Source organism: Lacrimispora sinapis (genome assembly GCF_043633585.1).
Classification (GTDB): domain Bacteria; phylum Bacillota; class Clostridia; order Lachnospirales; family Lachnospiraceae; genus Lacrimispora; species Lacrimispora sinapis.
Map to the genome: position 1 here is coordinate 1555170 of NZ_CP141832.1, position 57671 is coordinate 1612840.

The following is a 57671-nucleotide window of genomic DNA, read 5'->3' on the forward strand; positions in this document are numbered from 1 at the left end:
TACCGGAGCCAGCACCAGATCTTAATGATGCTTTCAGACCATAACAATGCATCGCAGAAGGAACTGGCAGAACGTCTATATGTTTCCACCGCCACCATAGCAGTTTCTGTGAAAAAATTAGAAAAGGGCGGATTTATTACCCGGCTTGTGGATCAGGAAGATAACCGGATGAACAAGCTTTGTCTTACAGAAAAAGGAAAGCATATGGTAAAAATCAGCCGGGAATATTTTTTAAATGTAGAAGCACAGATGTTTCATGGCTTTTCAAAAGATGAATTGAGTGCCATGGAACAATTTTTAAACCGTATTTATGATAATTTATCTCAAATACCTTTGGATAAACATCTGGCAGAAAGAGAGGATTTATAACTTGAAACGATATTGGAGATATATAAAGCCGTATCTGAGCGCATTTATTTTGGCACCGCTGCTGATGCTGACGGAAGTTTTTGGAGAGATACTGCTTCCCAAGCTGACTTCCATGATCATCAACAACGGAGTAGCAGATAGAGACGTAGGATACATTATGCGTGTGGGCGGAGTCATGATTTTCATCGCCGTTATTATGGCTGCAGGCGGAATTGGAGGTTCCTATTTTTCTTCAAAGGCTTCGATCTGCTTCAGTACGGATTTAAGAAAAGACATTTTTCATAAGGTTCAGCAGTTTTCTTTCAAAAACATTGATGATTTCAGTACCGGATCATTGGTTACCAGGCTGACCAATGACATTCAGCAGATTCAAAATGTTATTATGCTGAGTCTCCGCCTGATGTTTCGGGCCCCTGGAATGCTGGTGGGCGGTCTGATCATGGCTTATTTGATGAACCGGCAGCTGGTGCTCATTCTGCTTGTAGTGATTCCATTGCTGCTTTTGGCTATTTTCGTTATATTAAAGGCGGCATTTCCCCGGTTTGAGGCGATGCAGAAGAAGATCGACCGTCTGAATTCCGGTGTACAGGAAGCATTGACCAATGTGCGGGTCATCAAGTCTTTTGTAAGGGAAGACTATGAGGCAGAGAAATTTAAGAAAACAAACAGAGAGTTAAAGGAAGGCAGTCTGGAAGCCATGAAAATCGTTATAGCTACCATGCCTGTCATGATGCTTGCAATGAACATCACCACCATTGCTGTAGTCTGGTATGGAGGTAACTTGATTATTGCAGGGAAGATGCCGGTAGGGGATTTGACGGCATTCACCATTTATATCATCCAGATTCTCATGTCCCTGATGCTGCTTTCCATGGTATTTTTACAGGCCTCCCGTGCAATGGCCTCCTTAAAGCGTGTGAATGAGATCCTGGATACGGAGATTGATTTAACAGACGATCATTCGGCGAACAAATCAGCTATGGTTACCAAAGGAAAAGTAGAGTTTCGTGATGTCAGCTTCCAGTACGCAAAAGGTACGGAAGAGATGGTTTTAAAAAAGATAAACTTTACAGCGGAACAGGGAGAGACCATAGGAATTATTGGTTCAACAGGAAGCGGAAAAACTTCTCTGGTACAATTGATTCCCCGTCTTTACGATGCGGACCAGGGGCAGGTGCTGGTAGACGGCATAGATGTAAAAGATTATTCCATCAAAAATTTAAGAGAAAGCGTTGCTATGGTTTTACAGCAAAATGTTCTGTTTTCAGGAACCATTGCAGAAAATCTTCGCTGGGGTGATGAAAATGCAACCATGGAAGATCTTATTGCAATGGCAGAAAGTGCTCAGGCCCATGGATTCGTATCCAGTTTTACCGATGGGTATGATACGGATTTAGGCCACGGCGGTTCCAATGTTTCCGGAGGTCAGAAGCAACGATTGTGCATTGCCAGAGCATTGTTAAAGAGACCAAAAATTCTGATTTTAGATGACAGTACTTCGGCTGTTGATACGGCAACAGAGACCAAAATCCGTGAGTGCTTCCAGACCACCTTAAAAGATACCACCAAATTCATTATCGCACAGAGGATCAGTTCTGTGGAAAATGCAGATAAGATCATTGTACTGGATGAAGGTGAGATCGTGGGCATGGGATCACACGAAGAACTGATGCAGTCCTGTGAAGCTTATCAGGAAATCTATTATTCGCAGCGGGATCGAAAAGAGGAGGTGGGTGCATAAATGGAGAACCAGCAGAAAATTGAAAGCTTAAAAAAGCGTTACGAGCGATCTGTGCCGATTCCAAAACGTAACGATGGTATGAACAGAAAGCAAGTAAAAACGGCAGCTCCTAAAAACACCGGGGCAACGGTAAAACGACTTCTTTCTTATTTAAAAGAATACAAACTTTTTATGGGGATTGCACTCGTCTGTGTCATTGCAGGAACGCTGTCGCAGCTGGCTGGTTCGTATATGCTCCGGCCTCTCATTAATGAGTATATTGCTCCCATAGACGGCAGCAGGGGAAGTGTTTCCGGCCTGTTCAGAGGAGTGGCAGTAATGGCAGCAATTTTAGTTGTTGGTGTGGCAGCAAACTATATACAGTCCAGGATCATGCTTTCCGTGGCCCAGAATGCACTTCAGAAAATAAGAAATGATCTCTTTGAAAAAATGCAGACCCTTCCTGTCCGGTTTTACGACACCAACAATAACGGTGATCTGATGAGCCGTTTCAGCAATGATGTGGATACCATCGGTCAGATGCTCAGCAATACGCTGGTTCAGCTTTTTTCAGGCGCACTTAGCATTGTAGGAACCCTTGCCCTGATGATTTATACTAATATCTGGCTGACCATTGTAACTATTATTATTGTTCCCATCATGGTAATGGCGGGGAAGGCTGTGGCATCGAGAAGCCAGAAGTACTTTACGGCCCAACAAGCTTCATTGGGAGCGGTCAATGGCTATATCGAAGAGACTATCAGCGGTCAAAAGGTAGTAAAGGTATTCTGTCATGAAGCGGTAGCAGAAGAAGAATTTGATCTTTTAAATGAAGATTTAAGAAACAACATGATCCATGCCCAGTTCTTTGGAGGAGTCATGATGCCCATCATGGGCAATTTGAGCCAGTTGAATTACACACTGACTGCCTGTGTGGGTGGACTTTTGTGTGTGCTTCGTGGGTTTGACGTTGGCGGACTTACAGTATTTTTATCGTTCTCCCGGCAGTTCAGCCGTCCCATCAATGAGATTTCCATGCAGGTGAGCAACGTATTTACTGCACTTGCCGGTGCGGAGCGGGTTTTTGCTATCATGGATGAAGAACCGGAACCAGCGGATGATAAAGATGCAGTGGTGCTGGAGCCAATGAACGGATATGTGGAACTGAGCCATGTGACCTTTGGATATAATTCAGACAAAGTGATCTTAAAAGATATCAGTCTTTATGCGAAGCCAGGGCAGAAAATCGCCTTTGTAGGTTCTACCGGAGCTGGAAAGACCACGATCACCAACCTTCTCAACCGTTTTTATGATATCCAGGGTGGGGAAATCACCATTGACGGTCAAAATATCCGCCATTTGAAGAAGGAAAATCTTCGCAGAAATATAGCAATGGTACTTCAGGATACCCATCTCTTTACCGGAACCGTAATGGAAAATATTCGCTACGGACGGCTGGAAGCGACCGATGAAGAGGTCATCGAAGCAGCAAAGACAGCGTCAGCATACTCCTTTATTATGAGGCTGCCAGCGGGCTTTGACACAGTTTTAGAGGGAGACGGTGCCAATTTAAGTCAGGGACAGAGACAGCTTTTAAACATTGCCAGGGCCGCTATTTCAAAAGCCCCCATTCTGATCCTTGATGAGGCAACCAGTTCCGTGGATACCAGAACGGAAAAGCACATTGAACGAGGCATGGACCGGCTGATGGCAGACCGTACCACCTTTGTCATCGCTCACCGATTATCCACCGTCCGCAATGCCAATGCAATTATGGTTCTGGAAAACGGACAGATCATCGAGCGGGGAGATCACGATGATTTACTGGCACAGAAGGGAAGATATTATCAGCTTTACACCGGGGCTGTGGAATTGGATTAAAAGGGAATATCAGTTGATGGTATCGCAGGAGCATGGAAGAATTTTATCCATGCTCCTGATTTTGATTGATGAAATCAAGAAACAATGATGCAATAATTTTCAGAAAATTGGTATATAAAATATAGTATGAAATAAAATATGAGGGGAAGTACATTTTAAAATTGACATTTGTTTGTTAAATGATTGGCATTGTTTCATATACCATATTATGGTATACTGATTAAGCCACAAGCATTTGCAGAGAAAGGGGGAATTAGATGGGTTTACCTACATTAAAGGGTGGCATTCATCTTTATGAGGGAAAAGAATTGTCTGAGGATAAACCGGTAGTGATGCTGCAGTCAAAAGGTGAGATGGTTTTTCCTTTGTCCCAGCATATTGGAGCTCCGGCAAAGCCTTTGGTGGCAGCAGGAGACCATGTTTTAGTCGGACAGAAAATCGGGGAGATGGACGGTGTTATTTCCGCCTGTGTAATCAGTTCTGTTTCAGGGACCGTGAAAGCCATTGAACCGAGAATGATAGCAAATGGTACTATGATTATGTCCATTATTATAGAAAATGACGAAACGTATCAGACAATAGAATCCTTTGGAATAAAGCGTGACCCCAAAACGTTATCTAAGGAAGAAATACGCAATATAATCAAAGAGGCAGGCATCGTCGGATTGGGGGGAGCCGGGTTTCCTACCTATGTAAAACTGAGTCCGCGGGATGATGCAAAGATCGACACGGTGATTGTAAATGGTGCGGAATGTGAACCATATCTGACTTCGGATTACCGGCTGATGATTGAAGAGCCGGAGAAGATCATAAAGGGACTTCAGATTATGCTTCAGCTTTTTGAACATGCAAGAGGCGTTATCAGTATTGAGGATAACAAGCCCAAGGCAATCGAAAAATTACAAGAGCTTGCAAAAGATGAACCACGCATTACAATTCTTCCTATTAAGACAAAATATCCCCAGGGTTGGGAGAGAACCCTGATTAATAATGTGACAGGAAGAAAGATAAACTCCGATATGCTGCCGGCAGAAGCAGGCTGTATTGTGAATAACGTGGGTACGGTGATTTCCATATACAATGCTGTCGCAGAAAATACTCCTCTGATCCGCCGTATCATTACGGTAACAGGAGATGCGATACAAAACCCTCAGAATTATTGCGTCAGAATCGGAACCAGCTATCAACAGCTGGTGGAAGCATCGGGTGGCTATAAAACTGAACCGAAAAAGTTGATTTCCGGCGGTCCTATGATGGGACAGGCTATGGCTCATACAGATATACCGGTGACCAAGGTTTCTTCAGCCCTGGTCGCTATGGCTGAAGATGAGACTGCCGGGAATCCGGCGGCAGCATGCATCCGCTGCGGAAGATGCGTCCGGGTCTGCCCTGGCCGCCTTGTACCTCAGAAGATGGTCCTGGCAGCGGCTAATTCTGATGCGGAACGGTTTTTTAAGCTCAACGGGATGGAGTGCTGTGAGTGCGGTTCCTGTTCGTATATCTGTCCGGCAAGGATTCCCCTCACTGAAACATTTATTAAGACCCACCAGAGCATTACAATTAAAAAAGAGAACAAGCGGGAGGCGAAAAGATGACACAATCATTAAGCATTTCTTCTTCACCTCATATCAGAGACCAGGTAACCACATCAAATATTATGTTTGATGTTGCCATTGCCTTAATACCGGCTTCTGCGTATGGGGTGTACCAGTTCGGGATAAAGGCCGCCCTGGTTTTATTGATCAGTGTAATTTCCTGTATCCTCAGTGAATATGTATTTGAAGCCCTTATGGGGAAAACGGTTACAATCAGCGATGGCAGTGCACTTGTAACCGGTATGATTTTAGGCCTTAATATGCCGCCTGCCATACCACTGTGGATTCCATTTTTGGGCGGGATTTTTGCTATCATTGTCGTTAAGCAGCTTTACGGCGGGATCGGCCAGAACTTTATGAATCCTGCGTTGGCAGCCAGATGTTTTCTTCTCATTTCTTTTTCCGGGCAGATGACCACGTTTACATACCATGACGCGGTTGTAAGCCCTACCCCGCTTGCTTCTTTAAAGGCAGGACAGTCCGTGGACCTGACTGCTATGTTTATCGGAAAGATCCCGGGTTCCATGGGAGAAGTATCGGTCATTGCTCTGTTAATCGGAGCTGCCTACATGCTGATCCGGAAGGTGATCTCTATCCGGATACCGGCTGCGTATTTGATTACGTTTGCTCTGTTTGTATTTATCTTCGGCCGTCAGGATCTTACTTATGTGCTGGCACATTTGTGCGGCGGCGGTGTGATTTTTGGTGCATTCTTTATGGCTACGGATTATTCGTCCAGCCCCATTACTGTTAAGGGCCAGATCCTGTTTGGAATCCTTTTAGGAATATTGACCGGCTTGTTCCGTTTGTTTGGAGGTTCTGCGGAAGGTGTTTCCTATGCTATTATTTTCAGCAATATTCTGGTGCCTCTGATTGAGGAGATTTCTCTTCCAAAAGCGTTTGGAAAGGAGAGAGGATAAAATGAAGAATAGCAGAATTATCAAAGATGCGTTGATTTTATTTGTGATCACCGTTATTTCCGGATTATTGCTTGGCGGCGTGCATGAACTTACAAAGGAGACCATTGAAAAGTCAGGTATGTCCGCAAAGAACGAAGCGAATCGGGCGGTATTTCCGGAAGCTTCAGAATTTAAGACCGATGACAAACTGACAGAAGCCGTGGAAAGCAGCAATGCCGAACTTCCTTCAAAGGATTATGGCAATGTAGGGATCGACCAGGCACTTGCAGCAATTGATGAAAGCGGGACGGTTCTTGGATATGCGGTTACCTGTTATTCCAACGACAGCTATAACGGGCCCGTAAAGATTTTGGTAGGAATCAATGCGGATAAAAGCTTAAAAGGAATTGAAGTCCTGGAAATCAATGATACACCGGGACTGGGGCAGCTGGCAAAAGAACCTGCATTTAAGGGACAATTTACAGGAAAATCTGCAGAAACGCTTACTGTGGCCCAGTCAGGAAGCGGCGGTGAGTCAGAGATCAATGCCATCAGCGGAGCGACCATTACATCCCGTGCGGTCACCAATGCGGTCAATGCCGCACTGTATCTGGCGTATCATCACATAGAACAATAGGAGGTGGAAAGATGAAAAATCAATATACGGAACGGTTATGGAACGGTATTATTAAAGAAAATCCTACCCTTGTATTGATGCTTGGCATGTGTCCGACCCTGGCGGTCACCACATCCGTGATCAATGGGCTGGGAATGGGGATTTCCACAGCGGTGGTGTTACTGTTTTCCAACATGATTATTTCTGCGATGCGTAAAATCATATCGGATACCATTCGGATTCCTGCCTATATTGTGATTGTTGCCACACTGGTTACCACGGTCCAGCTGCTTTTGCAGGCTTATGTACCATCTCTTTATACGGCTCTTGGGATCTATATCCCGCTCATAGTGGTAAACTGTATTATTTTAGGACGTGCGGAAGCGTTTGCTTCTAAAAACGGAGTGTTGGTTTCTGCTTTTGACGGTTTAGGAATGGGAATCGGTTTTACAATCGCACTTACCTGCATTGGTTTTGTGAGGGAACTTTTGGGTTCCGGTTCTGTGTTTGGATATACGTTCATTCCAGAGGGGTATCAGATCACGATATTTTCCCTGGCTCCGGGAGCATTTTTCGTCCTGGCTGGTCTGACGGCGTTGCAGAATAAATTTAAAGCCCCATCTGCAACGAACGGGGCCTCTGATTCCTGTGACAGCTGCGGCTCCTGTATGGGAACCTGCGGCGTTTCCGGGCAAAAGAGTGGTAAAAGCGGCAATGCCAAAAACGGGAAAAGGGAGAAATAGGAGGAGGAAACAATGAAAGAATTGTTATTAATTGCGGTTGGTGCGGCCTTGGTAAATAACGTAGTGCTCAGTCAGTTCCTTGGCCTATGTCCGTTTCTTGGAGTTTCAAAAAACGTAAAGACCTCAGCTGGTATGGGAGCTGCAGTGATCTTTGTCATTACGATTTCTTCTCTGGTCACCAGCCTGATCTATAACGGGATTTTAGTGGGACTTCATCTGGAATACCTGCAGACGATTGTGTTTATTCTGGTGATTGCGGCTTTGGTCCAGTTTGTGGAAATGTTCTTAAAGAAATCCATGCCGCCTCTTCATAAAGCGCTGGGAGTATATCTTCCTCTGATCACAACCAACTGTGCGGTACTTGGTGCCGCTCTTACCAATGTATCAAAGAATTACGGAATCCTTCAGAGTGTGGTAAACGGCATTGGGATTTCCATTGGTTTTACCATTGCCATCGTTATGCTGGCAGGCATCCGGGAAAAGATTGAATACAATGATATTCCCAAGTCATTTCAAGGCTCACCCATTGTTCTTATCACAGCAGGACTTATGGCCATTGCATTTTTCGGATTTGTCGGATTGATTTAAAGGGGGAAGAATAGAAATGATAACGGGAATAATTTATGCGGCCGCCGTGTTAGGCGGGACCGGTCTGTTGATCGGCCTGTTTTTGGGCATCGCCAGTGAGAAATTAAAAGCGGATACAGATGAAAGACAGGTGAAAATCCGTCAGGCGCTGCCGGGAATTAACTGTGGCGGTTGCGGGTATGCAGGCTGCGATGCATTGGCGAGTGCCATTGCCGAGGGCAAGGCACCGGTCACGGGATGCCCGGTGGGGAGAGAGAAAACAGCGGAGAAAATCCGGGAAATCATGAAGGATTTTTAAAGAAGTCTCATCTGTTTTACCAAGTTAAGTCCCTGCCACTCTTTTGATATAAAAAACTCCTCTGCCGGATTGAAATGGGCAGGGGAGTTTTTCGTATTTATAATGTGTTATTTCTATTTAAAACTGAAAATATTAAAACTGAAAATAATTCATAGCGTTATTATAGGAAATACCTTCGATGATTTCTTTCAATGCCTTCTGGTCATTTGGATATTCTCCGTTGTCAACCCACCCGCCGATCAACTCACAAAGGATTCTGCGGAAGTATTCGTGCCTGGTATAAGACAAAAAGCTTCTGGAGTCAGTGAGCATACCAATGAAGTTTCCAAAGCATCCTACATTGGCCAGAGAGGTCATCTGCTCGGTCATGCCGATCTTGTGATCATTAAACCACCATGCGGAACCATGCTGGATCTTACCTGGAAAATCGCTCTGGAAGCAGCCGATGATGGTGCCGATGGAAGCATTGTCATTGGGATTTAAGGAGTAGATGATGGTTTTTGGGATCTCATTGGTTGCACTCAAAGCGTTTAAGAAATCTGCCATCTGTGCGGATGGTGCGTAGTTGTTGATGCAGTCATAACCGGTATCAGGCCCCAGCTTTTCAAACATCATGGCATTGTTGTCACGTTTGCAGCCATAATGAAGCTGCATCACCCAGCCCATGCGGTTGTATTCTTTTGCAACGAATAACATAAAGGCAGTTTTATATTTCAGTTCGTCTTCTTTAGAAATGGTTTTTCCGGAAAGACCTTTTGCAAAAATAGCTTCAAGCTCTGTTTCATCAGCAGGAACATACATGACGTATTCAAGGGCGTGGTCAGATACGGAACAGCCCTGGCTCTTAAAGAATTCCATACGGTTTTTCAGTGCAGTTTTAAGGGACGCAAAATCCTTGATTTCAATGCCGCTGGCAGCGGATAATTTTGCTATGTATGCCGCAAAATCAGGTTTTTCTACATTCATAGCCTTGTCCGGTCTCCAGGCAGGAAGCACTTTTACATCAAAAGAAGAATCAGCAGCGATTTTCTGATGCCACTCCAGTGTATCGGCAGGATCGTCTGTGGTACAGATAACCGTAACGTTTGACTGTTTGATGATATTGCGGACGCTCATGGAATCTTCATGAAGCTTTTCATTGCATAAATTCCATACCTCCTCAGCCGTATCTCCGTTTAGATAACCGGTGTAGCCGAAATATCTCTGAAGTTCCAAATGGCTCCAGTGATAGAGAGGGTTGCCGATCAGTTTTGACAGCGTCTCTGCCCACTTCTGGAATTTCTCACGGTCTGAAGCATCGCCGGTAATAAATCGTTCATCAACCCCATTGGAACGCATCTGGCGCCATTTATAATGATCACCGCCTAACCAAACCTGGGTAATGTTATCAAATTTGCGGTCTTCGTAGATTTCCTGTGGGTTGATGTGGCAGTGATAATCAACGATGGGCATTTTTTTTGCATAGGTGTGATAAAGTGCCTTTGCTGCTTCCGTTGACAATAAGAAATCCTGATCCATAAACTGTTTCATGTTAGTGAATCCTCCTTGTATATAAGTATATAAAAATTAAAAATTAGTAGTACCTCGTTTGATCAATTCCGGCGTGATCGTAGTTTTAGCCGGTACGTTCCCGTTGTTTAACACTTTCATCAAAGTGTTGACGGTTGTGGTACACAGTGCTTCCACCTTATTGTCTACGGAAGTAATCTCAGGAGTCGTACACCTTGACAGGATCGAATTATTGTATCCTATGATGTTTAAATCCTCCGGAATCTTAATTCCGGCCTGATCCGCATATTTGACCGCACCAACCGCCAGAATATCCTCTGCAGCCAGAACAGCATCAAAATGTATTCCGCTGGAGGAGAGTTTCTTAAGCTGTTCCATCGCAGCGTCAAGATCCTTCTGGCAAAGCACCATAAGTTCTTCCTTCACCGTAAAACCTGCATCTCTTACCGCTTTCCGGTATCCGGAAAGCTTACGCAAGTTGCTGTAGGAGTTTCCGGAATAAAGATAAAGTATGGATTTCCGCCCGGATTTTATCAGGCTTGCTGCCGCACTGCAGACTGCGGCATGGTCGTCGCAGACGGTGCTGTAAATCTGTTCTCCTTCCAGACTTCCGTTGACCAGCATCAAAGGAATGTCTTTTGCCGTCTCCAAAAGATAAGCATTGTCCTTGGGCCGTGCCTCTATATAATGGGAACCGGTCAGAATAATGGCATCCACCCGTTTGGAACAAAGCAGCTCCAAATACTTCTTTTTGGTCTCAGGAAGATATCCGCTGCAGCAGAGAATAGAATCATAACCATTGCTCCGGAGTTCTTTTTCCAGATAGTAGATGGCTTCTGCCAGCCAGGGGTCCGAGGAATCGGAACACATAATCCCAATGGTTTTCATTGTATTAAGGCCAAGGCTTCTGGCAAATACATTAGGGGTATAGCCAAGCTCCTCCATGACAGCAAGTACCCGCTGTCTGGTTTTTTCACTGACATTGGGATTTCCGTTAATCACGCGGGAAACGGTGGCAATTGAAACGTGAGCATGTTCGGAAACATCGTATATATTCAATAGCAGCACCTCCGTAATTGTAAGTATTTACATACCGCTTTTATTATATCTAATTATGATTAATAATACAATCCCTGATTTGTTATTTTCCCAAAATATTGGAGTAAAACATGACTTTTTTGTAAATGCTTACAAAAGAGTCGTATATGCGAAAATAAACTTGCATTTTTTTCAATTCCAGGAGTATACTAAGACTTAGAAATGGAGGCAAGACATGAAACTGAATAGAACTACGCAAAGAACAGTGGAAATTTTAAAAATGATTTCCCGGACACCGGAAGGTGCCACATTAGATGATATCTGTGAAAAACTGAACCTGCCCAAAACCAGTGCCTACGATATCGTTACCACTCTGGCAGAGATGGGGATGGTAAATGTGAAGCGGGGGCAGAAGCAGATTTATACCATAGGCTTAATGTCTTACCGCATTGGAATCAATTACACCAATAATCTGGATTTTATAGGAATCATAGAGCCGGTTTTAAAGGCATTTGCAAAAGAAGTGGGGAAAACAGTCTTTTTCGGAATCCCTTCCGATCATCATGTTGTATACATATGTAAGTTTGAACCGGAGAATCCTATTATAACGACGGCTACCGTAGGGTCCAAAAATCCTTTATACTGTACTTCCCTTGGAAAGGTAATTCTTGCGTACAGCGAAGAGGAAAAAAGAGAGCAGATGATCAGCCGCATTAAATTTACCCAGTTTACCGAGCGGACGGTCAAGGACAGAGACCAGCTGATTCATGAGCTTAATATAGTCCGGGAGAGAGGCTATGCGTTCGACGCCAGAGAGATGGAAGAACACATGCAGTGTGTGGGGGCTCCTGTCTTTGACCGGGATGGCAATGTGCTCGGAGCTATCAGCGTTTCCACGCTTTATAAACCCACCGAGGATTATGAAACCCTGGGTAAACTCATAGCGGAAAAGGCCATGGAGGTTTCCCGATTATTAGGATTTCTTGGAAAAATATAAGGATTACCTGTTGACAAAATGAATAGAAACGATTAATATTCAAGTATAGGAATCGTAAATATGAAGTTAATTCGTATATGCGAACTTTAAGAAGGAGAGAGGAACAATCATGAAAAAAGAACAGGTTTTATCAAAGATGAAAAAAGACTGTCTGGTTGCTGTCGTTCGTGCAAAAAACTTAGAGCAGGGTGAAAAAGTAGTTGACGCCATCATTTCCGGGGGGATCAATTTTATTGAAATTACAATGACTATGGATGAAGGAAATCCCATTGAATTTATTTCAAAGATGTCAGAAAAATATAGCAGGAATGAGGATGTTGTGATCGGTGCAGGTACGGTACTTGATCCTGAGACAGCAAGAGCAGCAATCCTTGCTGGTGCAAATTATGTAGTAAGCCCAGGCTTAAATGTTGAGACCATTAAGCTTTGCAACCGTTACAGAGTTCCTATGCTTCCGGGGGTTATGACTCCTACCGAAGCAATCACCGCATTGGAAGCAGGCTGTGACGTTATAAAGATATTCCCCGGCAACATCATGGGACCATCCGCAATCAGTTCCTTTAAGGGACCTCTTCCTCAGGGAGAATTCATGCCCTCCGGCGGTGTTGACGTTGATAATGTTGACAAATGGATCAAGGCTGGCGCATATGCAGTCGGTACAGGAAGCAGCTTGACAAAGGGCGCTAAAACAGGCGATTTTGCAGCCGTTACCGCAAAAGCAAAAGAATTTGTAGAGGCAGTGGCAGCAGCACGCAAATAATTTAAAATCAGCAGGAGATTAAGGAGAGTACAAAATGGCAAAGATCGTAACCATGGGTGAAATCATGTTAAGATTATCTACCCCGAACAATGAAAAATTTATTCAGGCAGATGAATTTGATGTAAACTACGGCGGCGGAGAGGCAAACGTAGCAGTTTCTTTAGCCAACTACGGACACGACGTTGAATTTGTAACAGCAATCCCGAAGAATCCTATCGGGGATTGTGCGGTTGCTGCTTTAAGAAAATACAATGTAGGAACAAAGCACATCGCAAGAGGCGGCGAAAGACTTGGTATCTATTTCTTAGAAACAGGTTCTGCTATGAGAGCTTCTTCCGTTGTTTATGACAGAGCACATTCATCCATCTCTACAGCTACGGCTGCTGATTTTAACTTTGATGAGATCTTTGAAGGTGCGGACTGGTTTCATTTTACAGGAATTACACCGGCAGTCAGCGATCGTGCTGCAGAGCTGACGGAAGCTGCATTAAAGGCAGCAAAAGCTCATGGTGTTACGGTTTCCGTTGACTTGAACTTCCGTAAAAAATTATGGTCTTCTGAGAAAGCCCAGAAGGTAATGACAAACTTTATGCAGTATGTGGATGTTTGTATCGGCAATGAAGAGGATGCGGAAAAGGTTCTTGGCTTTAAGCCGGGCAATACTGATGTAACAAGCGGAGAACTGGAATTACAGGGCTATGTAGACATCTTCAATCAGATGATCGACAAGTTCGGTTTCAAATATGTTATCAGCTCCTTGCGTGAAAGCCGTTCTGCATCGGATAACGGCTGGTCTGCTTGTATCATGGATGGTAAGACCCGCGAATTCTATCATTCTAAAAAATATCACATTACGCCAATCGTGGACCGCGTAGGCGGAGGCGACTCCTTTGCAGCTGGCGTTATTTCCGGTATGAGTGACGGAAAGGACTTCAAAGGTGCACTTGAATTTGCAGTAGCAGCTTCTGCATTAAAGCACACGATCCCAGGAGATTTCAACCTGGTAACCAGAGAGGATGTTGAGACTCTGGCAGGAGGAGACGGATCAGGACGTGTTCAGAGATAGTGACTGACCGACTGTCTGCAGACAGGAGAAGGATTCCTGCCATTTACAAATAATATAAGACATCGGGGATCATTCTTTAATGATCCCCTTTTTAAAACTAATGGAGGAAATGTCAGAATGAGCAACAGACCATTTGATTTATTAAGTCTGGGCGAATTGCTTTTGCGTCTGTCTCCGGCAGGTGTGGAAAGACTGGTCCGGGGTGATTCCTTTATGAAACAGGTTGGGGGTGCGGAGTTAAATGTTGCGGTGGGGGCAGCCCTTTTGGGACTTCACACTGGTTTGGTGACCCAGCTTCCTGCTCATGATATGGGAAAATTTGCAAAGAACAAAGTTCGTTCCTATGGCATCAGTGATGACTATTTTGTATATGACCAAAGTGCAAATGCAAGACTGGGGTTATATTATTATGAGTACGGAGCTTATCCGAGAAAGCCCAAGGTGGTTTACGACAGAAAGAACAGCTCCTTTGTCTATATCAGTGAAGACTCTTTCCCGGATGAGATGTATCGGGCAGCGACCTGCTTTCATACGACCGGTATCACCCTGGCTCTTTGCGAAAATACCAGGAAAACGGCCATTGATATGATAAAGAAATTTAAGGCAAGCGGAACCATCATTTCCTTTGATGTGAATTTCCGCGGCAATCTATGGACGGGGGAAGAAGCCAGGGAATGCATTGAACAGATCCTTCCCTATGTGGATATTTTCTTCTGCTCGGAAGATACCGCCAGACTGACCTTTAAAAAACAGGGAACGGTCAAAGAGATGATGAAGAGCTTTACCCAGGAGTATCCGATTTCCATTGTGGCTTCTACTCAGAGAATCGTACATAGCCCGAAAAGCCATACCTTTGGGTCCGTGATATACGATGCGGCCAGAATGAAATATTACGAGGAAGAGCCTTACCATAACATTGATGTGGTGGACCGGATCGGAAGCGGAGATGCTTATATTGCAGGTGCTCTTTACGGCCTTTTAAGCAGCGGAGGAGACTGTATGAAAGCAGTTCAGTACGGCAACGCCACCGCAGCATTAAAGAATACCATTCCAGGTGATTTGCCGACTTCTGATTTAAGTGAGGTTGACACGGTGATCCGGGAACACAATGAGAAAGGTCCTCAGAGTGAAATGAGCAGATAATTAATAGTGGCGGTATTCTGGAAAACGAAGTCATCGTGGATGGAATTGTGGAGCAAAGATATTGGATCAGAATCCAATAAATGAGCATCCAGTCTATGCAAAAAGGATCGGTCAATAATTTCTGACCGGTCCTTTTTGCATAGACTGTTTTTTAGTTTCCGCACTCAATGCTGATTTCGTTAAATTTTTCAAGAATAAATTCTGTATCCAGACCATTTTTATCCTCTCCGGATTTATCGACCACTGCAGAACCCTGATGCATCATCAGCAGGCGGTTTCCGTATTCCACCGCATACCGCAGGTTATGAGTGACCATGATGGTGGTCAGATGTTTTTCTTTTACAATTTTATCGGTCAGCTGCATGATGATCTCCGCTGTCTTAGGGTCCAGAGCAGCAGTATGTTCATCTAAAATCAGGAATTCAATAGGAGTCATGGTGGACATGAGCAGTGCCATTGCCTGCCGCTGGCCGCCGGATAAAACACCGACCTTTACGTGAAGCTTATCTTCAAGGCCCAGGCCCAGAGACCGAAGCTGTTCTTTATAATAGGTGATCCGCTGCTTGTTGGTTCCGGGAAGGAGATTAAAAGGCTTTCCCTTGGTATCTGCAATTGCCATATTCTCTAGGATTGTCATGTTCGGGCAGGTTCCCATGGACGGGTTCTGATAGACCCTTCCAATGCGGCGCTGGCGCTTGTATTCCGGCATATTGGAAATGTCAATTCCGTTGATGCGGATGGAGCCGCTGTCTAAGGGAATGCTGCCGCAGATGATGTTTAAGAGGGAGGTTTTACCGGAACCGTTGCTTCCTACAACCGATACAAACTGCTGATCCTCAATGGTCAGTGAAAAGTCCCGGAACAGGCACATTTCATTGACCGTTCCCTGATTGTAATATTTGTTGATGTTATGAAGCTCAAGCATGATTTTTTACCTTCCTTTCTCTGCCGTTGCTGAGTACCAGAATTCCTAAAAACAGCACGGAGGTAATCAGTTTTAGATCCGAAGCTTCCATGCCCATATAGATGGCAATGGAAACGCAGGCCTTATAAATAATGGAACCAATGACAACTGCGGTGGTTGCCTTAACCGCTCCGAACCGTTTGAAAAGTTTCGTACCAATGATAACATTAGCAAGACCGATCACGATGGTACCGGTTCCCATACTGATTTCAAAAAAGCCTTTTTGCTGGCAGTATACGGAACCGGCTAAAGCTGCCAGGCCGTTGGCAATGGCAAGGCCCAGGATCTTTACAGAGCCTTTATCCTTGGCAAGAGAGGTAACAAGGGTCTCATTGTCCCCCACCGCCCGTAATAAGTAGCCCGATCTGGTTTTTAAATACAGGTCAAGAAGAAGCTTTACGATCAGGACGATCACAGCCAGTATTATAATAACGCTGATGTCAGAAAGACCTTCAGGAACCAGGCGGCTCACCAGAGCGTTTTCAAAAATGGAATCATTGTTGAAAAACGCCACGTTGGACTTTCCGGCCAATCTTAAATTGATCGAGTAGAGCGCAGTCATGACAATAATACCGGACAGAAGGTCTCTTACCTTTAATTTTACGTGAATGAAACCGGTAACACATCCCGCCAGGACACCGGCTGCAAAAGCAATCAACAGTGTTGCCAGCGGATTGAATCCTGCCAGAATCAAAGTGGCTGTAATTGCCCCTCCCAACGGAAAGGTCCCATCTACAGACAGATCCGGAAAATCCAGTATTTTATAGGTAATGTATACGCCCAGTGCCATGATGGCATAAACCAGACCTTCTTCTAAAACGCCAAGTATGATTGACATGATATGACTTCCTCCAATATGGTTCGATAATAAGTATTACTGTTTGATCTCTTTAAACATCTCAGCGGCAGAATCGGTAAGCTCTGCAGGCAAGGTGATTCCAAGATTTTCTGCTGCTTTCGCATTTCCGTAGAACGCTGCTTCCTTAATCACTTCAAAATTCATCTCACTTGCTTTGGCTTCACCTTTTAAGACTTTTGCAGCCATTTTACCGGTCTGCTTTCCTAAATCTACGTAATCAAGTCCCATAGCGGCCAGACAACCGATTTTAACCTGTTCCACTTCGCTTCCGAAGACAGGAATGTTTTTCTTTGCAGCTTTGTCTAAAATAAGCGGAAGAGAGCTGACTACGGTATTATCTGTTAAGTTATTTAAGCAGTCCACCTTCTGTAAGAGACTGTCGGTTGCCAGAGGTATGTCAGCAGGAGCGGAGACAGGGCCTTCTACGATCTCAAAGCCGTAGTCAGCGGCTGCAGCCTTATATTCGGCAATTGCAGCTTCCGAGTTTACTTCGCTGGTGCTGTAAAGAATTCCGATGGTTTTCGCATCTGGAAGGATTTTACGGATCATTTCCAGCTGTTTTTCTACCGGCAGCTTGTCGCTGGTTCCGGTTACTTCGCCGACAGAAGTTCCGTCTTCCTTGGCGAGGGCAGCAGCGACCGGATCAGTAACAGCGGTATAAATGACTGGGACTTCTGATTTTTTCGCTCCGCTGTAAGCCGCCTGTGCCATTGGTGTCGCGATGGCGCAGATAAGGTCCGCCTTTTTGGAGAGGAAATTGTTCACGATCTGGCTTGCTGTGCCGCCGTCAGCCTGAGCATTTTCATACAGAATGGTTAAGTTTTTGTTTTCTTCGATTCCTTCCTCTTTTAACCCTTCCAAAAAGCCTTCCCGGCAATTATCAAGAGAGCCGTGTTCCGCAAACTGGCCGATGCCGATGGTGTATGCGCTGCCTTCTTTTGAACCTTCCGATGCTTTTGCAGGAGCCTTGGAACAGGCGGAGAGTGCTGTGGCAGCGGTTGCTGCGATTAATAACAGTTTAACAGATTTTTTCATAAATATGTCCTCCTTGAATGGTTGTTCGTTGATAGAAAAGGAAGGCAGCGGAGACTCTTTGAAATAAAAAAAGTCCCAAGTATGTTCTAAACCATACTTGAGACGAATTATACAATCCGCGGTGCCACTCAAATTGACTTTATAAAAGTCCACTTTTCATATACAAACATATATGCCACAAAAATAACGGTTGTGGAATCCGTCAGCCCCTACTGAAAATCTGGTTCAGGGCCGCCCTCAAAAGTCCATTCGGCTATCCGCTTTATACCGCACTCACACCAACGGCGGCTCTCTGAAATAATGCAGGGAAAGCTTACTCTTCTTTTTCAACGGTTTGTTTTATTTAGTCACTATCTTAATGCGTTAAAGTGTTTTTGTCAACCAATATTTGAAAAATATTTTTATAAGACCTTTTCCAATCCTGGCAACTCCTTGAAGACTTGCATGTAATAGGATACATCTGTTATAATATATGCAGATATGGTTTCTTCTCTGCATGTTTTAGGAAGAGTCATTCTTTTTATTTAGAGATAATTATGCTGCAATACAGATACGATCTGTCTATGGAGGGTTGGCTTATGAAAAAATTACTGATTGTAGTGGATATGCAAAAGGATTTTATTGACGGGGCCCTGGGAACCAAAGAGGCAAGGGCCATTGTTCCCAATGTAAAAAAGAAGATTGAAGAGTATCAGGCGAACAAAGAGGATGTGCTCTTTACCCTGGATACCCATGAGAACGATTACCTGGAAACCCAGGAGGGGAAGAAGCTTCCTGTGGTCCATTGCATTCGCGGAACAAACGGCTGGGGGCTTCACGAAGCTCTGAAGGAATTCCCGGGGCGGAGATTTGAAAAGAATACCTTTGGAAGTGCAGATTTGGCAGAATTTTTAAAGAACAAAGAATATGCGTCCATAGAACTCATTGGATTGTGTACCGACATCTGCGTGATTTCCAATGCGCTGTTAATCAAAGCGTTTTTGCCTGAGATGCCCATTCGTGTGGATGCCTCCTGTTGTGCCGGTGTAACGCCTGAGAGCCATGAGAATGCGCTCAATGCCATGAAGGTATGTCAGATTGAAGTTATCTGACCGCAGCATAAAATAATAAGAAAAAGAAATGCCGGGATAATAACGTTTCCATCCGGCATTTCTTTTTTTATTGGAACAATGATTGAAGATCATGATAAAAGCCAGGATAAGAAATATTGACGCATTCTGCGCCTAAAATTTCCGTTTCCCCTTCTGCGCACAATCCGGTCACGGCAAAAGTCATAGCGATCCGATGGTCCAGCCTGCTGTCAATAACGGCTCCGTGAAGGGGTTTTCCTCCCCGGATGATCATGCCGTATTCTGTTTCCTCAACATCAGCGCCCATGGCAGAAAGATTGCGGACCATGACTTCAATGCGGTTGGATTCCTTTACTTTAAGTTCCCCAGCGTCTTTTATGATGGTTTCCCCTTCTGCAAAACAAGCCATGGCAGCAATCATGGGAAGCTCGTCAATGAGCCTTGGAATAATGGCTCCTTCAATGGTTATGCCATGAAGAGAACTTGATTTTACCAAAATATCCGCAGTAGGTTCTCCGGAATCCGTATTTTCATTAAGAAGAGTGATATTGCCGCCCATATCCCTGCATACGGAAAGGATGCCGTCACGGGTCGGATTGATTCCTGCATTTTTAATCAAAATCTCGGAACCTGGTACCATAAGCCCTGCCGCAAGAAAGAATGCTGCGGAGGAGATATCTCCGGGAACTGCGATCTTGTTGCCGTAAAGCTCCTTTGCCGGAGTGATACAGGCGGTGGTTCCTTCTGTTTTCACATCAGCGCCAAAGTAGTTTAACATGATTTCCGAATGGTTCCTGGATCTATACGGTTCGGTTACCTTTGTTTCTCCTTCGGCATACAGACCTGCCAGAAGAATGGAAGATTTGATCTGGGCGGAAGCAACCTTACTGGTATAGTGGATGCCGTGAAGGGGTTTTCCCGAAATGGCAAGAGGTGCACAGCCGTTGTCAGAGATGCTTTTGATATCCGCGCCCATTAAGGATAATGGCTCTATGATCCTTTTCATAGGACGTTTTTTTATGGAATCGTCCCCGGTCAAGGTCACGTCAAAATCCTGGGCAGCCAATATGCCGGAAATCAGGCGGGTCGTTGTTCCGCTGTTTCCGCAGTCAAGGATGCCAGCCGGTTTTTTCAGCCCATGCAGTCCGTTTCCCTTTACAATCACACTGTCACCGTTTATTTCAATGGAAATTCCCATTTTCCGAAAACAGGAGATGGTGGAAAGACAGTCGGCACCAGGAAGAAAATGGCTGATTTCAGTGGTTCCTTTCGCGATGGAGCCCAACATCACGCTGCGATGGGATACGGATTTATCACCAGGTATGGTTATTTCTCCCTTTAAAGGGGAGGCTTTTGTGAATTTCATAGGATACCTCTCTTTAATTCGATATTAAATCATAATGATATCGTTCCAGTTGTTTCCATGCTTGTTCCATGGTTTCCTTATTATAGAACGAGATTCTTAAAGTCCCTTCCCCGTGTTCCCGGTTGTGGTTGATGCCGATATTTTTTATGCTGATGCCTTTTGCAGCCAGGATAACCGATAAGGTGGAGATTGCACCCACTTCATCCGCCATATTTACGGTAAAGGAATAATCCGGTACAATGGGGCCTCTGGCTTTCTCGGAAAGTGTGTTCCGGTAATCCCGGGAGGTCTCAAACAAATGGTAAATATACGAATGGTTCTTTGCCTCCAATTCTTCAAGAATCTGGTTTAAGGACGCAATGTATCGTTTGAGTATCAGGGAAAGATTCTCATGATTTGTCATGCAGATCTGTTCCCATATTACCGGAGAAGAAGAAGCGATTCGGGTGATGTCTTTGAAGCCGCCTGCAGAAAGCCGTTTCATCAGCTCCTGTTCGTTATCGGAATCCTTAACCAGATTTACAAGGCTTGAAGCTACGATATGGGGCAGATGGCTGATGGCGGCGGCCACAAAATCATGCTCTTTGTAATCCAGAACCAGGGGAATGGAACCGATGCATTCGGCAATCTGGATCAACCGGTCCACCTGCTCCCTGGAGGAACTGGCGGTGGGAGTAATAATATAATAGGCGTTCTCAAGCAGAAGGTCGGTGGAATTTTCATATCCTGTTTTTTCCGAACCGGCCATGGGATGACCTCCTACAAAACAGGATTCCATGCCAAGACGGATGACTGCTTCGTGGATGTCTGTCTTGGTACTGCCTACATCCGTAATAATGGCACCAGGTTTTCGGTAGGGGCTGATTTTTTCTAAATATTCTGCATTATATTCCACAGGGGTGCAAAGGAAAATCATGTCACATTCCTTTAACTCCTCCCCAATGCCATCTAAAATCACATCTACAATTCCCTCATCCCTGGCTTTTTGCAGCGTCGCTTTGGAACGCATGTAAGCCATAATCCTGGTACTTGGTTTTTCACGCTTGATCCCTTTGGCAATGGAACCGCCAATCAGACCAAGCCCGATAAAGGCAATGGCAGCTTCACTCATGAAGAAACCCTCCCGGAAAGTTTTGCATAAGGTTCTAATTCGTTCATCATGTGATCAAACTGATCGAAAGTCAGAGACTGTGGACCGTCGGATAAAGCACAGGAAGGACATGGGTGGACTTCCACAATAAGACCGTCGGCTCCAACTGCAAGTGCCGCCTTTGAAATCGGCTCAATGTATGCCCGGACTCCCGTGGCATGGCTGGGATCAATAATAATGGGCAGATGGCTCTTGGAACGGATCACAGGAACAGCACTGATGTCCAGGGTGTTTCTGGTGGCGGTTTCATAGGTACGGATGCCCCGTTCACAGAGGACAATGTTTGGGTTTCCCTCTGATGCAATGTATTCAGCCGCATTGAGCCATTCATCAATGGTAGCGCATAAGCCTCTCTTTAGCAGAACAGGAACTCCGGCCCGGCCTGCCTCCTTTAACAGCTCAAAGTTCTGCATGTTACGTGCTCCGATTTGGATCATATCCACATATTTAACGGCTGTTTCAAGGGCGCGTAAGCTGGTGGCTTCACAGATAATATTCAGTCCGGTGGCTTCTCTGGCTTCCTTCATGTATTTTAAGCCTTCCTCCTCCAGCCCCTGAAATGCGTAAGGGGAAGTTCTCGGTTTGTATGCGCCGCCTCTTAAAAACTGTGCACCGGCTTTTTTCACAGCAGCCGCAGTTTCCAGAAGCATGTCCCTGTTTTCAATGGCACAGGGACCTGCCATCATGGTGAAGTGGCCTGGGCCGATCTTTGCAGTACCGACCGTGATCACGGAATCCTCTGGGTGGAATTTTTTATTGACCAGTTTATAGGATTCTGTCACATTCACGATTTTATCCACACCTTCGATCAGTTCAATGTTAGCACCCTGAAGCTTTGATTTGTCGCCGATGACACCTACGATGGTCACTTCGGCCCCCTTGGATAAATGTGCCTGAAGGCCATTCGCCTCAATAATTTGTTTGATTTTAATCACAGCTTCCTCAGAAGCATTGGGCTTCATAATAATAATCATAATAGATTTCCTCTCTTTTTGCTAATGGTTAATCCCCATTGTATAAGATAACCTTCCGGTTGTCAACGCTTTTATACTTTAAAGTTCAACACTTTAAAGTAAATTTTGATTTTATTTCTTTTTAACTTCAAATTAATGGTATAAATTCAATCCTTATGGTAGAATATCTGTTATAACAGCAGAAGCAATAGTTTGATCGGTAATACTGCCGCAGGGCAGCGAGTCGCTGTCTGGACATTTATAGTATAGGAGAAGACCGCAATCTGCTGCGAAGTACTGCTGCACATTGCATGTGCATGACGCATGCTGCTTGTACATCTTCGCATCTTACGGTATCATTTTTGTATTGCTTCTGCTGTTTGATTGTCAGATTTCAGATAGAGTGAGGATTATGCCGATGAATCAGTCAGATATTTGGAAATACTGCACGCCGGAGCATTGCCGGGACATGCTGCTGTCTTTTCGCCTTTTGGGAGAAAAATTGCCCGACGATAAAGTGATCGCATGTCTTTATTCAGTCAGCAATCATACGGAACGTCATTATAAAGTCATTCAGATTCCCAAAAGGGACGGAACCAGGAGAACTCTGATGGTACCTGATTGTCTGCTTAAGAAAATTCAAAAGAACATTTTAAATCATATTCTTTCCGGATTTGCAGTTTCCTCCTGTGCCACGGCATATCAAAAAGGAACCTCTGTGTTAAAGAATGCCTCGGTTCATACAGGAAACCGGCTGGTTTTAAAGCTGGATATAAAAGATTTTTTTGGAACCATTTCTTTTCCCATGGTGTTAGGAAGCGTATTTTCCCGTAAGTATTTTCCTTTATCGGTGGGAACCATGCTGACATCCCTGTGCTGCTGCCGGGAATTTCTGCCTCAGGGAGCACCCACTTCGCCTGCCATTTCAAATCTGGTCATGAAGCCTTTTGATGACTACATGAAACAATGGTGCGGAAAACAGGGGATTTCATACAGCAGATATTGCGATGACATGACTTTTTCCGGTGATTTTCTTCCGGGGCGGGTCATACGCAAGGTTTCAGATTTTCTATCTGTGATGGGATTTTCTTTAAATGAAGAGAAGACCAGAATACTATCCTGTCATAGAAGACAGGCGGTCACAGGGATCGTGGTAAATGAAAAAGTGCAGGTATCTGCGGATTACCGGAGAAAGCTGCGGCAGGAAGTATATTACTGTCTGAAGTTCGGGGTCAAGTCCCACTTGGAAAGGACCGGAAGAACAGAATTGGATTCAGAGAAAGAACGGCGGTATTTGGATTCTCTTCTTGGAAAAATCCGGTATCTTCTGTATATCAATCCAGAGGATGCATGGTTTCAGGAGGCCAGAGAAAGGATTTCTTTATTGGCAGATTCTATCAAACCGTCTGAGACAATCGTATAAAACAAGTGGAGGGTAAGTGATGAGAAAATTATGGAAAAAGTTGGCTGTTTGCAGCACCTGCTGTCTGTTTGGGGCAGGTGTCTTTGCATTTATGCCTGGAGCACCTGGGCAGCTGGAAGCAAAGGCTCAGATAGAAACAGGTATCAATAGATATGGCTGGCAGCAGGAACCGGACGGGTGGAGATATAGAAACAGCGACGGTTCTTATGCAAAGGGCTGCTTTGGAGCGGTTGCAGATACATGGTACTATTTTGATGCGGAAGGCTATATGGTGACCGGCTGGCAGCAGGTAGGAGATGACTGGTATTATTTTGAGAAAGATGGACATATGGTTACTGGTCCGGTCTATATTGGAGAGACATATTACTATTTTGAATCCAGTGGGAAGCTTCATGAGAGCTTCTTTGAAAAGGAATGATGAAAAAGAGGGGCTTGTCCCCTCTTTTTTTTGAAATGATAGAAAAATGTCGAAATATATTTGTACAAATTGTATGATTTACTTGTAATTATACGACATTTTTAGTAAAATATTCTCATAGAATAAAATACGGAACAGGAGGAATGCTTATGAACGTGTATGGAACCAAACAGATCCGCAACGTTGCCTTACTTGGGCACGGGGGCGCCGGTAAAACGACTCTTGCAGAGGCAATGGCGTTTGTGACAGGAGCCATTGGCAGAATGGGAAAAGTGACCGATGGCAATACCATCAGCGATTATGACAAAGAAGAGATTAAGAGACATTTTTCTATCTCCACGTCTCTGATTCCTTTGGAGTATGAAGGGGAAGACGGCCCGATCAAGGTCAATTTGCTGGATACTCCCGGGTATTTTGATTTTGTAGGAGAGGTCGAAGAGGCCATCAGTGTCGCGGATGCAGCAGTAATTGTGGTAAATTGCAAGGCAGGGATTGAAGTTGGAACGTATAAGGCATGGGAACTGTGTGAAAAGTACAAGCTGCCGAGACTTTTCTTTGTAACCAATATGGATGACGACCAGGCAAGCTATCGTGAGCTTTTACTGAAGCTGGAAAAAGAATTCGGCAGAAAGATTGCACCCTTCCATCTTCCGATTCGTGAAAATGAAAAATTCGTAGGGTTTGTCAACGTGGTCAAGATGGCAGGGAGACGTTTTACCGTAAACAGCGATTACGAGGAATGTGAGATCCCGGAATACAGCAAAAAAAATCTGGGAATCGCCCGTGAAGCTCTTATGGAGGCGGTGGCAGAGACCAGCGAAGAATATATGGAACGCTATTTTTCAGGAGAAGCATTCACGGCGGAAGAAATTTCTGCTGCGCTGAGAGAGCATGTAATCGAAGGCAATATCGTTCCGGTCATGCTGGGGAGCGGACTGAACGCCCAGGGGGCTAAGATGGTACTCCAGGCCATCGATAAATATTTCCCGTCCCCCGACCATTATGAATGCATTGGCGTGGACATTTCCACAGGAGAACGGTTCACTGCCAAATATAACGATAAAGTTTCTTTATCTGCACGTGTGTTTAAGACCATTGTAGATCCTTTCATTGGCAAATATTCTTTGCTTAAAATCTGTACCGGAACATTAAAACCTGATTCTGTGATCTATAACGTGAACAAAGATGCAGAAGAAAAGGTAGGCAGGCTTTATTTGTTAAGGGGCAAGGACACCCTGGAGGTTCCAGAATTAAGAGCCGGAGATATCGGAGCTGTTTCTAAGCTCAATGTGACTCAGACCGGCGATACCATTGCCCTTCGTTCTGCTCCCATCGTTTATCATAAGCCGGAAATATCCACACCCTATACATATATGAGATACAAAACAAAATCAAAAGGGGATGATGACAAGGTTTCTAATGCCATTGCAAAGCTGATGGAAGAGGACTGGACTTTAAAGGCAGTGAATGATACGGAAAACCGCCAATCTCTTTTATACGGCATTGGAGACCAGCACCTGGAAGTCGTGGTCAGCAAGCTTTTAAACCGCTATAAAGTGGAGATCCAGTTGAGCAAACCCAAATTCGCATTCCGGGAGACCCTTAGGAAGAAAGTAGAAGTTCAGGGAAAATATAAGAAGCAGTCCGGCGGACACGGACAGTACGGGGATGTTAAGATGATCTTTGAGCCTTCCGGTGATTTAGAGACTCCCTATATCTTTGAAGAAAATGTATTTGGAGGAGCGGTACCAAGAAACTATTTTCCGGCAGTTGAAAAAGGAATTGCCGAATGTGTTTTAAAAGGCCCTCTTGCAGCTTATCCTGTGGTTGGATTAAAGGCCACGTTGATAGATGGGTCCTATCATCCGGTTGACTCTTCCGAGCTGGCATTTAAGATGGCAGCCACAATCGCCTTTAAGAAAGGATTTATGGAGGCCAATCCGGTCCTTCTTGAGCCCATCGCTTCCCTAAAGGTAAGAGTCCCTGATAAATTTACCGGTGATGTTATGGGAGATTTGAACCGGCGGAGAGGACGGGTGCTTGGAATGAATTCCGACCATCACGGGAAACAGGTCATTGAGGCAGATATCCCCATGTCAGAGCTTTTCGGTTATAATACGGATCTTCGTTCCATGACAGGAGGAATGGGAACTTTTGAATATGAGTTCAGCCGATATGAAATGGCCCCCGGAGACATCCAGAAAAAAGAAGTGGAGGAGCGGGCATCAAAGGTCGATAAGGCCGTGGTGTAAAAGGAGGGAAAAGATCCGGCAAGGTATCCTGTGATGCCCGGCCGGATCTTTTTTGAAATCCGATGCTGCTGCAGAAGAATTGCGCATTTGCCCGATCTGTGATAAACTGGTACAAACTGGCAGGAGGGAAAGCAATGGCGGAAGACAAAAGGATTATTAGGAAGGCATTTACCAGAGTGGGGATTGGATATGGTACATTTTTAATGATAACCCTGGCTTTGCAGCTTGGGATCGGGACGCTTATAGCAGCGCTGTCTTTTCTTGGTGTTACCATTCCCATGGATAGCGACTGGTATATACTCTTCAGTTCTATGGCTAATTATGTGGTGGGCGGTATAGTTACATATGTGATCATCAGGGAGATGCCTGTGATAAATAAACCCATTACCAGGAGGGCCGGTGGTAAATGGCTGGCTGCAGGTTTTCTGGTCTGCATCAGCGGCTTATACCTTGGGAATATGATCGGACAGGCATTGATGAGCCTGGTGTCCGCTTTACAGGGAAAACCCATGATAAATCCGGTGGAACAGGTTATAAACGGGCTGAGCGGCTGGACGATTTTTCTTACGATGGTAGTGATGGCTCCTATTTGTGAGGAGATTATATTCCGCAAGATTCTTATAGACCGGATCAGACTTTACGGAGATAAAGCGGCTATTGTTGTTTCCGGTTTTATTTTCGGACTGAGCCATGGAAATTTTTATCAGTTCTTTTATGCCTTTTTCCTTGGGATTGTATTTGCATATATTTATATACAGACGGGCAGACTTCGTTATACCATAGCATTTCACATGATGATCAATTTCCTTGGTTCTATCGTAGGGCTGAAGGTTCAAAATGTGCCCTGGCTGCTTGGTGTATACGGCATCTTTATAATGGGCGCAGTGATTGCCGGAATGGTTGTGTTCCTGCAAAACAGAAAGAACCTGGTGTTTCAGGCTGGAGGTCATGAAGCATGGGGAAAGGGAGCATTCAAGGTTCTGTTTTTAAATTTTGGGATGGTGTTCTTTTTTCTGGTATCTGCCGTGACCTTTGTTATTTCGGAGATTTCGTAAAAGCAAGATTTCGTAAAAGCCGGTTGACACATATCTCCAATTATGTTACATTTACAGTTAGCAAAAATACTGTGATTAGGAGTAGTAAGCAGTCTGAAGCATACAGAGAGCCGGCGGTTGGTGTAAGCCGGTTGGGGATGACAGCTGAACTGGCCTAGGAGTAGCGTACGGAAGGAAGTTTATGGCTTCTGTGTAGGTATTGCCGGAGACCTGACCGTTACAGCAGGCGGATATGAAGGTTGTATCCGATTGAGAGCATACGAGCAATGTATGAAATAGAGTGGTACCACGCGGTAAATCCTGCGTCTCTATAGCCGTCCTTTGATGGCTTGAGGCGCTTTTTTATTTTAACCGTGTGAATCTGATCTAAGGGATATCCCTTTTAAAAGGAGGAAATTTTATGGCAGCAGCTTACAACCACAGTGCCATTGAGAAGAAATGGCGTGAGAACTGGGCGAAGAATCCCATCAATGTGAATGATGGAAAGAAACCAAAATATTATTGTCTGGATATGTTCCCATATCCGTCCGGAAGCGGGCTTCATGTAGGACACTGGAGAGGCTATGTAATCTCTGATGTATGGAGCCGGTATCAGATATTAAAAGGCCATTATGTGATTCATCCCATGGGCTGGGATGCCTTTGGTCTTCCGGCTGAGAATTATGCCATCAAGATGGGAGTCCATCCGGCAAAATCCACAGCGGAAAATGTATCCAACATCAAACGGCAGATCAATGAGATCTCCGCTGTCTATGACTGGGATATGGAGGTCAATACAACAGACCCCGAATTTTACAAATGGACGCAGTGGATCTTTGTACAGATGTTTAAAAAAGGACTGGCCTATGAGAAGGAATTCCCCATTAACTGGTGTCCTTCCTGTAAGACCGGACTTGCCAACGAAGAAGTGGTCAACGGCTGCTGCGAACGCTGCGGTACCGCTGTAACAAAGAAAAATTTAAGACAGTGGATGCTGAAAATCACTGCTTATGCGGACCGGCTGTTAAAGGATCTTGACAAGCTTGACTGGCCGGAAAAAGTGAAGAAAATGCAAAGTGACTGGATCGGCAAGTCCTATGGTGCTGAGGTAAATTTTAAAGTAGACGGCAGAGACGAATCCATCACCGTATATACAACCAGACCTGACACTTTACATGGTGCCACCTTTATGGTGCTTGCGCCGGAGCATGAGCTTGCAGCAGCTCTTGCAACGGAGGAGAACAAGGAAGCGGTTGAAGCCTATATTTATGATTCTTCCATGAAATCCAACGTAGACCGTCTTCAGGACAAAGAAAAGACCGGTGTATTTACCGGAAGCTATGCAATAAATCCTTTAAACGGGGCTAAAGTACCGATCTGGCTTTCTGATTACGTGCTGGCCGATTACGGTACCGGAGCCATTATGTGCGTACCTGCCCATGATGACAGAGACTTTGAGTTTGCGAAGAAGTTTCATATTCCGATCATCCAGGTCATTGCAAAAGACGGTAAGGAAATCGAAAACTTAACAGAAGCTTATACCGATGCAAACGGAATTATGATCAATTCCGGCGAGTGGAACGGCATGGAATCCTCGGTACTTAAAAAAGAGGCTCCGGCCATGATTGAAAAAAGAGGGCTGGGCAAAAAGACGGAAAACTTCAAGCTTCGTGACTGGGTGTTCTCCAGACAGCGTTACTGGGGGGAACCAATCCCGATCATTCACTGTCCTCACTGCGGCAATGTTCCGGTGCCGGAAGATCAGCTTCCTCTCAAACTGCCTGAGGTGGAAAGCTATCAGCCCACCGGAACAGGGGAATCCCCGCTTGCCGGCATTGACGAATGGGTGAATACCACCTGCCCTCAGTGCGGCGCTCCTGCAAAGAGAGAGACCAATACCATGCCTCAGTGGGCCGGTTCCTCCTGGTACTTCCTCCGCTATGTAGACAGTCATAATGATAAGGAGTTGGTATCCAGAGAGAAAGCAGAAAAATATCTTCCCGTGGATATGTATATCGGCGGCGTGGAGCATGCGGTGCTTCACCTTCTGTATTCCCGTTTCTACACCAAGTTTTTAAATGATATCGGAGTTTTGGATTTTGATGAACCCTTTGTTAAGCTGTTCAATCAGGGCATGATTACCGGAAAGAACGGAATCAAGATGAGCAAGTCTAAGGGTAATGTAGTTTCTCCGGATGACCTTGTCCGTGACTACGGATGTGATTCGCTCCGTATGTATGAGCTGTTCGTGGGCCCGCCGGAACTTGATGCAGAATGGGATGACAGAGGAATCGAAGGAGTCAGCCGTTTCTTGAACCGTTTCTGGAACCTGGTGACTGAAAGCTGCGGCAAGGACGTAAAAGCCACCAAGGAGATGATCCGTCTTCGCAATAAGCTGATATTTGATATTGACCAGCGTTTTAATCAGTTCAATTTGAATACGGTCATTTCCGGATTTATGGAATACAACAACAAACTGATTGAGCTTGCAAAGAAGAACGGAGGCATAGACAAAGAAACTCTTAAGACCTTCGTTATCCTTCTTGCTCCATTTGCACCTCACATCGGAGAAGAATTGTGGCGTCAGCTTGGAGAAGGAGATTCCGTATTCCATGCACAGTGGCCGGAATGTGACAAGGAGGCCATGAAGGACGATGAAATTGAAGTGGCCGTTCAGGTCAACGGAAAAACAAGAGCAGTCGTCACTCTTCCTGCGGACGTATCCAAAGAAGATGCCATTCAGGCAGGGAAAGAGCTGATTTCTGATAAACTAACAGGAACCATTGTGAAAGAAATTTATGTCCCCGGCAGAATTGTAAATATCGTCTGCAAATAGGCGTCCATTTTTCTTTGAAATAATTGGTAATAAGGACATTATGGCCTGTCAGCATGGTCTGTAATGTCCTTATTATAAGTATAAAATGATGCATATATTTTATTGTCCATATATCATAAATAATTATGAATATAAAAAATAATGCAGAAATTCAGAAAGGCATAAAAAATGGATCAATTTATTATACAGGCAATGAATCACTATGGTTATCTCGCTATCATGGTTTTTGTGATCCTTGAAAACATTCTTCCTTTTATCCCCTCAGAACTGGTGCTCACTTTTGCCGGATGGATGACCACCCAGTCGGCGATGACCATAGCAGGAGTGGTGATTGGTGCCACTGTTTTATCTGTGATTGGTTCCCTTCTGCTATATGGAGCCGGACGGTTCCTTTCCGAAGACAGACTCGCTGCACTTGTTGATACAAAGATTGGAAGGTTTCTCGGCTTTAAGAAAGAAGACATCTATAAATCTACAGACTGGTTTCATAAAAAGGGGAAATATACTGTTCTGTTCTGCAGATGTGTTCCTGTTTTAAGATGTCTGATTTCTTTGCCGGCCGGTACTGCCAGAATGAATGTATTTACTTTTATCATATTTACGGCTGTCGGTTCTTTTTTCTGGAACCTTCTGCTCGTAAACCTGGGTGCGGCTGCCGGGAATAACTGGGAAGCAATCGTACATAAAGTCGGGTTTGCCACCTCCATGATTGGGATTTTGATCCTTGCAGCGGGAGGTATCGCTTTGCTGATGTTTTTAAAGAAGCGCATCCGCAGAGCAAAGTCTGAATACTAATGTTTTTTTGTTATTTTTTATTTCGTCTCATTAAATTCTTAGAGAGCATTCGTAGGGTATCCACCCGGTTTTTTTCGGCAGGAGTCATATTGGCGCTCATGATGGAGACGAGCAGGTCGGTTTCTTCATCGTTAAACTGGATGCCTCTCTGACTTGCTTCCGCATTTAAAGCTAAAAGGGTGGTCATAAGCTGGTCCTTTGGAGCGTATTCCACCTTAGCGGCAAATTCCGTCAGCATGGAAATTTTCTGGGGATTCATTTTTTTGAGCCTTGGATCTTGTTTCCAGTTGGAGTTCATAGATTCGTATCCTTCCTTTCGGTGAGTGATATAGATTCCTGTGGGAATAATGATTAATTCATCTGCTGCATGGCGGACATCATAAGCTGCAAGGTTTCAAAACGGGATTGCTGTTCCGGAGGTATGAAATTTTTCAGCTGTTCAAAGGACAGCCTTCCAAGAGGATTATTCTGACGGCGGGGATTCTGGGATTTGTTCTGTCCGTCGGATTTGTTCTTTCCGTCTGATTGCTGCTGTGCCTGTACCGGGATGGTAGAAGTAGGAACGGTTTCCTGATAAGCTCCGGCCAGTTTGAATCCCTGGAAAAAATTGATGATAAGATCAATAAGGTCCTGCTCGGATTGATTGGCATAGGGCTTTATGGTATTCAGCATTTCAAGAGGGGAATCGGGGGATTGCCTGTCTCCGGCCGAACAGATTCCCATAGCAGCTACTTCTCCTTCTTCAAATAAATTTATGGTGCGCTGCAGCTCGTTAAATTTAATAAAGGTCGAGATGAAACGTTGATGGGTAACGTTCATATAAGGCAGGGCAGCCTTCATCATTTGAAGATGGTTATTATTGATGAGGGAGTCCAGATCATTTGCAGGGACGTTTTCTTCATGATTCATAGTTTAATATCCTTACTTTTCTTGTTGACAATATATGCAGCTGCATATATTAGTATTACAGGAGAGTGATATAGATATGAGAAGCAGATTAATTATAGATGGAAATGCTGTATATGAAATTGATGATGAGTGTATGAATAGGAAACAGAACCGGAATACAGGGAAAGGAAGCGGAAGCCAAAGCCCTTTTACAAGACCGGGGCAAGAGAACAATCAAAGACGCTGATGGATGAAAACAAGGCCCGATCCTATGAAAGGATTGGGCCTTGTTTTATGTTTGCGTTTAGCAGCAGAAGTTATTTCCGCAGCCGAAACCGTTACCGCCGCAGCAGCAGAGAAGAAGGATGATCCAAATCCAACTACCGCATCCATCATTTCCACATCCGCCACAACTGTTGCCAAAACCGTTACCGCCGCAGCAGCAAAGGATCAGGATAAGCCAAATAATATTGCCACATCCACTATTTCCTCCGTTGTCACATCCGCATCCACAGTTAGTTGCTGCCAGATCACTCATATTGGTTCCTCCAAATAATTTGTTTACAATGTAAGTGTATGAATATCAGCTTGCCACTGTTTCCACATTTTTTCGTAAAATTTTATATTTGTTATGATTGAACTTATCCAATTCTTGTGTATAATTAGTAACAACAGGGAAATAAGGAGCAAATGATGGAAAAATTATATTATGAAAGACCCTATCGGAAAACGTTTGAAGCAAAGGTGCTGAGCTGTAACCCCGGAAAGGACGGGCTTTATGAGGTGGTACTGGACCGGACGGCCTTTTACCCGGAGGGCGGCGGCCAGCCGGCAGATACAGGAAAACTGGGAGAGGCAGCAGTCCTTGATGTGAGGGAAGATGCAAAAGGGATTGTTCATATAACGGACGGAAAGGTTTTGACCGGCAGCACGGTAACGGGAACCATTGACTGGGAAAGAAGATTCACCCATATGCAGAATCACTCAGGCGAACATCTGCTATCAGGAATCATACATAAGCATTATGGCTATGATAATGTAGGATTTCATATGGGAAAAGAGGAGATAACCGTTGATTTTAACGGAGTTCTTTCCTGGGATCAGATAGAAGCCGCAGAAACTAAAGCCAACGAATTGATATGGGAGAATGTTTCCATACAGGAATCCTATCCTTCCAAAGAAGAACTATCTCTGCTGGAATACCGCAGTAAAAAGGAATTGAGCGGGCAGGTCCGCATCATAGAGATTCCGGGGGGAGATGTATGTGCCTGCTGCGGAACTCATGTAAATACGACCGGAGAAATTGGAATCATAAAGGTGACCGGACTGATGAACTATAAAGGCGGAGTCAGAATCACCATTCTGTGCGGAAAGATGGCTCTTGAGGATTACCGGAAAAAGCAAAAATCTGTATCCGGCATTTCCGCACTTTTTTCAGCCAGGCCCGATGAAATTCTGGAAGCCGCGCAGAAACTGAAAGAAGAAAAGTTGAAAAGGGAGAGCAGGATCAATCAGCTGGTGAAGGAACTGCTGGAGAAAAAGGTCATGGAATTTCCGGTATCCGATCAACCGCTTCTGGTTGTTGAACGTGGACTGGCTCCTGCAGAATTAAGACAGTATTGTACTATGCTGTGTGAAAAAAACAAAGGAAGCATCGTTCTTATATGCTCCGGAGAAGAAGACATGTATCAATTTGCATTAGGAAGCAGCTTTGCGGACATGCGCCTGCTCTGCAAGACGATGATCAGCAGACTAAATGGCAGAGGCGGCGGAAGTGCTAAGATGGCACAGGGTACCTTTCATGCTTTCATGAAGGAGATCAAAGACGTCTTTCAGGAAGAAATAAAAGGAGAATATCATGGAATTGAATGACAATACTATTAAAAAGCTTCGCTGGCTGATCGTATTTGCGGTCGTAGCAGTGGTGGCCGGTTTTAATTACCGGAGCCTGTTTGGTTTTGCAGTAAAGTTATTTGGATTTTTGACTCCCCTTTTTTTGGGGGGAGTATTGGCTTTTATCCTTAACGTACCGATGCAGAGGATTGAAAAACTTCTGCCGCTGAAGAAAGAGAGCAAGGCCCTCAGACCCCTAAGTCTGTGCCTTTCGATTGTATTTGTGGTGGGAATCGTAGTTCTTGTGATTTTTGTGGTAATGCCCCAGGTAATTGATACCCTCCTAAGTTTGCAGAACAGCATCCCTGCTTTTCTCACAAGGGCAAAAGAAGAAGCAGAATTGTTGTTTGTCCAATTCCCTGAGATCGCAGATTATATCAATGGCATTCAGATTGACTGGAAATCCTTTTTAAACCGTGTGGTTGAATTTTTGACCACAGGTGCAGGCACTGTGCTTACTTCAACGCTGTCTGCAGCCATGTCCATTATAAGCGGTGTTACCACATTTTTCATTGGATTTGTATTTGCCATTTACATTCTGCTTCAGAAGGAAACCCTGTCACGCCAGTTTAAGAAGCTGATGAGAGCATTTCTTCCGGAAGCCGTCACAAACCGGACTTTGGAAATCTTGCATCTGATCTATGAGACTTTTTCCAGCTTCTTTGCCGGCCAGTGTCTGGAAGCTGTAATCCTTGGAAGTATGTTCTTTGTTGTACTTTCCGTCTTTCAGCTTCCCTACGCACTGCTCATAGGTGTGTTGATTGCGTTTACAGCACTGATTCCCCTGTTTGGAGCATTTATAGGCTGTGTCATCGGAGCTTTCCTCATGCTGATGGTAGAACCAATCAATGCCCTTGTTTTTGTGATTATATTTTTCGTGCTTCAGCAGATAGAGGGCAATTTAATCTATCCCCATGTAGTTGGAAATTCCGTAGGTCTTCCTTCCATCTGGGTGCTGATGGCAGTGACCATCGGCGGCAGCACCATGGGAATCGTGGGAATGTTAATCTTCATTCCTTTATGTTCCGTACTGTATACCCTTCTTCGGGAGGAAGTCAATAAACGGTTAAGTAAAAGGTATCCTCCCAAAAAAGATAAGGCGGTCAAACCATAAAAAAGCCCCTGGCAGGCAGGCACACACATTCGTTGGTGCCCGTCTTTCAGGGGATTTTTACATGGTTCTTAAAATGACCGCCGGTCAGCGGCTTTCATTAAGTATTGTGGAGAACGTATTTTCCCATATTAAAATCTTAATCAAAATCGGCATGATAGACCTTGTGTGGTGTATGGATGTCCACCGCACTCAAGTTAAACTGGTCCTCAAAGACCTGGATCTTGTATTCAAAAAAGGTGTCGTCTGTCTTTTTTGACATGAAAACATAAGCGCCCGGTTCCTTGTCATCAATCTCATCGCAGATATCGTTGTAGATCTCTTCCCCGCTCACCGGACCTTCATAGCCGGCCATGCGGATTCTCTCTTCCATTGCCTGATAGAATTCTTCCATAAAGCAGTACCTCATTTCTATTTGGTATGATACAGATACCATTATAAGCAATCTTTTGAGTTGCTGCAAGAATTACTTGAATCTTCTTAAAGAGGGTGTATAATAGGACAGGAATAAAATGGAGGTAAAGACAAATGGACTTATTATACAGACCGAGAAGACTGCGTACATCGGACACATTGAGAAAAATGGTAAGGGAAACAAGGGTTTCCAAGGAGTCCTTGATCTATCCCTTGTTTGCAGTAGACGGAGAAGGCATTGTGGAAGAAATTTCTTCTATGGAGGGGCAGTACCGTTACAGCGTGGACCGGCTTTCCCTTATTATGGACCGGCTTGTGGCTGCAGGAGTAAAAAAGGTGCTGCTGTTTGGGATTCCGGAACATAAAGATGCCTGCGGAAGTCAGGCATATGAGGAAGATGGGATCGTTCAGCGGACCATCCGCTATATCAAAGAAAATTATCCCTCTGTCTATATCATAACGGATGTTTGTATGTGTGAATATACTTCTCATGGTCACTGCGGCATCCTTTGCGGAGAGACCGTGGATAATGACAAGACCCTTGCTTATTTAAACCGGATCGCAGTATCTCACGCAAGAGCAGGAGCTGATATGGTGGCACCGTCCGATATGATGGATGGACGAATCGGTTCTATGAGAGAAGCCCTTGATGAAGCTGGATTTTCAGAGGTACCGATCATGGCTTATTCTGCAAAATACGCTTCTGCATTCTACGGCCCTTTCCGTGAAGCCGCAGGTTCGGCACCGGCCTTCGGAGACCGTAAGAGTTATCAGATGGATTACCATAACCGGAAAGAGGCATTAAAGGAAGCGGAGCTTGATGCCGCCGAAGGAGCGGACATCATCATGGTAAAACCGGCTCTGTCTTATCTGGATATCATCAGGGAAGTTGCAGACAGGCACGATATTCCTGTGGCTGCATACAGCGTCAGCGGGGAATATGCTATGATAAAAGCAGCCTCTAAAGCCGGATTTATTGATGAAGAAAAAATCATATGCGAATCTGCAATCAGCATTTACCGTGCAGGAGCCAATATCCTTATCACCTATTTTGCCATTGAACTGGCAGGCTTTATTGACGAAGGAAAAATCGGCTGATGTTATCCCGGAAATGAATTTCGGAACTGTTTGATGTCATCAAGCAGCAGGCTTGAGATGCGGAGACCGCCTCTGCCGGTCCCCAATTCAATATCAGGCTTATTGCTCCCGTGAAAATCAGAACCGCCCGTGGGAAAAAGGCCATATTTTCTGGCTAGGCTTTTTAGCTTTAAACTTTCATACTGGTTGTTTGAGGAGTGATACACCTCCAGACCTAAGAGCCCAAGCTCTTTTAAATAGCAGACCAGTTCCTCCGTCTTTTTGTCTCCCAGGTGATACTGTAAGGGATGAGCCAGAACCGGAAACGCATTGCAGCCGGTCAGGATCTTTATCGCGTGCTCCGGAGTGATATTTTTTTTCCTCGGGCAGTAAGGACCTCCATAGTTTAAGTATTTTTTAAATGCCTGGTCCATGGTTTTTACATAGCCCTTTTCCCAAAGCACGCGCGCAAAATGTGCACGGGTTACTACTGTACCCGGATTACCGGCCATGACTTCTTCCAGAGAGATCAGGATGTCTGCTTCTTGGAAACGGCGGATAATTTCGGCATTTCTCTTATCACGGATTTTTTTTAGTTCGCTGATTTCAGAAGAAAAACAGGAGTCGGAAGGATCGACATAAAGCCCCAGGATATGTATTTCTTCTTCTAAATAAACACAGGACAGTTCAATGCCGGGAACGATTTCGAGAGGAAGGCCGAAAGCCGCCTCCTGTGCTTCTTTGATTCCATCTATGGTATCGTGATCGGTCAGTGCGATGGCTGTCAGCTTTTTTTCTGCAGCAAGTGACACCACTTCGGAGGGAGATAAGGTACCATCCGAAGCGGTGGAATGAACATGTAAATCGACAAAATTCATAAGAACCTCCAAAATGAAATAGATTGGTAACACTATAGTAACATGTTTTTTACGTTCTGTAAAATACAGAAAAAACGGGGAAATTAATTAAGAAAATTCATAAAATCGTAATAGCATTTCCCACAAAGTATGGTATACTACTCAATGTAATACCACATAATCATGTAAAAAGGTGAAATAAATGAGTCAGGTAGATAACAGACAAAGAGGCGGTGGAAGAATCCGTTCCTCTCAGAACGAAAGTAAAAGAAACACGTCATCCTCAGGCCGCAGGACAAGCCAGTCTTACAGCCGTGGCAGTTCTTATCAAAGACGTGGAAGGAAAAGAAAAAGAGGACCTCAATACGATGTAACGAAGGTACTTTTGGGGATCATTTTGGCTGTTGTCGCGGTGATCAGTATAATGGCGGTTGTTAAATTTGCCGGAAGCCGTAAAGCAAAGGCGGCTGAAGTGAATTCCTCAACGGTTTCAGATCAGGGATTAAAAAAGGACGTAAAGGTAGACGATATTTCCATTGCCGGTATGTCCAGGGAAGAAGCCCGTGAAGCCATTCTTAAAAAGTACCCATGGGGAATGAAGGTTACTTATAATAATGACGAATTCAAAGTAAAAAACCTTCTGGACAGTAAGATCGAAGCTCTGCTGGAGGAAATATATACAGGGGAACCAAAAGAAAGCTACACTCTGGATACGGATGGAATGGAAGAGGAGATCGGTTCCGTGGTGAAAGCGGCAGCAGAGAAATGGGACGTTGCAGCGAAAAATGGTTCCATTTCCGGTTTTGACAAAAACACCGGTAAGTTTATTTATTCTGGAGAACAAAACGGCGTAGTGATTGACCAGGATAAACTTTCAGCCGATATAACTGCTCAGCTGAAGGCGAAGAACTTTCAGGCGGTTATTCCGGCCACAGGCAAGGAAGTGGCACCTAAGATCACAGAGGCCCAGGCAAAAGAGCTGTACAAGGTAATTGGGACTTATACCACCACCACCACATCGAACAAAGACAGGAATAAGAATATCGAACTTGCCTCCGCTGCTTTAAACGGACTGATTCTTAAACCAGGGGAAGAGTTCTCTTTTAATAAAGCAACAGGAGAACGTTCTTCTGCCAAAGGGTATCGTCCTGCTGGAGCATATTTGAACGGAGAATTGATCGAGGAGCCTGGCGGCGGCGTATGTCAGGTATCGTCTACCTTATATAATGCGGTGGTTTTTGCCGGTCTTACGACCACAGAGCGCCATGCCCATAGTTACGAGCCTTCTTATGTTACACCGGGAGAGGATGCCATGGTGAGTTTTGGCGGGCCGGATATGAAGTTTGTAAATAATTCTTCCAGTTCCATTGCAATCAGAACCAGCTTTGCAAAACAGAAATTGAAGATCTCCATCGTCGGCATTCCGATATTGGAAGACGGAGTCACTTTGTCCATGACCTCCAAAAAGACAGCCGAACTGGATGCTCCTGCGCCAGTATATGAAGAAGATCAGACTCTCCCGGCCGGGGTAGAGAAGATCGTTAAGGCAGAGACCAAAGGAAGCCGCTGGGTGACGAATCTCGTGACCAAGAAAAACGGTGTTGTGGTAAGTGATGAGTTTTTCCACAACAGCACATACCGCGGAAAAGCGGCTACGATCAAGAGGAACACCTCCGGAGTGGTGATTCCTTCAGCCAATCCTTCCGATGCAGGAACTAACGGAGGTTCTCAGGCCAATCAAGAGACGAAAGCTTCACAGGCCGGAGATACCCCGGGCAATTCTTCTTCCGGTGAAACCCAGCAGGAGAAACCAACCCCACAGGAGACTCAGCCATCAAAATCACAGGGACCTTCTTCCGATATGGAAGAAACCACAGCCCCTGCAGAAACCATTGTGCCTCCCAATCCATTAAACGGATAAACGGACAATAACAGACAGGACTGGACAGATATTTTGTTCCAGTCCTCTTTTTTTCGATTGTTTCAAAAATAATACTTAATTTTCCAGTTTTAATATTTGCTTTTTGTTGAATAATTGTTATAATAATGTCAGGTCACTTTCCCATTATGGGAACGATTTATTAATATTCACATTTGCAGGAGGAAATCAAAAATGGCAAGAAAAATGAAAACCATGGATGGTAACCACGCAGCAGCGCATGCTTCTTATGCGTATACTGATGTAGCGGCTATTTATCCAATTACCCCATCTACACCTATGGCAGAGGCCACAGATGAATGGGCCACAGACGGAAGAACAAACATCTTTGGTCAGACAGTACAGATTACAGAAATGCAGTCTGAGGCAGGAGCAGCAGGTGCAGTTCATGGTTCCTTAGCAGCAGGTGCGCTGACCACCACCTATACCGCTTCCCAGGGTCTGTTACTTATGATCCCAAACCTTTATAAAATCGCAGGTGAGCAGCTGCCGGCAGTATTCAATGTATCCGCTCGTGCAGTTGCATCTCATGCTTTATCTATTTTTGGTGACCACTCTGACGTATATGCATGCCGCCAGACAGGCTGTGCTATGTTATGCGAATCAAGCGTACAGGAAGTTATGGACTTGACTCCGGTAGCTCATATGGCTGCTCTTGAAGGCAAAGTGCCGTTTATTAACTTCTTTGATGGTTTCCGTACATCTCATGAGATCCAGAAGATCGAGACATGGGATTATGAAGATTTAAAAGACATGTTAAACATGGATGCAGTCGATGAATTCCGTCGTAATGCATTAAATCCGAACAAGCCGAATTTAAGAGGTTCCGCTCAGAACCCTGACATCTTCTTCCAGGCAAGAGAAGCATGTAATCCATATTACGATGCTCTTCCAGGAATTGTTCAGAAATACATGGACAAGGTCAATGAAAAGATCGGTACGGATTATAAGTTATTCAACTACTACGGAGCAGCAGATGCAGACCATGTAATCATTGCTATGGGTTCTGTTAATGATACGATTGAAGAGACAATCGATTATTTAACAAAGGCCGGACATAAGGTTGGTGTTGTAAAAGTTCGTCTTTTCAGACCTTTCAGCGCACAGGCTCTGATTGATGCCATTCCTGATTCTGTTAAAACAATCTCTGTTTTAGACAGAACAAAAGAGCCAGGTTCTTTAGGTGAGCCATTATACTTAGATGTTGTTGCTGCTCTTAGAGGATCTAAGTTTGATCAGGTTAAGATTCTGACCGGACGTTACGGTTTAGGTTCCAAGGATACAACGCCTGCACAGATCGTTGCTGTTTACAATAATAAGACAAAAACACCATTTACCATCGGTATTGTGGATGATGTTACACATCTTTCTCTTGAAACAGGTGATCCGATTGTTACTACTCCGGAAGGAACTACTAACTGTAAGTTCTGGGGTCTTGGTGCAGATGGTACGGTAGGTGCAAATAAGAACTCCATCAAGATCATTGGTGATAATACCGACATGTATGCTCAGGCATATTTTGATTATGATTCCAAAAAATCCGGTGGTGTTACCATGTCCCATTTACGTTTCGGACATAAGCCGATCAAGTCCACTTACCTGATCCGTAAGGCAAACTTCGTCGCTTGCCACAATCCTTCCTATGTACGTAAGTACAATATGGTTCAGGAACTTGTAGACGGCGGTATCTTCTTATTGAACTGTCCTTGGGACAAAGACGGTCTTGACAAGCACTTACCAGGCCAGGTAAAGAAATATATCGCAGATCACAATATTCAGTTATACACCATCGACGGTGTTAAAATCGGTATTGAGACCGGTATGGGACCAACACGTATCAACACAATCCTTCAGTCTGCATTCTTTGAACTGACTGGAATCATTCCTGCTGAAAAAGCAAACGAATTGATGAAAGCAGCAGCTAAAGCAACTTACGGACGTAAGGGCGAAGAGGTTGTAAAGAAGAACTGGGCTGCCATCGACGCTGGTGCAAAGGGTGTTGTCAAAGTAGAAGTTCCAGAGAGCTGGAAAAACTGCACGGATGAAGGTCTTGACTATAAGAAAATCTCCGGTGATAACAAGGAAGTTGTTGACTTCGTAAATAATATCCAGATAAAAGTCAGTGCTCAGGAAGGTGATTCTTTACCAGTATCCGCATTTACTGATTATGCAAATGGTTCCTCACCATCCGGTACCTCCGCATATGAGAAACGTGGTATTGCAGTAAATATTCCAAGCTGGAATCCAGATAATTGTATCCAGTGTAACTTCTGTTCCTATGTTTGTCCTCATGCAGTTATCCGTCCGGTTGCTTTAACAGAAGAAGAAGCAGCTAAGAAGCCGGAAGTTATGAAGACACTTCCTATGACAGGTATGGCAGGATACCAGTTCGCTATTACGGTATCTGCATTTGACTGTACCGGTTGTGGTTCCTGTGCAAATGTTTGTCCTGGAAAGAAGGGCGAAAAGGCTCTTACTATGGTAAACATGGAAGCAAACTGTGATGCAACTCAGACAGGCTTTGACTATGGCCAGACTCTTCCGACCAAACAGGAAGTGATCACGAAATTCAAAGAGACTACTGTTAAGGGAAGCCAGTTCAAAAAGCCGCTTCTTGAGTACTCAGGAGCATGTGCCGGTTGTGGTGAAACTCCTTATGCAAAATTAGTAACTCAGTTATTCGGTGACAGAATGTATATTGCCAATGCAACTGGATGTTCTTCTATCTGGGGTAACTCTTCACCATCTACACCATATACTGTAAATGAAAAAGGACAGGGTCCTGCATGGGCAAACTCCTTATTTGAAGACAATGCAGAGTTTGGTTATGGTATGCTTTTAGCTCAGACTGCACTTAGAAGTGGATTAAAGGCTAAAGTAGAAGAGCTGTTAAACTCTGAAAAGGCTTCTGATGAAGTGAAAGCAGCATGTAAAGAGTACCTTGACACATTTGCAGTTGGCGCAACCAACGGAACTGCTACCGATAAGCTCGTTGCTGCATTAGAAGGCTGTGACTGTGAATTAGCCAAAGCAATTCTGAAAGACAAAAACTATCTGGCAAAGAAATCCCAGTGGATCTTTGGTGGTGACGGTTGGGCTTATGATATTGGTTTCGGTGGTGTTGACCATGTTCTTGCAAGCGGCAGGGATATCAATATTATGGTATTTGATACAGAGATTTACTCCAATACAGGCGGACAGTCCTCCAAGTCTACAAAGACTGGTGCTGTAGCACAGTTCGCTGCCGGCGGTAAAGATACGAAGAAGAAAGACTTAGCAAGCATTGCCATGAGCTATGGTTACGTATATGTAGCACAGATCGCTATGGGTGCTGACTATGCTCAGACTGTAAAAGCAATTGCAGAAGCAGAGGCTTATCCGGGACCATCTTTAATCATCGCTTATGCTCCATGTATCAGCCATGGTATTAAGAAAGGTATGTCCAAAGCTCAGACAGAAGAGAAGCTGGCTGTAGAATGCGGATACTGGAATAACTTCCGTTTCAACCCTGCTGCTGAGAAGAAATTCAGCTTAGACAGCAAGGCTCCTGCATTAGAAGGATACCAGGAATTCTTAAAGGGCGAAGTTCGTTACGCTTCCTTAGTAATGAAGAACCCTGAGAGAGCAGCTGACTTATTCGAGAAGAATGAAGCAGATGCAAAAGCAAGATTTGAATATCTGCAGAAACTGGTTACTTTATACGGAAATGACTAATTGTCTTTATAAAGAATAGATAAAATCCCCATGACTAGAGGTTTCTTTGGTCATGGGGATTTTATTTGCAGGTGCCGGCAAATGTGGGGAGACAGGCACTGGGTATCATTGGGGGAATACAATTATTATATAACTATCATAAAAGAGGGTTTTTATGGGCGATTTAATTTATATCCAAAATGATGCAAATTCTAACATAAATACAGAACCAAATCCTCAGCAGTCTCCGCAAGAAAGTGAGGCACCTGCAGATACAGGAGATCATGATACACCGGCAGGGGAAGAGTCCGATTATTCAGACGGGAACCAGTCAAACATACTCGTTCCCGGCCAGCAGGATGAGTGGCCGGTATTTGACAATCCATCTTCTGAAGAAGAAAATGAAAATACCTGGAGTTCCATAATAACAATGTTTCCAAAGCCGATTATTCCATGTTATTACTGCGATTCAGACCAGGTAGGACTAGTGCGCTTTTTAAATGCGGCGGCAGACTACCCTGCGTTTTATGTATTCATCAATGACCAGATCGCGGTAAATGGACTTGATAATGGGGATATGACCCAGTATGGACGGGTATCTGCGGAGGAGTTGACAATTACTGTGACCGGTGAAAATGACTATGAGTATGTAAAAAAGCAGATTCAGATTCCTGCAAAAAGTGCAATTACAATTGCTATTATCAATACGGATTCCGGACTTGATTTGATGGTCATTGAAGATATACTCTGCAATGGAGGAATCAATACCGGCTGTTTCCGGGTATGCAATCTTTCCATAACAAACCGGAGAATCAATGTTATGTTAAATGATGGCAGTGTAATTTTCCGGAATGTAAATTATAAGCAGGTGACTAATTTTCAGTATACAACGACGGGGTATTACATGGTTTCGGTTTCCGGAAGCAATTTTTTAAGCGGAAATATCTTATTAAGCTCCAATATATACATCAGGGGGAATGTATCATACACTCTGTATGTGTTCAACTGGAGCCTTACCCAGAATGCCATACGGATTCTGATCGTTGAGGATCGGAGAAATTAAATAGTTTTAACGCCTCTGGTTGACAAATCAGAGGTATTTTACTATACTTAGTGTACTAGGAGTATTAATACAGATATTGGAGGTGGAATATGATATTGCTTGATTACAAAGACCGCAGGCCCATATATGAGCAGATTGTTGAAAAATTAAAAGATCTGATGATCTGCGGCGTATTGGAACAGGATAGCCAGCTGCCGTCTGTCCGCAGTCTTGCCACCGATTTATCCATTAATCCCAATACGATCCAAAGAGCGTATGCAGAGTTGGAACGGAGGGGATTCATTTATTCGGTAAAAGGGAAAGGAAGTTTTGTGGCCGATACCAGTTCGATCCGTGCTTTAAAAAACAGTGAACTAAAGATAAAGCTTGGAAGTTGGATTGATGAAGCAAAAAGATCTGGCCTTACGGAAGATAAAGTTCATACCTGGATTGCAGAGGGCTGGACAAAACCGGAATATTTGGAAGGAGAGGATAAAACTTATGATTAAAGCTGAAAATTTGACCAAGCGTTTTGATGAAATTGTGGCGGTAGACCATGTAAGTGCTGAGATCCGGGAGGGGAGCGTTTTCGGCCTTATCGGAACCAATGGGGCGGGAAAGAGTACATTTTTAAGAATGCTCAGCGGGATATTAAGGCCGGATGAAGGCAGCGTTGTCATAGACGGAGAACGGGTCTATGAGAACGAAAAGGTAAAGAGACGTTTCTTCTATATTTCGGATGACCAGTATTTTTTTAATAATGCAACCCCCAAGGATATGATGGAATTTTACAGCAGGGTTTATCCGGAATTTGACCGGGGACGTTTTCAGACACTATTGGATCATTTTGGACTGGAAACAAGAAGGAAGATCCAGACTTTTTCCAAAGGGATGAAAAAACAGCTTTCGGTCATTTGCGGGATCTGTGCCAATACGGAGTATCTGTTCTGTGACGAGACCTTTGACGGACTTGATCCGGTGATGCGTCAGGCGGTAAAAAGTATTTTTGCCAATGATATGGCGGAACGAAATTTAACCCCTATTATAGCCTCCCATAACTTGAGGGAGCTTGAGGATATCTGCGATCACGTAGGACTTCTGCACAGGGGAGGAATATTGCTTTCCAGGGATTTGGATGATATGAAGCTTAACATTCACAAGATCCAATGCGTGTTAAAGGATGGGATGACAGAGAACGACCTGGTAGATTTAAACCGCATCAAAACGGAATCCAGAGGAAAGCTATACACCTTAACCGTGCGTGGAAGCAAAGAAGAAGTAATTGGACGGATGGAATCATACCAACCGGTATTTTATGAGATAATTCCACTGTCTCTGGAAGAAATATTTATCAGTGAAACGGAGGTGGCCGGTTATGACATCAAAAAACTTATTTTTTAATCTCTTAAAAGAGGATGGGAAACAACGGCTTTGGTCAATGGCAGTGGCTTTTTTGCTGTTTTTCTTTGCTCTTCCGGTAGGAACAGCACTTAGGCTTGACGAGAATATAAAGCAGGAAATGAGTCATCCGTATGTTATTTCGGAGCTTCAAAGATGGCTTGGAGTTCAGAATGAGTTTCTCGCCGCATTGGTGATTTTTCTGTCTATGATTCTGGGAGTGACCAGTTTTTCTTACCTGCACTCCAGACAAAAGGTGGACTTTTACCACGGAATTCCGGTAAACAGAAAGCATTTATTTTGGGCGAATTATATAAATGGTATTTTAATCGCAGCAGCGGCCTATGGCATTAATCTTTTGCTTGCACTGGGAGTGACGGTTGCCAACGGAATCTCTCCTGCAGAAATAGCCGGCGTTTCTTTGGGTGCATATCTGTTTTTCCTCATACATTATTGTATGATGTATACAGTAACAGTACTTGCCATGATTTTGACGGGAAATGTATTGATAGGAATTTTGGGTACATTGGTATTTCATTTTTATTCAGCCTGTCTTTTGTTCGCCTTGGACTTATCCTATAATGAGTTCTTTTATACCAGCTACAAGGAAGGGAAAACTGTATTTAACGGGCTTATGGATAAGGTTTCTCCGTTTGTGCTGTTTGTTACAAATATAGAAAAGATGGAGCCGGAGCTTACAGGAGAGTTTCTGGTTCGGATTGCAGCGGTCATTGCCGGGACTGTCATTGCAGCACTTTTGTGCTTCTGGCTCTACAAGAAAAGAGGGTCAGAGTCAGCCGGGAAAGCAATGGCATTTAAAATCAGTATGCCAATCATCAGGATTCCCATTGTGGTCCTCGTTTCCCTGTACGGAAGTTTGTTTTTCTGGTTTATTCATTCCAGTTTGGGCTGGGCGGCATTCGGTTTGATCTGTGGTGCGCTGCTGGCTCATTGCTCCATTGAGATCATTTACCATTTTGATTTCCGCAAGCTGTTTTCCCACTGGAAGCAAATGATTGTTTCCGCGGTTTTAGCTGGGGTCCTATTTTGCAGTTTTCATTATGATTGGTTTGGATTTGACAGCTATATACCGGAAGAGAATTCTATAAAGTCAATGGGGATATCCTTTGATAACACCACGAACTGGATTGATTATGGAGATATCTGGCAGGATGAGCAGGGAGATTATAACTGGCGGAATGTATCTTCCGATAAATATATATTAAGCCGTATGGAGCTGAAAGATACAAAACCCGTTCTGGCCTTGGTGCGCGAGGCGGTGGAAAGAAATCAAAGCCTGCACCGAAGCGGTTTATCCGAAAAAAGTACCGGTGATAATGAGAACACTTACCGATTCTCTGTCCGATATACCATGAAGAGCGGGAAACATATTTATCGGTCCTATAAATTGGCGGGTGATAAAGTGCGCCCGGAAATCGTCCGGATCTATGAAAATCCGGAATTCCTGAATGCAGTCTATCCAGTGCTTACCCAGACTCCCGAGGATACCGCATGGGTGAGAGTGGGCAGAGGTGCCCAGAAAAAGGTTGTGAGTCTGGACCGAAATGGAACCGATAAAGCGATGACAGAAAAGCTCCTTATGGTTTACCAGGAAGATTTAAGAAATTTGAAAGTAGAAACCATGCAGAAGGAAAATCCAATCGGGTCTATCCAGTTTGTTACGGAAAAACAGGCGGATGCAGAAACCAAGCGTATGGAGAGCCAGAACTACTGGCAGTATAGTGACGTTACGGAAAGAGGGTATTATCCCATCTATTCTTCCTTTAAGAATACATTGGAGCTGCTTAAAGAATGTCAGGTGGATGTGGACAGCTGGAATAATCTGGAACAGATCAAAGAAATCAATTTTGATATGACTCAGTTTGAACAATTTAATTATGCTTATGAGAAGCAAAAGATGCAGTATCTGACCATTTCAGACCCGGAACTGCTGATGCAGATTATGGAAAATGCTTCTGTCGAGGAGTATTCCAATATGAATCCATTTGTAAACAACAGGGTTGAGAGAATCAGCTTCTCAGCTGTAACAGAATCAGCCGGCAGTAGAAGCGAGATACAATATACCATTCCTGTCCAAGAGCTTCCTCAGTCGGTCAGGAAGGATATTGATCAGATAAAAAGCGGCGTGTAAGCAGTCTTTCATTGACTTTTCCCTGCAATAAAGTTAAAATGGTAGGAGTATAAGTCAAAGGAGGAATCACGGATGGCATTTTTTGAAGAGCTGGGGAAAACACTCAGCGATACCGGCAAAGAGGTCGCAACCAAAGCGAAAGCGCTGACTGAGACGATACAGTTAAAGACACAGATAAGTGCTGAGAGAACAAAGCTGGAAGAAGCTTATGCTGCTATCGGTAAACAGTTCTATGAAACGAACAACGAGCCAGGAGAAGCTTATGCAAAGGCATATGAGGCTGTAAAAGCTGGCCGGCAAAGAATTGCCGCTCTGGAGATTGAGTTGTCCCAAAGCGAGGGAACCCGTATTTGTGCAGAATGTGGAGCGAAAGTTCCAAAGAATTCCTTTTATTGCGGAAAGTGCGGTGCCCCTGTAAAAGAGACCTGTGCCGATCCGATAACAAATGAAGCGTTTGATGAAAAACCGGAAGATACAGCTACGACAGTGGAATCAATTGATACTGCTGGCATCAATGCGGGGAAGGAAGCGGCATTTGAACCTACAGAAGAACAAGAATAATTAAGAAAGGACCGGTCAAAAGGCCGGTCCTTATTTGTGCCTATAAATTCTTTTATAAAAAGTATGTAAATTTTCTGTAAAATGTGGTAGACTAAAGCCGACTCAAAAAAGAAATATGATGCAAAGAGGTATATGATGAAACGATATGTCAAATGGCTGGGAAAGCTTCTTGCTCTTTCTGCCATAATAAATGTCATGATTGAGCTGGCAGCCAGAAAATCCCTTGCAGACCTTGGCTCATATATGTTAGGCAGTTTTCCCATCTTTTGTTTGAATACACTGATTATAACCCTGCCTTATACGATTCTGTTTGTAACGAGGAGAAAGACATTTATCTGCATTGCAATGTCTGTCATATGGCTTTTTTTAGGAGTGGTGAACGGAATACTTCTTGTTTTTCGGACCACACCATTTACGGCAGCAGACTTCCGGCTGGTAAAATATGCGGTCAATCTGTTTACGGTTTACTTTACCTGGCAGCAGATTATTCTGATCGTACTTGGGGTTTTGTTTGCTATCGTGTGCCTGGTTTTTGTCTGGCGGAAAGCACCTGTCTCGCAAGAAAAGGTGAGATACGGATTTGGAACAGGGGTGATAGCTGTTTGTGCGGTGTTGGTTCTTGGCGCAACAAGCATATCTATGAGGACCGGTTTGGTAGCTGTGCACTTTGGCAATATCGGTGATGCATTCCGTAATTTTGGGTTTCCATATTGTTTTTCCAATTCCATGTTTAACACAGGGATATCAAAGCCGGAAGGCTATGATAACGAAACCATGGAAGAAATTAAAGATGAAGAGCTGGTACCGGAAAATTTATATGCGCTGTCAGAGAATACAAAACCAAATATTATTATGATTCAGCTGGAATCTTTTTTTGACCCTTCTTTGTGGTACAACAATCCGGTGAAATATGATCCGATTCCATTTTTCCACCAATTGCAGAAAAATTACCCGGGAGGTTATTTGAATGTACCAGTGGTTGGAGCGGGAACTGCCAATACGGAGTTTGAATCCATTACCGGCATGAATCTGGACTTTTTCGGACCTGGAGAATACCCTTATAAAACCGTGTTAAAAAAGACTTCCTCGGAAAGTGTTGCCTTTGACTTAAAAAATCTCGGGTACAGTGCTCATGCCATACATAATAATGAAGCTACCTTCTATGACCGGAACCGTGTATTTTCCCAACTTGGTTTTGATACGTTTACGCCCATTGAATATATGAACAATATTGAGCGGAATCCTACTGGGTGGTGCAAGGATAAAATCTTGACGGGAGAGATTATGAAGGCGCTGGATTCCACACCCAACCCTGATTTTATTTATACTATTTCCGTTCAGGGACATGGGAAATATCCTAGTTTTGAGTATTATTGCCAGCAGATCAATGAAATGGATGAGTTCATACGTTCGCTGGTGAATACCCTGAGAACACGGAATGAACCTACGGTCTTGGTGATGTATGGGGACCATCTTCCCGGATTTGAGTGGTCAGAAAGTGAGATGAAGAACAAAACGCTTTTTCAGACGGAATATGTGGTCTGGAATAATATGAATTTACCTGTGGTAAAAAAGGATGTAGAGGCTTATCAGCTTGCAGCTCATGTATTGGACATGCTGGGCATTCATGAAGGTACGATGATGCGTTTTCATCAGAAATATTTTAACGATAAACATGCGGATGTAGATAATTACTTAAAGGATATGAAAACTCTGGAATACGATATTCTCTATGGGAGTCATGAGGTGTATGGAGGCAAAAGTCCTTATCAGACCACAGATCTGAAAATGGGCATAGACGATATCACCATTGATGACGTGGTTTATAATGATTCCAATGTGTTGATTTACGGGAATAATTTTACGCCTTATTCCAAAATCTGCCTGGATGGGAAAGCAGTCGAAACCACCTTTGTCTGGCCCCAGCTGATCATTGCAAAGAATGTTGCGGAAAATAAAGTAAAGGATTCGGAAATATCTGTGTGGCAGATTGGAAGAGATAAGGTCCCTTTGAGCGAAGCCGGGACGTTTCGATTTAAAATAGAAGATTAGCAGTAAAGGAGAGCACAGATGCGTGCTCTCTTTTCTATGGATATCAGATGGTGATCAATTCATATTCTGAATTGCCAAGTCCAATCTTTACCGCATGCTCGATGGAAGACTTCCAGTTGGTATTTGGATGGGTATCTTTAAAGTGATCGTGGTGATGGCTGCCGTGTTTTTCTAAAAGACTGCCTGCCATCACTGGCTGACGGTTCACTGCGTCAACGCATGCCATATCAAGGGCAACCGGGTCAAAGGAAGCAAACATTCCCACATCCGGAATAATTGGAATATCATTTTCAGAATGGCAGTCGCAGTTGGGAGATACATCCATAACCAGACTGATATGAAAACTTGGGCGGCCTTTTACTACGGCCTGGGTATATTCCGCAATCTTATAATTTAAAACATCATTGGACTCGTCAAAGTTAGACTGGACAGCATCAGCAGGGCAGACTCCGATGCAGCGGCCGCAGCCCACACAGCGGTTGTGATCGATAAATGCTTTCTTTTCCTGAAAGGAGATGGCACTGTGAGCACAGTTCTTCTCACAGGCGTGGCAGCCCACACAGCTTTCTTCTTCTACATGGGGTTTTCCTGCGTTATGCATCTCCATCTTTCCGGCTCTTGATCCGCAGCCCATTCCTATATTTTTTAAAGCTCCTCCAAACCCGGTGCTTTCATGGCCTTTGAAATGAGTCAGGGAGATGAAAATATCCGCATCCATAATTGCCCGGCCGATCTTAGCTTCTTTTATATATTCACCGTTTACAGGAACCAGGCTTTCATCAGTCCCTTTTAAACCGTCGGCAATCAGTACGTGGCAACCGGTAGAAAAGGGGGAAAACCCATTTTCATAAGCAGTGTCCAGATGATCCAGAGCGTTCTTTCTGCTACCTACATATAAGGTGTTGCAGTCTGTTAAAAATGGTTTGCCGCCCTCTGACTGCACAAGATCAACCACAGCCTTTGCATAATTGGGACGTAGAAAAGAAAGATTACCCAGTTCGCCGAAATGGATTTTTATTGCTGCATATTTGTTCTGGAAGTCGATTTGATCCAGCATACCAGCTTTTTTAATCAGTCTTTTCAGTTTTTGCGGAAGGTTCTCCTGAAACGAGGTATGAAAGTTTGTATAATAAACCTTTGATTGCTCCATAAACGGTCTCCTTTTGATAAATTTTATTATTTTCCATTATACTTTAAATCGAATGGTATTTCAAGAAGTCATTTGGCACTTTATTTCCAGTTATTTTTGTGCTAAACTAAGAGAATCATATCAAAGCTGCATGGACTTGCATATGGAGGTTACGAGGATGAAGCAAATTAGGGGAATGCTGCGGGTTATTTTTGGACGGACTACATTTGGAGCCATAGCGCTCATTGCCCAGATAGTCATACTTTTTGCGGCATATCGTTTTTTAAGCCGCTATCTGGCTTATTTTTACGGTGGTTTTACTCTCCTTAGCGCACTGGTTATTATTTATATTCTAAATAAAGAAGAGAATCCAATTTTTAAGCTGACCTGGATGATTCCGATTGCAGCAGTACCCGTATTTGGAATGCTCTTTTATCTGTTTGTGGAACTTCAGATCATTGGCAAATTAATGAATAAGAAATTAAGAATCAATATGGAAAATACGGAAAAGTACTTGGTCCAGTCTCCCAAGGTTATGGAAAATTTGTCCAGAATGAGCAGGCAGAATGCCAATCTTGCCAGATATATTAAGAATTCCAGTCATTATCCGGCTTACGGCAGCACCAATGTAAAGTATTTTTCATTGGGAGAAACCATGTTTGCAGCGATGAAAAAAGAACTGGAAGAGGCCAGACGGTTTATCTTTATGGAGTTCTTCATTGTTGAGCGAGGGGAAATGTGGAATGAGATACTGGAAATTCTGGAACGAAAGGCCAAAGAGGGAGTGGAAGTCCGTTTTATGTATGATGGGATGTGTTCCCTTACCCTGCTTCCTTATGGCTATACAAAGGAATTACAGAAAAAAGGAATAAAAGCCAAGATTTTTTCTCCCATCAAACCGGTGCTGACCACCTATCAGAACAACCGGGATCATCGTAAAATACTGGTGGTAGACGGACATACTGCATTTACCGGTGGAATGAATCTGGCGGATGAATACATTAACCGGCGTGTCCGGTTTGGACATTGGAAAGATACCGGAATTATGCTCAAAGGGGATGCGGCTGCAAGCTTTACCATGATGTTTTTGGAAATGTGGAATATTTCTGAAACGGAACCGGAGGATTACAGTAAGTATTTAAGAGATCCGGAATACTTTTATCCGCTGGAGCTGAGTATGGAGGGTTTTGTCATTCCGTATGCAGACAGTCCTTTGGACGAGGAGAGCGTAGGGGAACAGGTATATCTGGATATTATCAATTCAGCCAGACAGTATGTCCATATTATGACACCGTATTTGATCCTGGATTACGGAATGGTGAAAGCCCTTGCTTTTGCAGCGAAACGGGGAGTGGACACAGTCATTATCATGCCCAGGATACCCGACAAAAAATATGCATTTCTGCTTGCGAGATCCCATTATGGGGAATTGCTTCGGGCAGGAGTCCGGATTTATGAATATCTGCCTGGCTTTATGCATGCAAAAGTATTTACCAGTGACAATACAAAAGCAGTGGTAGGAACCATCAACATGGATTTCCGAAGTCTTTATCTGCATTTTGAATGTGCTGCCTATCTGTACTGCAATGAAGCGGTCAGAGATATTGAACGGGATTTCCAGGAAACATTGGCTCAAAGCAGAAGAGTCACATTAGAGGACTTATCTCAATATCCATGGTACGAGAGATTTGCAGGACGAGCTTTGAGACTGTTTGCTCCACTTATGTAGATGTAAATTCCAAAGAATATGCGCCGGAAGTATTAGTTCCGACGCATATCTTATTTTTGGAATTTTTGTACATAGGAATGTTTTCGGATGGGCGTATTATGGTTGTCAAACTTCTAAAATAACAATGTTTGCAATGACCGGAGTCGCACCATAGAAAACGGTTTGGCCAGTTGTATTAACAAGCTGAATGGTTGCAGGAACCGCACCAACTGTGATGAGTGCAGAACCATTTAACTGACCTGTTACGACTGGTGAACTAGCAGGTACACCTGCTCCTCCACTAGACTGAAGTGTGAATTGTACAAAAGTGGCTGGTCCTGCTCCGTCTGTAGATACCCACCAAGCTACATAATAATTTCCTGCAGCGGTTATTGTAGCAATACCTGTAGCTGGGTTGTAAGAAATATTAGGACTCAGGTCGCTCAAAACGGTATTAAATAAAACAGGACTTCCATTTGCGACTTCTGTGCCTGCGGTAAGCTGTGCCTGAAGTCCACTGAATAGTGCTGCTGGTCCGGTCGGCCCGGTCGGTCCGGTCGGTCCGATTGGTCCAGTCGGTCCAGTTGCTCCAGCACCGCCGCCAGGTCCGGTCGGTCCGATCGGTCCAGTTGGTCCGGTAGGTCCGGCAAGTCCGGCAGGTCCGGTCGGTCCAATGGGTCCCTGAGGTCCCTGAGCGCCAGTCGGTCCGGCAGGTCCGGCAGGTCCAATGGGTCCCTGAGGTCCCTGAGCACCAGTCGCACCGGCAGGTCCGGTCGGTCCAGTGGGTCCCTGAGCACCAGTCGCACCGGCAGGTCCGGTCGGTCCAATGGGTCCCTGAGGTCCCTGAGCACCAGTTGGTCCGGCAGGTCCGATAGGTCCCTGAATACCCTGAGGTCCCTGAGCACCGGCAGCACCAGTGGCACCAGTTGGTCCAGTCGGTCCAGTCGGTCCCTGAATACCCTGAGGTCCCTGAGGCCCTACAGGTCCCTGAGGTCCAATGGGTCCAATGGGTCCCTGAGGTCCAGGAGGTCCCTGAAAACCTCTAGGTCCCTGAGGTCCAGGAGGTCCCTGAAAACCTCTTGGTCCTTGGGGGCCGGTGGGTCCAGGGCATCCTCTTGGTCCTTGTGGACCAACGCAGCCACCGCCACAACCGTAGCGGTTTCCGTCCCAATCTCTACAATTATTCATTATAACTCCCTCCTGTCAAGGTGTAATATTTTCCTGTAAAATAGTTTGAAGATGCGTATATTTTTATAAAGGGCTTTATTTCCTTTATAACATATCATATGTATAAAGTGTCAAGTTTGTTAGAGACAAAATTTACTTAAAATAATTGTTTTCTATGATACATAAAGAGTAGTGATCTGTTTTTAAATATCGTTTTGCATAAGGCCCCGTAGACCGGGGCTTTATAAATTAAAACGTAATTACGTTCAAGCTGTAGTTGGCTGCATTGCTGGAAGTTATATTTGCAGACCCGGTAACAATTAACCTGACTTCATAAGTTACAGTTCCTGCAGCAGGAGCGGTATCAACATAAGTGCCAATAATGGTATGATTTCAGTACCTGCAGTTGCTCCTGATCTGTTTAATTGTTTGATATTTAGAAGTGTGCCATCTCTATAAAGTATTACTTCTGCCGTAATATTGTAGTCTGCAGCGGATACTAATTTTAAATCCAGAAAGTCCGGTAGCACCGGTCGGCCCCGTGGGTCCGGTAGCCGCGGTCGGTCCGGAAGGTCCAGTCGCACCGGTGGGTCCGGTAGCACCCGTCTGCCCAGGAGGTCCAGTAGTGCCGGTGGGTCCGGTAGCACCCGTCGGTCCGGTGGGACCGCTGGAACCATCCCCGCACCATTTTCTTCAATAATATCCATAGACCCTCTAAGCGGAACATTTAAAGAAAAATATATCAGTGAGTTACTGATATTAACAAGAGACAGGGTAACCGGAGCGGTTAAAACTTCTATAATGCCAATTCCGTATAGTTCACCTGTTTTAATTGGTGAATTACCTATGATAAAATCTCCCTGAGAAGTTGACAGGGCAAACGAAATGCCGTTTGCAGCTGAGTTATAGGTAATATTTCAAGATAGAAATAGAATATTATCAATTAGCACATTTGCGCCTGAATCAACAGTAGAGGAAGAATTTAGTTCTAGTTGTAAAGCAATATTATCCATTGTTTTCCTCCGTTTAACTTTAATAGTTATGACGTGTAGTGAATTATTAATTGGTTCTATATAATTTATGTTAAAAAATGTGATTTGGTAACTGATGCAAAATCATACGAAAAGTATTAAGAAAATAAGAATTATTATTGGATAAAAAAAGAAGTATTCCCCTGTAAAGAGAAATACTTCAGATAATCCATGATAATATTTTATAACTGGAAAGATTTTAAAATTAGTAAATGTTCAATATCAAATCCTGGTTTTTTATAGCAATCAACAAGCGGTAAATATCATGTTTCCATGCGGTTTGTAATCGCTTGTCGGTGATCGGAATGGTTTCTTTTCTTATAGATGCGGCACCCTCCACCGTTAGTTTCCCCAGATTTCCAATGGTTATGGAATTTTCTGAAACCATTGGTTCTTCATAGAACATTAAGGATAGGACCGGATTTAATTCGCCATCATAGTGATCTGTAATAACAATCCCGTTTCCCTTTTTTAGCACTGCGCTGCGGATATAAGAGCGGATCCTTGGATCTGCATAGGCTGAGGCCAGATCCATGGTTATTCCGCTTTCCAAAGTTCCAAAATAACAGGATACCTGTTCTGCACCATATTCTGCGCCGTCTTTTTGCATGATTTCTGTATCTCCGTCAAAAAAGGTAGGAAGATTGTGATAACGTGACTGCATCGTCCATATATCATAGCGTTCAGGGGAAAACGTCTTTTTACTGTAGGTTTCCACACCCACATCAATAAAAAGAGGATGCCCATTTTTAAATATGGTAAAACTTCCGGTATCATTGTGATTGTGACTGTCGTTATTGTCACCGGCTTTTACTGCCAGGCAAAAATGATCATCTCTGGAAATGAAAATACCAACGCTTTCATACCAGGTATCCTCATGGGAAATAACGGGAGCTTTCTCATATGAAATCATTTCCTCATGAGTGAATATGGTCTGCACCCGGTAAAACAGATTGTGTTCATCAACTGTCAAAGGATCCTCACTGTTTTGATAATCAGAGGCAGCAAATGCCATCAGTTCTTTATTCCGGGTCCTTTTGCCGAATAGAAATTCCCTGGCACCACATCGTCCGGCAACAGGGGAGCAGTCAGCAAAATTCACATAGTAGATGCCATCAATATGAACGTTTAAAATGTAGGAGGCTATGTTTTTTACTTTTTCAGTTTCATAAGCGGGAAGAAAGGTCTGGTCAGTGATATCATTTAGAATTTCAAGTGAATTGAACAGACACAGGCCGGCATGACGGTAATATTGGGCACCTTCGTCACAGCAGCCGTCTTCCCCGTATTCATCAAGAAAATAGTCCATGCTTTTTACCGCTTTTTGAAAGATTGCCATCCTTTTTTCTTCTGGAAGCTCTCTGGTAAAGGCGGAGAGGAGTATGTTCTGGGTGCACCATATGGTCCAGTTGTTCATCTGGCTGGAACCATCCCCCATCCACCAGAAATGTTCCTGAAGATAAGGCGTGAAAATGCGTTCCTCCAGGTTTTTATTGATCATTTTAGAAAGGAAGGGGCTGACCCCGCTCAGTTCCTGTCTTAAAAGATATTCTGCCATGGAAAGAACGGAAGCAGTTTCGGCGGCAAACAGATCAATGACAGGACGTGTGACATCTGGAAGTATCAACTGAGGCGTATCCCGGATATAGGAATTGTGGGCCGGAAGCTGCCACGCATTTTCTTCACATATGACATAAAATCCATTGATGATATCATCAAGAAAACGACCCTGGTGTTCCACGCATTCCGCCAGCACAAGGTGGTCAAGAGCGATCCTTCTGGAAAATTGCTTGTCTTCAAAATCACTTCGGTTTCCTGTTCTGGTAAATGTCATAAAATCCACTGCGGTTATGGACGGATACTCAAAATGTAAGAATTTTTCGCCGTTGTTTACCAGACGTTTCTTTAAGTCTTCCGGAAGCGATTCCCATTTCGTTCGCTCACAGGCGGGGGGATATAAATTAAAGCAGGATAATGGTTTGTTTATGTTTTTTGCCAATTCTGTAATCATGACGCATTCTCCTTAAGTCTCATCACAGGTGCTGATGGTATTTTGCTGTATAAATTCCCTGGGGGATAAGCCGGTAATTTTTTTAAATACTTTACTGAAATAAAAGGCACTTTCAAAGCCCAGTTGATCGGCCGCTTCGTAAATTTTCATGTCCTGCTCCAGAAGAAGGGA

The 57671-nt window shown here is 44.1% G+C and carries 50 protein-coding genes, 1 pseudogene and 2 other annotated features (2 of these 53 cut by a window edge); of the genes and pseudogenes, 33 read left to right on the top strand and 18 right to left on the bottom strand.

Annotated features, from left to right (window positions below):
- The 9 genes and pseudogenes from VIG27_RS07180 to VIG27_RS07220 all read left to right on the top strand — a co-directional run.
- Positions 1–369, top strand: partial view of a MarR family winged helix-turn-helix transcriptional regulator gene (locus VIG27_RS07180; RefSeq protein ID WP_394526608.1) — the 3' portion only. 138 nt of this gene lie to the left of the window's left edge; the window shows 369 of its 507 coding nt (coding positions 139–507); the start codon falls outside the window, past its left edge; the stop codon is at positions 367–369.
- A 1-nt stretch (position 370) separates the two neighbouring features.
- Positions 371–2110, top strand: a complete 1740-nt coding sequence (locus tag VIG27_RS07185) for an ABC transporter ATP-binding protein (protein WP_394526611.1) — start codon at positions 371–373, stop codon at positions 2108–2110.
- On the top strand, positions 2111–3970 hold the full coding sequence (locus tag VIG27_RS07190) for an ABC transporter ATP-binding protein (RefSeq protein WP_394526614.1): 1860 nt from the start codon (positions 2111–2113) through the stop codon (positions 3968–3970).
- Between the two features lie 257 nt (positions 3971–4227).
- Positions 4228–5565 carry an electron transport complex subunit RsxC gene (gene rsxC / locus VIG27_RS07195; protein WP_394526622.1) on the top strand — a complete coding sequence of 446 codons (1338 nt, stop codon included), beginning with the start codon at positions 4228–4230 and terminating at the stop codon, positions 5563–5565.
- Complete coding sequence (locus VIG27_RS07200; protein ID WP_394526626.1) at positions 5562–6485, top strand: RnfABCDGE type electron transport complex subunit D; 924 nt, start codon at positions 5562–5564, stop codon at positions 6483–6485. Before rsxC ends, VIG27_RS07200 begins: the two co-directional genes overlap by 4 nt.
- A 1-nt stretch (position 6486) precedes the next feature.
- Complete coding sequence (locus VIG27_RS07205) at positions 6487–7101, top strand: RnfABCDGE type electron transport complex subunit G (protein WP_394526629.1); 615 nt, start codon at positions 6487–6489, stop codon at positions 7099–7101.
- A gap of 11 nt (positions 7102–7112) precedes the next feature.
- A complete protein-coding gene (rsxE, locus tag VIG27_RS07210; protein ID WP_394526633.1) occupies positions 7113–7823 on the top strand; it encodes an electron transport complex subunit RsxE in 711 nt (236 codons plus the stop codon).
- A 12-nt stretch (positions 7824–7835) separates the two neighbouring features.
- On the top strand, positions 7836–8411 hold the full coding sequence (locus VIG27_RS07215) for an electron transport complex protein RnfA (RefSeq protein WP_394526635.1): 576 nt from the start codon (positions 7836–7838) through the stop codon (positions 8409–8411).
- 16 nt (positions 8412–8427) lie between these two features.
- A pseudogene (locus tag VIG27_RS07220) lies at positions 8428–8697 on the top strand ((Fe-S)-binding protein); the annotation flags it as partial.
- 144 nt (positions 8698–8841) lie between these two features.
- Here VIG27_RS07220 and uxaC read toward each other — a convergent pair.
- Together uxaC and VIG27_RS07230 are read right to left on the bottom strand one after the other, a co-directional pair.
- Entirely contained in the window at positions 8842–10239 is a 1398-nt protein-coding gene (gene uxaC, locus VIG27_RS07225) for a glucuronate isomerase (RefSeq protein ID WP_394526637.1), read from the bottom strand.
- 36 nt (positions 10240–10275) lie between these two features.
- Entirely contained in the window at positions 10276–11277 is a 1002-nt protein-coding gene (locus VIG27_RS07230; RefSeq protein WP_394526641.1) for a LacI family DNA-binding transcriptional regulator, read from the bottom strand.
- Between the two features lie 214 nt (positions 11278–11491).
- Here VIG27_RS07230 and VIG27_RS07235 point away from each other — a divergent pair, with 214 nt between their 5' ends.
- From VIG27_RS07235 to VIG27_RS07250, 4 genes are all read left to right on the top strand, one after another.
- Positions 11492–12253: an IclR family transcriptional regulator gene (locus VIG27_RS07235; RefSeq protein ID WP_394526643.1), complete on the top strand. Its 762-nt coding sequence runs from the start codon at positions 11492–11494 to the stop codon at positions 12251–12253.
- 109 nt (positions 12254–12362) lie between these two features.
- Positions 12363–13013 carry a bifunctional 2-keto-4-hydroxyglutarate aldolase/2-keto-3-deoxy-6-phosphogluconate aldolase gene (locus tag VIG27_RS07240; protein WP_394526646.1) on the top strand — a complete coding sequence of 217 codons (651 nt, stop codon included), beginning with the start codon at positions 12363–12365 and terminating at the stop codon, positions 13011–13013.
- Positions 13014–13047: 34 nt separating this feature from the next.
- On the top strand, positions 13048–14079 hold the full coding sequence (locus tag VIG27_RS07245; RefSeq protein ID WP_394526648.1) for a PfkB family carbohydrate kinase: 1032 nt from the start codon (positions 13048–13050) through the stop codon (positions 14077–14079).
- Positions 14080–14196: 117 nt separating this feature from the next.
- On the top strand, positions 14197–15222 hold the full coding sequence (locus VIG27_RS07250) for a sugar kinase (protein ID WP_394526650.1): 1026 nt from the start codon (positions 14197–14199) through the stop codon (positions 15220–15222).
- A gap of 151 nt (positions 15223–15373) precedes the next feature.
- Here VIG27_RS07250 and VIG27_RS07255 read toward each other — a convergent pair whose 3' ends face one another.
- The 3 genes from VIG27_RS07255 to VIG27_RS07265 are packed head-to-tail and all read right to left on the bottom strand — an operon-like array spanning position 15374 to position 18080.
- Positions 15374–16147, bottom strand: a complete 774-nt coding sequence (locus tag VIG27_RS07255; protein ID WP_394526652.1) for an ABC transporter ATP-binding protein — start codon at positions 16145–16147, stop codon at positions 15374–15376.
- Positions 16140–17024 carry an ABC transporter permease gene (locus tag VIG27_RS07260; RefSeq protein ID WP_394526655.1) on the bottom strand — a complete coding sequence of 295 codons (885 nt, stop codon included), beginning with the start codon at positions 17022–17024 and terminating at the stop codon, positions 16140–16142. Before VIG27_RS07260 ends, VIG27_RS07255 begins: the two co-directional genes overlap by 8 nt.
- A 36-nt stretch (positions 17025–17060) precedes the next feature.
- Positions 17061–18080: an ABC transporter substrate-binding protein gene (locus tag VIG27_RS07265; protein ID WP_394526658.1), complete on the bottom strand. Its 1020-nt coding sequence runs from the start codon at positions 18078–18080 to the stop codon at positions 17061–17063.
- Between the two features lie 95 nt (positions 18081–18175).
- Positions 18176–18419 (bottom strand) — a binding site (T-box leader).
- Between the two features lie 239 nt (positions 18420–18658).
- On the opposite strand from VIG27_RS07265, the gene VIG27_RS07270 reads away from it, so the two are divergent.
- Entirely contained in the window at positions 18659–19171 is a 513-nt protein-coding gene (locus tag VIG27_RS07270; RefSeq protein ID WP_394526664.1) for a cysteine hydrolase family protein, read from the top strand.
- A gap of 67 nt (positions 19172–19238) precedes the next feature.
- Here VIG27_RS07270 and aroA read toward each other — a convergent pair whose 3' ends face one another.
- Genes aroA through aroF form a run of 3 tightly spaced genes read right to left on the bottom strand, consistent with a single transcriptional unit; the run spans position 19239 to position 22640 of the window.
- On the bottom strand, positions 19239–20516 hold the full coding sequence (aroA, locus tag VIG27_RS07275; protein ID WP_394526666.1) for a 3-phosphoshikimate 1-carboxyvinyltransferase: 1278 nt from the start codon (positions 20514–20516) through the stop codon (positions 19239–19241).
- A gap of 13 nt (positions 20517–20529) precedes the next feature.
- On the bottom strand, positions 20530–21627 hold the full coding sequence (locus VIG27_RS07280) for a prephenate dehydrogenase/arogenate dehydrogenase family protein (protein ID WP_394526669.1): 1098 nt from the start codon (positions 21625–21627) through the stop codon (positions 20530–20532).
- The gene (gene aroF, locus VIG27_RS07285; protein ID WP_394526672.1) at positions 21624–22640 is read right to left on the bottom strand and encodes a 3-deoxy-7-phosphoheptulonate synthase; all 1017 of its coding nucleotides are present in this window, start codon (positions 22638–22640) and stop codon (positions 21624–21626) included. Before aroF ends, VIG27_RS07280 begins: the two co-directional genes overlap by 4 nt.
- A gap of 397 nt (positions 22641–23037) precedes the next feature.
- Here aroF and VIG27_RS07290 point away from each other — a divergent pair, with 397 nt between their 5' ends.
- The 6 genes from VIG27_RS07290 to VIG27_RS07315 all read left to right on the top strand — a co-directional run bounded on the left by VIG27_RS07290 (position 23038) and on the right by VIG27_RS07315 (position 31377).
- Positions 23038–24042, top strand: coding sequence for a reverse transcriptase family protein (locus VIG27_RS07290; RefSeq protein WP_394526674.1), 1005 nt, complete (start codon positions 23038–23040; stop codon positions 24040–24042).
- 19 nt (positions 24043–24061) lie between these two features.
- Positions 24062–24460 (top strand): hypothetical protein, encoded by a 399-nt coding sequence (locus VIG27_RS07295; protein WP_394526676.1) that lies wholly within the window; start codon positions 24062–24064, stop codon positions 24458–24460.
- 149 nt (positions 24461–24609) lie between these two features.
- A complete protein-coding gene (locus VIG27_RS07300) occupies positions 24610–26712 on the top strand; it encodes an elongation factor G (protein ID WP_394526679.1) in 2103 nt (700 codons plus the stop codon).
- Positions 26713–26846: 134 nt separating this feature from the next.
- Positions 26847–27767, top strand: a complete 921-nt coding sequence (locus VIG27_RS07305; RefSeq protein ID WP_394526683.1) for a CPBP family intramembrane glutamic endopeptidase — start codon at positions 26847–26849, stop codon at positions 27765–27767.
- Between the two features lie 62 nt (positions 27768–27829).
- Positions 27830–28080 (top strand) — a binding site (T-box leader).
- Between the two features lie 87 nt (positions 28081–28167).
- Complete coding sequence (leuS, locus tag VIG27_RS07310) at positions 28168–30582, top strand: leucine--tRNA ligase (protein WP_394526686.1); 2415 nt, start codon at positions 28168–28170, stop codon at positions 30580–30582.
- 168 nt (positions 30583–30750) lie between these two features.
- Complete coding sequence (locus VIG27_RS07315; RefSeq protein WP_394526689.1) at positions 30751–31377, top strand: DedA family protein; 627 nt, start codon at positions 30751–30753, stop codon at positions 31375–31377.
- Between the two features lie 10 nt (positions 31378–31387).
- On the opposite strand, the gene VIG27_RS07320 is transcribed toward VIG27_RS07315, so the two are convergent.
- Together VIG27_RS07320 and VIG27_RS07325 are read right to left on the bottom strand one after the other, a co-directional pair.
- Entirely contained in the window at positions 31388–31675 is a 288-nt protein-coding gene (locus VIG27_RS07320) for a hypothetical protein (protein WP_394526691.1), read from the bottom strand.
- A gap of 53 nt (positions 31676–31728) precedes the next feature.
- Positions 31729–32286, bottom strand: a complete 558-nt coding sequence (locus tag VIG27_RS07325; protein WP_394526694.1) for a hypothetical protein — start codon at positions 32284–32286, stop codon at positions 31729–31731.
- A gap of 76 nt (positions 32287–32362) precedes the next feature.
- Here VIG27_RS07325 and VIG27_RS07330 point away from each other — a divergent pair, with 76 nt between their 5' ends.
- On the top strand, positions 32363–32512 hold the full coding sequence (locus VIG27_RS07330; RefSeq protein WP_394526697.1) for a hypothetical protein: 150 nt from the start codon (positions 32363–32365) through the stop codon (positions 32510–32512).
- A gap of 57 nt (positions 32513–32569) precedes the next feature.
- On the opposite strand, the gene VIG27_RS07335 is transcribed toward VIG27_RS07330, so the two are convergent.
- Entirely contained in the window at positions 32570–32803 is a 234-nt protein-coding gene (locus VIG27_RS07335) for a chorion class high-cysteine HCB protein 13 (RefSeq protein WP_394526699.1), read from the bottom strand.
- Between the two features lie 155 nt (positions 32804–32958).
- On the opposite strand from VIG27_RS07335, the gene VIG27_RS07340 reads away from it, so the two are divergent.
- Complete coding sequence (locus VIG27_RS07340) at positions 32959–34137, top strand: alanyl-tRNA editing protein (RefSeq protein ID WP_394527447.1); 1179 nt, start codon at positions 32959–32961, stop codon at positions 34135–34137.
- Positions 34124–35272: an AI-2E family transporter gene (locus tag VIG27_RS07345; RefSeq protein ID WP_394526701.1), complete on the top strand. Its 1149-nt coding sequence runs from the start codon at positions 34124–34126 to the stop codon at positions 35270–35272. The genes VIG27_RS07340 and VIG27_RS07345 overlap by 14 nt, the downstream gene beginning before the upstream one ends.
- A gap of 136 nt (positions 35273–35408) precedes the next feature.
- Here the strand turns inward: VIG27_RS07345 and VIG27_RS07350 are convergent, their stop codons facing one another.
- Entirely contained in the window at positions 35409–35663 is a 255-nt protein-coding gene (locus tag VIG27_RS07350; RefSeq protein WP_394526703.1) for a hypothetical protein, read from the bottom strand.
- A gap of 134 nt (positions 35664–35797) precedes the next feature.
- Here VIG27_RS07350 and hemB point away from each other — a divergent pair, with 134 nt between their 5' ends.
- Positions 35798–36781: a porphobilinogen synthase gene (gene hemB, locus VIG27_RS07355; protein WP_394526706.1), complete on the top strand. Its 984-nt coding sequence runs from the start codon at positions 35798–35800 to the stop codon at positions 36779–36781.
- 2 nt (positions 36782–36783) lie between these two features.
- Here hemB and VIG27_RS07360 read toward each other — a convergent pair whose 3' ends face one another.
- A complete protein-coding gene (locus tag VIG27_RS07360; RefSeq protein ID WP_394526709.1) occupies positions 36784–37638 on the bottom strand; it encodes a PHP domain-containing protein in 855 nt (284 codons plus the stop codon).
- A gap of 181 nt (positions 37639–37819) precedes the next feature.
- On the opposite strand from VIG27_RS07360, the gene VIG27_RS07365 reads away from it, so the two are divergent.
- From VIG27_RS07365 to VIG27_RS07400, 8 genes are all read left to right on the top strand, one after another.
- Positions 37820–39538 carry a VanW family protein gene (locus VIG27_RS07365; protein ID WP_394526713.1) on the top strand — a complete coding sequence of 573 codons (1719 nt, stop codon included), beginning with the start codon at positions 37820–37822 and terminating at the stop codon, positions 39536–39538.
- A gap of 192 nt (positions 39539–39730) precedes the next feature.
- Entirely contained in the window at positions 39731–43270 is a 3540-nt protein-coding gene (gene nifJ, locus VIG27_RS07370; RefSeq protein ID WP_394526715.1) for a pyruvate:ferredoxin (flavodoxin) oxidoreductase, read from the top strand.
- Between the two features lie 154 nt (positions 43271–43424).
- Positions 43425–44312, top strand: a complete 888-nt coding sequence (locus tag VIG27_RS07375) for a DUF4397 domain-containing protein (protein ID WP_394526718.1) — start codon at positions 43425–43427, stop codon at positions 44310–44312.
- Between the two features lie 89 nt (positions 44313–44401).
- Positions 44402–44800, top strand: a complete 399-nt coding sequence (locus tag VIG27_RS07380) for a GntR family transcriptional regulator (protein ID WP_394526720.1) — start codon at positions 44402–44404, stop codon at positions 44798–44800.
- Complete coding sequence (locus VIG27_RS07385; protein WP_394526724.1) at positions 44793–45692, top strand: ABC transporter ATP-binding protein; 900 nt, start codon at positions 44793–44795, stop codon at positions 45690–45692. The genes VIG27_RS07380 and VIG27_RS07385 overlap by 8 nt, the downstream gene beginning before the upstream one ends.
- Positions 45667–47841, top strand: a complete 2175-nt coding sequence (locus VIG27_RS07390) for a DUF6449 domain-containing protein (RefSeq protein WP_394526727.1) — start codon at positions 45667–45669, stop codon at positions 47839–47841. Before VIG27_RS07385 ends, VIG27_RS07390 begins: the two co-directional genes overlap by 26 nt.
- A gap of 72 nt (positions 47842–47913) precedes the next feature.
- Entirely contained in the window at positions 47914–48402 is a 489-nt protein-coding gene (locus tag VIG27_RS07395; protein ID WP_394526729.1) for a zinc ribbon domain-containing protein, read from the top strand.
- A 132-nt stretch (positions 48403–48534) separates the two neighbouring features.
- Positions 48535–50454 (top strand): LTA synthase family protein, encoded by a 1920-nt coding sequence (locus tag VIG27_RS07400; RefSeq protein WP_394526732.1) that lies wholly within the window; start codon positions 48535–48537, stop codon positions 50452–50454.
- Positions 50455–50497: 43 nt separating this feature from the next.
- On the opposite strand, the gene VIG27_RS07405 is transcribed toward VIG27_RS07400, so the two are convergent.
- Positions 50498–51604, bottom strand: coding sequence for a DUF362 domain-containing protein (locus VIG27_RS07405; protein ID WP_394526734.1), 1107 nt, complete (start codon positions 51602–51604; stop codon positions 50498–50500).
- 157 nt (positions 51605–51761) lie between these two features.
- On the opposite strand from VIG27_RS07405, the gene cls reads away from it, so the two are divergent.
- On the top strand, positions 51762–53312 hold the full coding sequence (gene cls / locus VIG27_RS07410; RefSeq protein WP_394526736.1) for a cardiolipin synthase: 1551 nt from the start codon (positions 51762–51764) through the stop codon (positions 53310–53312).
- A gap of 105 nt (positions 53313–53417) precedes the next feature.
- Here cls and VIG27_RS07415 read toward each other — a convergent pair whose 3' ends face one another.
- The 4 genes from VIG27_RS07415 to VIG27_RS07430 form a co-directional block, all read right to left on the bottom strand.
- A complete protein-coding gene (locus VIG27_RS07415) occupies positions 53418–54479 on the bottom strand; it encodes a hypothetical protein (RefSeq protein WP_394526739.1) in 1062 nt (353 codons plus the stop codon).
- A 317-nt stretch (positions 54480–54796) separates the two neighbouring features.
- Positions 54797–55165 carry a hypothetical protein gene (locus tag VIG27_RS07420; RefSeq protein ID WP_394526741.1) on the bottom strand — a complete coding sequence of 123 codons (369 nt, stop codon included), beginning with the start codon at positions 55163–55165 and terminating at the stop codon, positions 54797–54799.
- 529 nt (positions 55166–55694) lie between these two features.
- A complete protein-coding gene (locus VIG27_RS07425; protein WP_394526743.1) occupies positions 55695–57500 on the bottom strand; it encodes a heparinase II/III domain-containing protein in 1806 nt (601 codons plus the stop codon).
- Between the two features lie 12 nt (positions 57501–57512).
- A protein-coding gene (locus tag VIG27_RS07430; protein ID WP_394526746.1) for an AraC family transcriptional regulator crosses the window boundary here: on the bottom strand, positions 57513–57671 show its end. It continues 1458 nt past the right edge of the window; the window shows 159 of its 1617 coding nt (coding positions 1459–1617); its start codon lies beyond the right edge, outside the window; it ends in the stop codon at positions 57513–57515.

Bases quoted from the DNA above. Each gene is read 5' to 3' on its own strand.
- VIG27_RS07190 (WP_394526614.1), top strand. From the start codon at position 2,111: ATGGAGAACCAGCAGAAAATTGAAAGCTTAAAAAAGCGTTACGAGCGA.
- rsxC (WP_394526622.1), top strand. From the start codon at position 4,228: ATGGGTTTACCTACATTAAAGGGTGGCATTCATCTTTATGAGGGAAAA.
- VIG27_RS07200 (WP_394526626.1), top strand. From the start codon at position 5,562: ATGACACAATCATTAAGCATTTCTTCTTCACCTCATATCAGAGACCAG.
- VIG27_RS07205 (WP_394526629.1), top strand. From the start codon at position 6,487: ATGAAGAATAGCAGAATTATCAAAGATGCGTTGATTTTATTTGTGATC.
- rsxE (WP_394526633.1), top strand. From the start codon at position 7,113: ATGAAAAATCAATATACGGAACGGTTATGGAACGGTATTATTAAAGAA.
- VIG27_RS07215 (WP_394526635.1), top strand. From the start codon at position 7,836: ATGAAAGAATTGTTATTAATTGCGGTTGGTGCGGCCTTGGTAAATAAC.
- uxaC (WP_394526637.1), bottom strand. From the start codon at position 10,239: ATGAAACAGTTTATGGATCAGGATTTCTTATTGTCAACGGAAGCAGCA.
- VIG27_RS07235 (WP_394526643.1), top strand. From the start codon at position 11,492: ATGAAACTGAATAGAACTACGCAAAGAACAGTGGAAATTTTAAAAATG.
- VIG27_RS07240 (WP_394526646.1), top strand. From the start codon at position 12,363: ATGAAAAAAGAACAGGTTTTATCAAAGATGAAAAAAGACTGTCTGGTT.
- VIG27_RS07245 (WP_394526648.1), top strand. From the start codon at position 13,048: ATGGCAAAGATCGTAACCATGGGTGAAATCATGTTAAGATTATCTACC.
- VIG27_RS07250 (WP_394526650.1), top strand. From the start codon at position 14,197: ATGAGCAACAGACCATTTGATTTATTAAGTCTGGGCGAATTGCTTTTG.
- VIG27_RS07255 (WP_394526652.1), bottom strand. From the start codon at position 16,147: ATGCTTGAGCTTCATAACATCAACAAATATTACAATCAGGGAACGGTC.
- VIG27_RS07260 (WP_394526655.1), bottom strand. From the start codon at position 17,024: ATGTCAATCATACTTGGCGTTTTAGAAGAAGGTCTGGTTTATGCCATC.
- VIG27_RS07265 (WP_394526658.1), bottom strand. From the start codon at position 18,080: ATGAAAAAATCTGTTAAACTGTTATTAATCGCAGCAACCGCTGCCACA.
- VIG27_RS07270 (WP_394526664.1), top strand. From the start codon at position 18,659: ATGAAAAAATTACTGATTGTAGTGGATATGCAAAAGGATTTTATTGAC.
- aroA (WP_394526666.1), bottom strand. From the start codon at position 20,516: ATGAAATTCACAAAAGCCTCCCCTTTAAAGGGAGAAATAACCATACCT.
- VIG27_RS07280 (WP_394526669.1), bottom strand. From the start codon at position 21,627: ATGAGTGAAGCTGCCATTGCCTTTATCGGGCTTGGTCTGATTGGCGGT.
- aroF (WP_394526672.1), bottom strand. From the start codon at position 22,640: ATGATTATTATTATGAAGCCCAATGCTTCTGAGGAAGCTGTGATTAAA.
- VIG27_RS07290 (WP_394526674.1), top strand. From the start codon at position 23,038: ATGAATCAGTCAGATATTTGGAAATACTGCACGCCGGAGCATTGCCGG.
- VIG27_RS07295 (WP_394526676.1), top strand. From the start codon at position 24,062: ATGAGAAAATTATGGAAAAAGTTGGCTGTTTGCAGCACCTGCTGTCTG.
- VIG27_RS07300 (WP_394526679.1), top strand. From the start codon at position 24,610: ATGAACGTGTATGGAACCAAACAGATCCGCAACGTTGCCTTACTTGGG.
- VIG27_RS07305 (WP_394526683.1), top strand. From the start codon at position 26,847: ATGGCGGAAGACAAAAGGATTATTAGGAAGGCATTTACCAGAGTGGGG.
- leuS (WP_394526686.1), top strand. From the start codon at position 28,168: ATGGCAGCAGCTTACAACCACAGTGCCATTGAGAAGAAATGGCGTGAG.
- VIG27_RS07315 (WP_394526689.1), top strand. From the start codon at position 30,751: ATGGATCAATTTATTATACAGGCAATGAATCACTATGGTTATCTCGCT.
- VIG27_RS07320 (WP_394526691.1), bottom strand. From the start codon at position 31,675: ATGAACTCCAACTGGAAACAAGATCCAAGGCTCAAAAAAATGAATCCC.
- VIG27_RS07325 (WP_394526694.1), bottom strand. From the start codon at position 32,286: ATGAATCATGAAGAAAACGTCCCTGCAAATGATCTGGACTCCCTCATC.
- VIG27_RS07330 (WP_394526697.1), top strand. From the start codon at position 32,363: ATGAGAAGCAGATTAATTATAGATGGAAATGCTGTATATGAAATTGAT.
- VIG27_RS07335 (WP_394526699.1), bottom strand. From the start codon at position 32,803: ATGAGTGATCTGGCAGCAACTAACTGTGGATGCGGATGTGACAACGGA.
- VIG27_RS07340 (WP_394527447.1), top strand. From the start codon at position 32,959: ATGGAAAAATTATATTATGAAAGACCCTATCGGAAAACGTTTGAAGCA.
- VIG27_RS07345 (WP_394526701.1), top strand. From the start codon at position 34,124: ATGGAATTGAATGACAATACTATTAAAAAGCTTCGCTGGCTGATCGTA.
- VIG27_RS07350 (WP_394526703.1), bottom strand. From the start codon at position 35,663: ATGGAAGAATTCTATCAGGCAATGGAAGAGAGAATCCGCATGGCCGGC.
- hemB (WP_394526706.1), top strand. From the start codon at position 35,798: ATGGACTTATTATACAGACCGAGAAGACTGCGTACATCGGACACATTG.
- VIG27_RS07360 (WP_394526709.1), bottom strand. From the start codon at position 37,638: ATGAATTTTGTCGATTTACATGTTCATTCCACCGCTTCGGATGGTACC.
- VIG27_RS07365 (WP_394526713.1), top strand. From the start codon at position 37,820: ATGAGTCAGGTAGATAACAGACAAAGAGGCGGTGGAAGAATCCGTTCC.
- nifJ (WP_394526715.1), top strand. From the start codon at position 39,731: ATGGCAAGAAAAATGAAAACCATGGATGGTAACCACGCAGCAGCGCAT.
- VIG27_RS07375 (WP_394526718.1), top strand. From the start codon at position 43,425: ATGGGCGATTTAATTTATATCCAAAATGATGCAAATTCTAACATAAAT.
- VIG27_RS07380 (WP_394526720.1), top strand. From the start codon at position 44,402: ATGATATTGCTTGATTACAAAGACCGCAGGCCCATATATGAGCAGATT.
- VIG27_RS07385 (WP_394526724.1), top strand. From the start codon at position 44,793: ATGATTAAAGCTGAAAATTTGACCAAGCGTTTTGATGAAATTGTGGCG.
- VIG27_RS07390 (WP_394526727.1), top strand. From the start codon at position 45,667: ATGACATCAAAAAACTTATTTTTTAATCTCTTAAAAGAGGATGGGAAA.
- VIG27_RS07395 (WP_394526729.1), top strand. From the start codon at position 47,914: ATGGCATTTTTTGAAGAGCTGGGGAAAACACTCAGCGATACCGGCAAA.
- VIG27_RS07400 (WP_394526732.1), top strand. From the start codon at position 48,535: ATGATGAAACGATATGTCAAATGGCTGGGAAAGCTTCTTGCTCTTTCT.
- VIG27_RS07405 (WP_394526734.1), bottom strand. From the start codon at position 51,604: ATGGAGCAATCAAAGGTTTATTATACAAACTTTCATACCTCGTTTCAG.
- cls (WP_394526736.1), top strand. From the start codon at position 51,762: ATGAAGCAAATTAGGGGAATGCTGCGGGTTATTTTTGGACGGACTACA.
- VIG27_RS07415 (WP_394526739.1), bottom strand. From the start codon at position 54,479: ATGAATAATTGTAGAGATTGGGACGGAAACCGCTACGGTTGTGGCGGT.
- VIG27_RS07420 (WP_394526741.1), bottom strand. From the start codon at position 55,165: ATGGATATTATTGAAGAAAATGGTGCGGGGATGGTTCCAGCGGTCCCA.
- VIG27_RS07425 (WP_394526743.1), bottom strand. From the start codon at position 57,500: ATGATTACAGAATTGGCAAAAAACATAAACAAACCATTATCCTGCTTT.